The organism is Streptomyces uncialis (genome assembly GCF_001905345.1).
Taxonomy (GTDB): Bacteria; Actinomycetota; Actinomycetes; order Streptomycetales; family Streptomycetaceae; genus Streptomyces; species Streptomyces uncialis.
In genome coordinates, this window is record NZ_LFBV01000001.1 from 240,015 (window position 1) to 297,685 (window position 57,671).

Here is a 57,671-nt window from a genome sequence, read left to right on the forward strand (position 1 = left end):
CGCGATGCAGTGGAACAGCGGTTACACCGAGGGCGTCTACTCCTTCGCGAACACGATCCACACGCATGAGGGCGGTACCCACGAAGAGGGCTTCCGCGCCGCGCTGACCGCGCTGATCAACCGCTACGCGCGCGACAAGAAGCTGCTGCGCGAGAAGGACGACAACCTCACGGGCGACGACATCCGCGAGGGTCTGACGGCGATCATCTCGGTCAAGCTCGGTGAGCCGCAGTTCGAGGGCCAGACCAAGACCAAGCTGGGCAACACCGAGGCGAAGACCTTCGTCCAGAAGGTCGTCAACCAGCACCTCGCCGACTGGCTGGACCGCAACCCCAACGAGGCCGCGGACATCATCCGCAAGTCGATCCAGGCGGCCTACGCGCGCGTGGCGGCCCGCAAGGCGCGCGACCTGACCCGTCGCAAGGGCCTGCTGGAGACGGCGTCCCTGCCGGGCAAGCTGTCGGACTGCCAGTCGAACGACCCCACCAAGTGCGAGATCTTCATCGTCGAGGGCGACTCCGCCGGCGGCTCCGCCAAGTCCGGCCGTGACCCGATGTACCAGGCCATCCTGCCGATCCGCGGCAAGATCCTGAACGTCGAGAAGGCCCGGATCGACAAGATCCTCCAGAACACCGAGATCCAGGCGCTGATCAGTGCCTTCGGTACCGGGGTCCACGAGGACTTCGACATCGCGAAGCTGCGCTATCACAAGATCATCCTGATGGCGGACGCCGACGTCGACGGCCAGCACATCAACACCCTGCTGCTGACGTTCCTCTTCCGCTTCATGCGCCCCCTGGTCGAGGCCGGTCACGTCTACCTGTCGCGCCCTCCCCTGTACAAGATCAAGTGGGGCCGGGACGACTTCGAGTACGCCTACGCCGACCGTGAGCGCGACGCGCTGATCGAGCTGGGCCGCCAGAACGGCAAGCGCATCCGGGAGGACTCCATCCAGCGCTTCAAGGGCCTCGGCGAGATGAACGCCGAGGAGCTGCGCATCACCACCATGGACGTCGAGCACCGCGTGCTCGGCCAGGTCACCCTGGACGACGCCGCACAGGCCGACGACCTCTTCTCCGTCCTCATGGGTGAGGACGTCGAGGCCCGCCGCCAGTTCATCCAGCGCAACGCCAAGGACGTCCGCTTCCTCGACATCTGAGTCGGTCTCAGCCTGACCGCGCAGAAAGGACCCGCACCAGCATGACCGACCAGAACCCCACAGGCACGACCGAGGACCAGGGCCCCGTCATGCGGATCGAGCCCGTCGGGCTCGAAACCGAGATGCAGCGCTCGTACCTCGACTACGCGATGTCCGTCATCGTGTCCCGCGCCCTGCCCGACGTACGCGACGGCCTCAAGCCCGTCCACCGCCGGGTGCTGTACGCGATGTACGACGGCGGCTACCGGCCCGAGAAGGGCTTCTACAAGTGTGCCCGCGTCGTCGGCGACGTCATGGGCAACTACCACCCGCACGGCGACTCCTCGATCTACGACGCGCTGGTCCGTCTGGCGCAGCACTGGTCGATGCGGATGCCGCTGGTGGACTCCAACGGCAACTTCGGCTCCCCGGGCAACGACCCGGCCGCCGCCATGCGCTACACCGAGTGCAAGATGGCGCCGCTGTCCATGGAGATGGTCCGGGACATCGACGAGGACACCGTCGACTTCACGGACAACTACGACGGCCGCTCCCAGGAGCCGACCGTCCTGCCGGCCCGCTTCCCGAACCTGCTGATCAACGGCGCCGCCGGGATCGCGGTCGGCATGGCCACCAACATCCCGCCGCACAACCTCCGCGAGGTCGCCGCCGGTGCCCAGTGGTACCTGGACCACCCGGACGCCGGCCATGAGGAGCTCCTCGACGCGCTGATGGAGCGCATCAAGGGCCCCGACTTCCCGACCGGCGCCCTCGTCGTCGGCCGCAAGGGCATCGAGGAGGCGTACCGCACCGGTCGCGGCTCCATCACCATGCGCGCGGTCGTCGAGGTCGAGGAGATCCAGAACCGCCAGTGCCTGGTGGTCACGGAGCTTCCGTACCAGGTCAACCCGGACAACCTCGCGCAGAAGATCGCCGACCTCGTCAAGGACGGCAGGGTCGGCGGGATCGCCGACGTCCGCGACGAGACCAGCTCCCGCACCGGGCAGCGCCTGGTCATCGTCCTCAAGCGGGACGCGGTCGCCAAGGTCGTCCTCAACAACCTCTACAAGCACACCGAGCTCCAGACCAACTTCGGCGCCAACATGCTGGCCCTGGTCGACGGGGTGCCGCGCACCCTGTCCCTCGACGCGTTCATCCGCCACTGGGTGGCCCACCAGGTCGAGGTCATCGTCCGCCGGACGAAGTTCCGGCTGCGCAAGGCCGAGGAGCGCGCGCACATCCTGCGCGGTCTGCTGAAGGCCCTGGACGCCATCGACGAGGTCATCGCCCTCATCCGGCGCAGCGACACCGTCGACATCGCGCGCACCGGCCTGATGGACCTGCTCCAGATCGACGAGATCCAGTCGAACGCCATCCTGGAGATGCAGCTCCGCCGCCTCGCCGCACTGGAGCGCCAGAAGATCATCCAGGAGCACGACGAGCTCCAGGCGAAGATCACCGAGTACAACGCGATCCTCGCCTCGCCCGTCCGCCAGCGCGGCATCATCAGCGAGGAGCTGGCCGCGATCGTCGAGAAGTTCGCCGACGACCGCCGCTCCCAGCTCGTGCCCTTCGACGGTGACATGTCCATCGAGGACCTGATCGCCGAGGAGGACATCGTCGTCACGATCTCGCGCGGCGGCTACGTCAAGCGGACCAAGACGGACGACTACCGCTCGCAGAAGCGCGGCGGCAAGGGCGTACGCGGCACGAAGCTCAAGGAAGACGACATCGTCGACCACTTCTTCGTGTCCACCACCCACCACTGGCTGCTGTTCTTCACCAACAAGGGCCGCGTCTACCGCGCCAAGGCGTACGAGCTCCCCGACGCCGGACGCGACGCGCGCGGGCAGCACGTCGCCAACCTGCTGGCCTTCCAGCCGGACGAGGCGATCGCCGAGATCCTCGCCGTCCGCGACTACGAGGCCGCGCCCTACCTGGTCCTCGCGACCAAGGGCGGCCTGGTCAAGAAGACCTCGCTCAAGGACTACGACTCGCCCCGCTCCGGCGGTGTCATCGCGATCAACCTCCGGGAGACCGAGGACGGTTCCGACGACGAGCTGATCGGCGCGGAACTGGTGTCCGCCGAGGACGACCTCCTGCTGATCAGCCGTAAGGCGCAGTCGATCCGCTTCACCGCCACGGACGACGCGCTGCGCCCGATGGGCCGCGCCACCTCCGGTGTGAAGGGGATGAGTTTCCGCGAGGGGGACCAGCTCCTCTCGATGAATGTCGTCAGGCCCGGTACGTTCGTCTTCACCGCAACCGACGGCGGGTACGCCAAGCGCACCCCGGTCGACGAGTACCGCGTCCAGGGCCGCGGCGGCCTCGGTATCAAGGCCGCCAAGATCGTGGAGGACCGCGGTTCGCTGGTCGGCGCGCTGGTGGTGGAGGAGACGGACGAGATCCTCGCCATCACGCTCGGCGGCGGTGTGATTCGCACGCGAGTCAACGAGGTCAGGGAGACGGGCCGTGACACCATGGGCGTCCAACTGATCAACCTGGGCAAGCGCGATGCCGTGGTCGGTATCGCACGCAACGCCGAGGCCGGTCGGGAGGCCGAGGAGGTCGACGGTGGGACCGCCGCCGACACCGACGCCGATCCGGCCACCGGGACGGCCACCGCCCCGGACCAGGGCACGGACGAGGGCGCGCGGCCCCCGGCCGAGTAGCGCGAGGAGAGACACGTGAGCGGAGCCACGGGCGCCGGATCTTCCGGTGCCGCGGGTCGGCAGGGCCAGGCCGGAACCGAGGACCGGTCCGGCCCGGCCGCCCCCGCGGAGGCACGCGCCGCCGGCCAGGACGGCGCCCGCGGTTCCGCTTCGGTCTCACCCGCCTCCGATGAATCCCACGTATCCCAGGGGGGAACTGTGACGGACACCAGAGGTCCGCGGACCCAGAGCTACGACGGGTACGCGGGCCAGGCCCCGGAGGGCCGTGCCGGCGCCCCCTCAGGGGCCCAGGAGGGCGCTCTGCCGGGCGAACGGCCCCAGCAGCCCGGTGGTCAGCCCTACCACCCGCCGCAGGCGTACCAGACGGCCCCCTCGGGCGCCGTCCGCCGGCCGCGGACCGGGGCACGGACCACGCCCCGTACCCGCAAGGCGCGGCTGCGGGTCGCCAAGGCCGACCCGTGGTCGGTGATGAAGGTCAGTTTCCTGCTCTCCATCGCCCTCGGGATCTGCACGATCATCGCGGCCGCCGTGCTGTGGATGGTCATGGACGCGATGGGCGTCTTCTCGACGGTCGGCGGCACGATCTCGGAGGCCACCGGCTCCAACGAGTCGAACGGCTTCGACCTCCAGTCGTTCCTGTCGCTGCCCCGCGTCCTGATGTTCACCAGCATCATCGCGGTCATCGACGTGGTCCTCGCGACCGCGCTGGCCACCCTCGGCGCCTTCATCTACAACCTGTCGGCGGGATTCGTGGGCGGCGTGGAGCTGACCCTGGCGGAGGACGAGTAGCCGCCTCCGGCATTCACGGACATGTCCCTGACCAGGGGATCGGGCCGCCCCGACGGGGCCCGGCAACCGATTTTGGGACTGAGCGCGTCGTGCGCTAATCTTCAGAGGTCAGCGCGCAGCGCGGCGGGGCTATAGCTCAGTTGGTTAGAGCGCATCCCTGATAAGGATGAGGCCACAGGTTCAAATCCTGTTAGCCCCACAGCAGCCCGATGGCTGGTCAGACGCCCGGCAGGTCCACTGGACCTGCCGGGCGTCTGCGTTTGTGTGTGGCCTGCGTGGCGTGTGGGTGCGTCGGGGGTGCGTCTGCGGGTTCGCGGGGGCGCGAGGGTGCTGGTCCCTGGGGTGCTGGGTCGCCGGGGGGTCGGGTCGCCTGGCTGCCGGGTTGGTGTCCGCCGGTGGCTCTGCTGGTTCCGCTGGTTCTGTGCCCTGTGCCCTTTGCGGTCCCTTGCCCTGTGGTCGATGCCCGGGCATGCGGAAACGCGCGTCCCTGTGGGTGGGGACACGTGGGGTGGGATCGGCTGTGGGGGCAGTGGCTCGTCGCCTGGGGCGAGGGCGCTGCTGCCGTGGGGCATGCGTGGGTCACCTAACGCGGGTGGGTACGCGGTCGGGCGCCTTCTAGACGGTTGCCTTCAGGCGTTCGCCTTCAGCGGTGTCGGGCTGGTTGGGCTGGTTGCGCTGATCGGGCTCTCGGGCAGGCGGACGTACGTGGGCGGCGGCTTGTCGTCTTCGTGCCGTTCCCTCGTGCTGCTCGTGTTGCGCGGCGTCGTGGTGCTGCGTCTGTTGTGTCGTCGTGTCGTACGTGGTGTACGTGTCCTGCTGTTCCTGTGGGGCCGTTACTGCTGGCCGCTGGTGCTGTCCGTTGCCTGTGGTTCGTTGCTCGGTGCCCGTTGCTGTGGGGCTGCTGTCGCCTGTCGGCGGGGTCGCTGAGCTGGTACCAGGGTGTTCGCTGCCTTCTGTGGCTGTTTCCCGTTGACCGCTGAGTGGTGCGTCACGGGTGGCGCTTCAGGTGATGCGGTGCTGCGCGGTGCGGGGTGCGTCACGGGTGGGCCGGTCGGCTGTCGTGGGCCGGCGGATGTGTCGTACGGGGTGGACACCTCGTAGGGGGGTGGCGCCGTTCGTCCGGCCCCGGGGACTGTCTGGGGCCCGGGTGTTCGGCGGTTGGGGCTGGAGTCGTTGGGCTGTGCTGTTGTGTGCCGGCTGTGTCGTGTCCCGCGTCTGCCGTGTGTGCCGTCTGCCAGGTGTGCCGCCTGTCGCGTGCGCCGGGGTGCCGGGGTCGGCTTGGCTCCGTATGCGCTTCGGCGGGGTGTGGCGGTGCGCTGTGCCGGGCGTACGACGGTTGAGCCGTGCTCTGGGCGCGGGTGATGCGCGCGCCGCTGTTCAGCGGGGTGCCGGGACATGCGCGTGCTGCGCGGTGTCATGACCGTTCTCGTGCGAAACGGGGTGCTGTGCGCTTCCGGCGCGCGAAGCGGGCTGGTGCGAGGCAGGCCCGTGCGGGTTGGGCCGGTGCGAGGTGGGCCGGTGTGAGGCGGGCCGGTGTGAGGCGGGACGGTGGGTCGCGGGGCCGTGCGAGGCGGCGGGCCGGTGCGACGTGGGCCGGTGGGTCGCGGGGGATTGCGACTTGGGGCCGTGCGACTTGGAGCCGTGCTGCTCAGGGCCGTGCTGCTTGGAGCCGTGCTGCTTGGGGCCGTGGTCCGAGACGGCTCGCTGGTGGGCGGTCGCCGTTTCGCCGGACGGGGTCCCCTGGGCCGTGGGCGGGGTGTGTGGTGCGGGGGCCGGTGCCGGAACCGCCGTGCTGCCGCCGTCGGGATCGAGCGCGGCGTTCACGACCTCGGCCAGTGCCGCGTCGAAGTCGTACGGGGCGGCGCAGGAGCGGCAACTCGGTGAGGAGCCGTGTGCCTCCGCACGGATGCGTTGCTTCATCGTGGGCGGCAAGGAGCGGTCGTACCGGGCCGGTGCCGTGGCCGCCGGCTTGCTCGCCTCCCTGGCCGCCGGAGCGCTGTTGCGGGCCTCACCGGTCTGCTGTACCGGGGCGGCGACGGCCGGGGAGGAGAGCCCCAGTGTGGCGAGTACCGCGACGATCGCGGAGATGAGCGCTGTCCACAGCGCCATGACCTTGTCCCTGGACATGATTCCCTCACTTTCGGGTTGGGCGATTTGCGTACTTTCCTCATCATGTGTATGGAGGCCCGTGAGGGAAGGACCGACGTGGATGACGCGTTGATCTTCAGATGAACACCACTCGGATGGGGGCATCCGTCCCGAAAAATGGGCTGGAGCGGCGAAAGTCACCATGTGGGAAGAGGGGGCGGAGTGCCTTCGCGCGCTCCGCGTCGTTGCTTGAGGGGTGCCCGGGGCGGCAGTTGGCGCCCTCCGGGCAGGTCACCGATCGATATCGGTCGGTGTGTATAGTCGGGCGCCAGAGGTCCCCTACGTCAAGGAAAGACGAGGTCGCGCGGTGAAGAAGCTTCTCCTGGTCGCACTGGCCGCTATCGGCGGGCTCCTCGTGTACCGCCAGATCCAGGCGGATCGCGCCGAGCAGGACCTGTGGACGGAGGCGACCGACTCCGTGCCCACGGGTTCGTGATCAACAACACCCATCACTTCGAAGACCCCGGCAGCCCCGAGCGGCCGGGGTCTTTGTGTGTCCGGAGCGCGTCGGGAACGGGTCCGGGGTGGTCGGGGAACGCGTCCGGGGTCGTCCGGACATGTGTCCGGGGCTTCGTCCTTCCTCTCCCCTCTCTTTCTTTCTCCGCTCGCTCCTCCTTCTCGCTCTTTCCCGTTCCCTCTGCTTCGCGTGCGCGAAGGGAGCCTTTGTGATAGCGAATTCCTGGGCGGGATGCCGACGGTTCGCGGACTCGCCACGGTCCTGCACGGGTGCGGCGGACAGACCGGTGGCGGGCGCGGCAGGATGGCCGGGGGCACCCGGGTGTCGGCCGGGCGGGTGACGACGAGGGCGGACCGGAGAGGGGTGGGCGCGGGATGGCGCGGCTGACGGGGCGGCGATACGGCGGATTCCGGGCGGTGCTGTGCGCGGGGGCCGCGCTGTGTGCGGTCTTGGCGGCTGCGGGGCCTGGGACGGCTGCGGGGGCGGAGGCGGGTGCGGGTGCGGGTTCCGTGCGGGGTGCGGCGCCTGCGGTCGGTACGGTCCCTGCGGTCGGTACGGTGCCGGGCGTCGGTACCGCGTCGGAAGCCGGTTCGGTCCCCGCGATCGGTGCGCCGGGGCCGTACGCCTTCGACGAGGGCGCCCGTCAGGTCACCGGTGCCGGGAGCAGTACCGACGCCGAGCGGCTCACCCCGGGGCGCACGTACCGCAGCGCCTTGGCCCGTCCTGGGAAGCTGTACTACCGGCTGGAGCTCGGTGCTCAGGAGAGTGTCTACGTGTCGGCCACGGCCGTACCGGGACTCGGGGCGAAGGTGTCCTTCCGGGACGGTCTCGCCGTCTCCGTCGAGGACGGCAACGGCATCAACTGCTCCTCCGAGCGCACCCGTTTCGGCAGCTCCGAGAGTCCCCGGCCGATCAGTACCTGGGCGACCCGCCGGATCGGTCCGGGCACCTACAGCTGCAAGACCGCCGGAACGTACTACGTCGTGGTCGAGCGCGAGAGCGAGCCCACGTCCACGCGGGACCCGTGGGAACTGGAGCTGCGCGTCTCGTCCGAGCCCCGGGTACGGACGCTCGGGCCGACCGCCGCGCCGGAGACCTGGAACTCCGCCTCCCCCGTGCCCATGACCGGGGATCAGCGGACGCGCGCGGGAGGCACCAGCTTCAACAGCGCGCCCGGCCTGGAACCGGGCGTCTGGCAGGACGGGATACGGGCCGGTCAGACCCGGTACTACTGGGTCCCCGTCGACTGGGGGCAGCAGCTCTCCGCCCGCGCGGAACTGGGCACCGCCCCGGGCGACGGGTTCGTGCCGTCCGCGCTGGTCCTCACGCTCTTCAATCCGGCGCGCGGCCCCGTCGACCAGACGCAGAGCACCTATGACGGCAAGCAGAAGGTCGCCGCCTTCGACCCGCTGCCCCCGGTGCGCTACGAGAACCGCTATCACGTGTCCGACGACGTCAAGGGGATGCGGTTCAGCGGTCGGTACTACCTCGCGGTGCACCTCAGCGAGGAGGTCGCGGAGACCTTCGGCGAGGAGCCCATCGGGCTGACCCTGCGGGTCCGGGTCGACGGGAACCCGTCCGGCGCGGCGGCACCCGCCTACGACGGTGAGTTCGTGCCCGCCGAGGAGTTCGGGGTCACGGCCCATGACAAGGAACAGGCGCGGCAGGGCGAGACCGACGCAGCTGGCGACGGGACGACGGAGGCACGGGACCCCGCGACGATGCGGGCACTGGCCGTCGGTTCCTTCGGGTTGGGGACCGCGTTGGTGCTGTTCCTGGTGGGGTGGACGGTGCTTGCCCGGCGGCGGGCCGCTTCCGGGCGGCTGCCCCCGGTCCTGGGTGTGGACGGGAGCGGGGGCGGGGGTGGGTCCGGAGGTGGGTCCGGAGGTGGGTCCGAGGCCGGCGGCGGCGGGTCCAGGGGTGGGGCTGGTGACGATGTCGCGGTCGGCGCGGTGTCTCGGGGTCGGCGGAGGAGAAACCCGCGTCGTTGACGAGGGTTTGCGTGCCGGGGGCCGGGGGCCGGGTGTCGGTGCGGGTGCGGGTGCGGGTGCCGGTGCCAGTGCAGGCACTGGCGTGGGCAGGGCCGTCCGCCGGTCAGGTTCGGGTCATCGGGTCCGGGGCATCAGGCGTTGCCGTCAGGTCTGGGTCAGGGCCCAGATGCCCACGGCGAAGCAGAGCAGGGCCAGGACGAGTACCGGGACCGTGACCTTCGGGGGCGGTCCCGGTCGGCGTTCGAGGGCCGTTCGCGGTCGGTGTTCATGGGCCGGGGCGGAAACATCCGGCACCGGATCGGGAACCCGGGGGGCTCGGGCGGTGTACGGAAGAGTAGGGGCCTGATCCTCCCGCCTGGCGGCGGTGTCCGCCTGGGCGAAGTCGTCGGGATCGGCGAAGGCGGCGAAGTCGGCTGGGTGCGGGGGGTGATGGGCGTGCTGGGAGTACGGGGCGTGCTGGGCGTACGCAGGGTCGGTTCGGGCTGCCCGGGAAGCGGGGGAGCCGGGATGCCGCGGTGCCGTTGGTTGGGCGTGACCGCTCGCGGGTGGCGCGGAGGGCAGGTGCCCGGTCGTGGAGTACGGCGGAGCGGAGGAGGGCGAGAGGGCCGAGGGGGCGTGCGGGGGCGGAGCGGAGTGCGGTCCGCCGGGGAACTGCTGGTGCGACGGCCCCGTCGCCTGTGGCTGTGGCTGTGGCTGTGGCTGTGGCTGTGGCTCGGGGTACGGGGGCGAGTGCGGGTGGGGGTGGGGGTGGAGGTGCGGGTCGGGGTTCCGGCCGGGGGAGACGTGGGGTGGGCCGCTGCTGGTGTCTGGTTCCGTGCCGAGCCCCGTGTTCGCCTCTGCGCCGCTGCTCGCGGTGAGGCCGTGGCCCGTCGGATGGGGCCGCCACTGCTCGACGGGATCGGCGGGATCGGCGGAGTGGGCGGAGCTGGTGGAGGGCGGCTGGGCCGTCGGTGGCGGCGGCGGGAGATAGAAGCTGCCCGTTTCCGACATGGCGGGCCGACCGGGGGCGTGGGCCCCGCTGGGGTCGGGCGGGGTGACGCCCGGTGGCGTCGGATCGTAGGCGGGAGGTACGGGTACGGGAGGTACGGGAGCCGCCGGTGGTGGTCCGGGCGGGACGGGGGGATCGGCCTGCACCCCATGGGACGAGCCCGGTTGCGGGTGCGTGTCGCTCCGGGGGTGCGCGGCGAGCCGGGAGGAGGAACCGCCCTCGGACGGGCCGTTGCCGTGGAGGTCGGCGGGGTACGGAGTGAAGCCGCCCGCAGCGGGAGCGGGGGAGATCCGCCCGTGCGGAGGCAGAAGTGGAGGGGCGGGTGTGCCGGTCGGTTCGTGCGGCGCGGGTCCCGGGACTCGGCCGTGAGGTACGGACCCGGGGGTGTGAGCCGGGTCGTGGGACACGGACCCAGGTCCGGGGGGCGGGGCATGAGGCATGGGCCCGAGTCCGGGAGCCGGGTCATGGGGTACGGGTCCGGGGGCCGGGACGGGGGAGCCGTCCGGTGCCGGGGCGTGGAACGGGGAGGACGAAGCCGGGTCGGGGGCAGCCGTGGGGGACGGCTGCGGAGTGGGGGTGGGGGTGTGCGAGGAGTGGGCGTCCCGTGGGCCGTGGGCGGCATGGGGGGCGCCTGCCCGGTGACGGCCCGCGCGGGCGGGGGCGTCCGGACCGTTCGGACCGAAGCCTGGGGGCAGCGGGCCGATCTGGTCGAAGACCTCCACCAGCTCGTCGTCCGGTCCGGGCTCCGGAAGCATCTCGGCGGCGGACAGCAGGGCCTTGCGGGCGCCGGTGGCCGTACGGAACCGCGCCTCAGGGTCCGGCTGGAGCAGCCCCGCGATGACCTGCCACAGCGGCTCGTCGATGTCCTGCGGAGCGGAGGGGGTGCCGTGCGCGGCGAAGTGCTCGATCAGTGCCTTGGCATCGGGCTTCGCGCCTTGGAGGAGATAGAGGGCGACCAGGCCCACCGCGAAGAGGTCCGCGGTGAAGTCGGGCTCGGCGCCCATCATCTGCTCGGGCGCGAAGTAGCCGGGGGTCCCGACGACGTAGTTGGTCTCGGTCAGCCGGGGCTCTCCCTTGCGCATCGAGATGCCGAAGTCGGACAGCCTCAGCCGGGGCCGGCCGATGCCGGTCGCCTCCAGCAGGATGTTGGCGGGCTTGATGTCACGGTGCACGACGTCCTCGGCGTGCACGGCGGCGAGCCCGGAGAGCAGCTGGTCGAGCAGGGTGCAGACGAACTCGGGGGGCAGCGGCCCGTAGTCCCCGATGAGATGGGCCAGCGAGCCGCCGGCGACGAGGTCCATGGTGAAGAGGACCTTGTCGTCGTCGGCGGCCCAGCTGGCGGGAGCGAGGACATGAGGATGATCGATACGGAGCGCCTGCTCGCGGACGAAGCGCAGCAAGGTGTGCGCGTCGCTCTGCTGGAGGACCTTGGCGGCCACATACCGGTGGCGCCGGTGGTCCCAGGCGCGCCAGACGGCGCCGACGCCCCCGCGTCCGATCGGGTCGGCCAGTTCGTACCGGCCGGCGAAGATCTCGCCCATCGTCGTACGTCGCTCCCCGTGGGTGTTCGGTCGGCTGGGCCGTGGCTCAGCTCTGGTGTGCCTGATAGTGGGCGACCGCGTCGGCGGTGCGCCCGGCTCCGTACACGCGGAGGAACTCTGCCAGTTCGGGGTGGGTGGGGGCGAGGGAGTCCGCGGCGTCGATGATGTCCCCGGCGGCGGCGACCGAGCGCAGCAGCGACTGGATCTCGCGGACGACCCGCTTGACCGTGGGGGCTCCTGAACTGCTCGTCGTCTGGGTCGTGTTGCTGAGGACGGAACCGCCCTGCGACTTCTTGATCTCGTCCATGCGCTCGGTGGCCTCGGCGGCGCTGACGCTGCCGTCGGCGACCTGGGCGGCGAGATCCTGGAGCAGCTGGACCCGCTGGACGACGGCGGGGTTGCCGATCTTGGCGCGCTGGCCGCTCATCAGCTGGGACAGCATCGGGGCGGAGAGTCCGAGGACCCCCGCGAGCCGGGCCTGGTTCAGCCCGAGGTCCTCGATGAGCCTACGGAAGAGCGCCCCCAGCGGCTCCCCGTACCAGTTCCGCTGAAGCTCCCTGGCTCTTGCAGTAGCTTCCTGCTGTGCGGCGTCCATTGCGTCTCCCCATCGCTTCCCCAAGAACCGCGGTTCGCTGTAGCGAAGCGCGTGCGAGCATCCTACGGAGAGTGGTCGCGCACGGGGACCCCAATCCTTTTGCGGGATTCGGGGGGTGACCCGGTACTCTGGTTCCCGACGCAGACCCGCGCCACCTGCGGGTCCGCACCCCTTCCGGGGCCTTAGCTCAGTTGGTAGAGCGCTGTCTTTGCATGGCAGATGTCAGGGGTTCGACTCCCCTAGGCTCCACTTCTTCACAAGACCCCTCCGAACTGCGGGAACGCGGTTCGGAGGGGTCTTTGCGTGGGCGTGGTCGTGGGCGGTGACGATCCGCTCGACGGGCACTCCTCGATCAGCAGGCCGGGCGCGGTACGGCGATGGGGCCGCAGACGTAGCGGGCGACGGCGGTCCGGTGATCGTGCGGAGCCTCGGTCGACTTGCGGGGGCCGGACTCCTCCAGCATGCATGCCGACGGCCCCTCCGGGGTGGATCTTCCGGGAGAGGCGGTCGGCGGCGGTGTGGAAGCCGTAGCGGCGGACGGTCAGGTCGGTGATCCTCACGATTCCGCCCGGCAGGCGGCAGGCGGCCGGCGGCGTGCGGCGCGGGCCGGCTCGGCGAGGACCGGGCGGTCCGTGCGGCGGCGGTGGGGGGCGCGGTGCCGCAGCGGTCCGGTGAGGCGCGTCCGGGTCCCACGTGGTCGGGTCCGGGCTGGGCACCTGGATACCTGCCAGATGTTCGGACGGCCGATCTTCATACCTGTCCGTGGACGCGCCTCGGCGGACGCGGGGGCGAGCCGCGTCCGCCGGGGGCGGGTGCCGGGGAACGGGGACGGTCCGGCACCGGGTGTGGGGACTACTGCGCGGGCATCAGGACGCTGTCGACGATGTGGACCGTCGCGTTGGAGGTCTGGACGTTGCCGCAGACGACGTTCGACGCGTCGTTGACCTTGTACGACTCCCCCGAACCCGCTGTCGTCAGCTTGCTCTTCGCGAGCGTCGCGTAGGAGCCGCTCTCCAGCTTCTGCGGCGCCAGGCGCTCGCCGACCACGTGGTACGTGAGGACCTTGGTGAGCTGGGCCTTGTCGGCGAGGAGCTTGTCCAGGTCGGCCTTGGGGATCTTCGCGAAGGCGTCGTTCGTCGGGGCGAACACCGTGATGTTCTGCGCGGTGTTGAGGGTGTCGACCAGTCCGGCCTTCTTCACCGCCGTCACCAGCGTGGACAGCGCCGGGTTGTTGGAGGCCGCGGTGGCGACCGGGTCCTTGGCCATGCCGTTGAATGAACCGGCACCGTTCTCGGGGACCGACGCACAGGCCGTGCCGAACGGCTTGTCCGAGGTCATCCCCTCAGAGGCATCGTCGGCCGGGGTCTCCGGCGCCTCGGCGGGGGTGCTCGGCGACGACTTGGCGCTGTCCGCCTTGTCGCCGTCACCGCTGTCCGAACAGGCGGTCAGCGTCACCGGGAGAACAGCGGCGGCGACCACGGCGAGGGCGGCACGGCGGAAACGGAGGGTGCTGGCGTTCATTCTTGATGCTCCTCGGGGAAACGAGCGAAACGGGGGGAAATGGAGGAAACGAGGGAAAGAGGTCGCGGTACGGCCACGGGTACGTGCCACGGGTGCGGGCTACGCGTGCGGCCATGGGTGCGAGGGGGTACGGGGCGCGGGCACGGGTGCGCGGTCAGTCCACGGTGATCACCACCGAGTGGTGGCCGCTGGCACCGTCGGGCACGGTCTTCGCGCGCCGCGAGGTCTGGACCTGGCCCGTCCCGTCGGTGGCCCGGACGGTGAGGGAGTGGTTGCCGGGCACCGCCTGCCAGGACAGCGACCACTGACGCCAGGTGTCCCGGGTGTCCTCCGCCGCGAGCCGCGCGTCCTGCCACGGGCCGTCGTCGATCCGGACCTCGACCCGCTCGATGCCCCGGCGCTGGGCCCACGCCACCCCGGCGATCGTCACCGGGCCGGGCTCCAGCTGGGCCAGCGGCTTCGGGGTGTCGATCCGGGACGCCGTCTTGATCGGCGCCCGGCGCGCCCAGTCCCGCCGCACCCAGTACGGGTCGAAGTCCTCGAACGTGGTCAGCTCCAGTTCCTGGAGCCACTTGCACGCGGAGACATAACCGTACAGACCGGGTACGACCATCCGTACGGGGAAGCCGTGGTCGAACGTCAGCGGTTCGCCGTTCATACCGATGGCCAGCAGCGCGTCGCGTCCGTCCATGACGTCCTCGACCGGGCTGCCGAGGGTCATTCCGTCCACCGACCGCGCGACGAGCTGGTCCGCCGGACCGCCCTTCGAGGGCGGACGTACTCCGCATTCGGCCAGCAGATCGGCCAGCCGGACGCCGAGCCAGCGGATGTTGCCCGTGTAGGGGCCGCCGACCTCGTTGGACACGCAGGTCAGGGTGATGTGACGTTCGATCAGGTCCCGCCTCAGCAGATCGTCGAAGCTGAGGGTGACGGGCCGGGTGACGCCCTTGCCGTGGATGCGCAGACGCCACAGTCCGGCGTCGATCTTCGGCACCACCAGGGCGGTGTCGACCCGGTACAGGTCCTTGCCGGGGGTCAGGAACGGGCTGATCCCCTTCACCGCGAGACGGGCGGCCCGGGGGACGGGCGGAGCGTGCGAGACGGGCGCGGGGAGCACGATCCGGGCGCGCGAGGCGATGGCCCCGGCCCCTCGCGAGCCGTTGAGGGACCGGCCCAGGGCCCCGGCGGCGGTGGCGGCGACCGCGGACCCGGCGGCGAGGGTCAGGAACCTGCGGCGAGGGCTGCCACCGGGCCACCGGTTCAGCCGTCGGCTCAAGCGCTGGTTCAGCGGCTGGTTCAGCGGCTGGTTCAGCGGCTGGTTCGGCGGCTGATTCGGCCGCTGGGTCAGCCGCTGGTTCGGCCCCTGGTTCGGCCGCTGGTTCGGCCGCTGGTTCGGAAGTTGTTCGCCGTCGGGCCGCGTGTCTTCCTGGGCCTGAGCGTTTTCGTCGGTCCGCTCGGTCCGCTCGGGCTCGTCGGCCTGCTCGGCCCTGTCCGTCTGCTGGCCGACGTCCGTCTGTTGGCGTTCGGCGGGATTCCGGCCGCCTTCGGGTCGCGCGGTGCCCCGGGCCGTCGCCGCCGTCACGGGAAGGTGGACGGCGGTACGGGGAGCCGGGGTCCGTGCCGCGCACGCTTCCGCGTTCACCGGTTCCGCGCCCGCTTCCGCGTTCACCGGTTCCGTGCCGGCCTCCGCGTTCGTCGGTTCCTGGTTTGCCACGGCAGACCGTTCCGGCGCCCCGCGTACCGCGCCCGCCAGGACGTACAGGAGGCCCGCGCCGGCGACCGCCCCGACCAGCGACGGGAGCGCGTCCACGAAGCCTGTGGAGTCGGGCCGTTCGGTCGCGGCGAACGCGCCGACCACGCCGAACAGCGAGACGCCGGCCGCGCCCACCCGGCGGTGATGTGCCGCGAACACCCCGAGGGCCAGGGCGATCAGGACCAGGACGAGCAGGATGCCGAGCTGGAGGACGAGCTTGTCCTGGGTACCGAAGGTCCGGATGGCCCAGTCCTTCACCAGGGCGGGCGTCCGGTCGATGGCCGCGCCGCCGACCGCCACCACCGGACCGGACTCCGGGCGCACCGCCGCCGACACCAGCTCGGCCACCGCGAGCGACGCGTACCCGGCGAGCACCCCCGACAGGGCGCCCAGCGCGCGCCGCCGCCGACGGGCCTGCCGTCCTGGGACCTTCCGCTCTTCGCTCACGTGGGGAATCCGGTGCCGACAGGGGTTCCGGATGGGTCCCGGACGGAGGACTCACCCGAACGAGTGGAATCCGCTCCCAGCCCCATCCGATGGGGGGTTCGGCTCCGAATGACCTGTGTACAGCCCGTCGCCGAGCGGCCCGGTCCCGGGCGTACGAAGGCGGGGCGGAGGGTTACGACCCGCCGCCCCGCCCTTCACCTTCTGCCCGCAAGGCCATGGACACCCTGCCCACCGGGGGGTGTTCCGACCCTGCCCGCCGAGGGCGTCACGTACGTCCTTCATCCTCGTGCCCTGGCGGGCGTGCGAACCCGGCCCGCCAGGGGCGTGCGACCCGGCCCACCAAAGCCAGCCGTCACGTATCGCCAAGGGTGTTCGGAGCCTGCCCGGCCAAGGGGCCCGCACCGCCTCGCACCCTCAGCGCACGCGGGGCGTCACGCTCCGAACGACACGAGACCCACCGGATCGGATGTCGGACCGGGTGAGCCGCCCGCGGGCTCCACCGTGATCCCCACCCCGCTCGCCCCGCCCAGCGGGCCGTCCAGAAGAACGGCCTGGTCACCGCGCGCGGGTTCCATCAGCCCGGCGGAGCGCATCGTTCCGCCGTCGTCGTACCAGAGCTGGTAGACCTTGCCCGCCGGGGGACGCGGCATCCCGGCGCCGATGAACACGGCCTTGTCCCGGGCGCGGGAGGCGACGACGGTGCCGCGCGCGCCGTCCGGGAAAGCGGCGCTGCGGGTGCGGGCGTCCGGCGCGGTGAGCACGCCGGTCAGCCGCTCCAGCCTGCCGCTCTCCGATCTGGCCTGGTCACGGGCGCGTTCGGCCTCCTGGTGCTGCCATACGGTCGTCCCTCCCAGTCCCGCCGCGATGGCCAGGCACACGGCGAGCACCCACCGGGACCCGCCCCGCGCGGAGCGCTGGCCCGGGGACGAACCGTCCGCCCGGTCCCCGCCCCACCGGGCAGGGAGCCACCGGCCCGCGAAACCGCGCCCCGAGGAGCCACGCCCCGCGTAACCACGCCCGGGGAAGCCCTGGGCCTGGGAGCCGCCGACCGGGGACCCGCCGCCGGAAGCGTGTCCGGGGCGCGGGGCCTCCTGCCGGATGGTGGTGATCTCCCGCAGTACCCGACGCTTCAGCGCGGGCGGCGGGGTGACGGTGGCGGCGAGCCCCAGTCTGCCCGCCGTGGCGGCGAGTTCCCGGGTCTCCTCGGCGCAGGCCGGGCAGTGCGCGAGATGGTTCTCGAAGCCCGCCCGTTCGTCCTCGTCCAGCGCGTCCAGCGCGTACGCGCCCGAGAGCAGATGCACATCGGTCGGTGTCATGCGCTCACTCCCAGGCAGTCGCGCAGCCGGATCAGGCCGTCCCGCAGACGGGTCTTGACCGTGCCGAGCGGGGTCGTCAGCACGTCGGAGATCTCGCGGTGCGTCAGCCCGCGGTAATAGGCCAGCGTCACCGACTCGCGCTGGACCTCGGTGAGGGTCCGCAGACACCGCCGGACCTGCTCCCGTTCCAGCCGGGTCTGCACCTCCTCCTCCACCTGGTCGTACTCGGGCGTGTGGTCCAGCCGCGCGGCCTTGTCGTCGCGGGCGGCGGACGCCTCCACCGAGCGGACCCGGTCCACCGCCCGCCGGTGGGCGAGTGTCAGGACCCAGTTCATGACCTGGCCCCGGTCCCGCCGGTAGCGCGCGGCGGTCCGCCACACCTCGGTGAGGACCTCCTGGGCGACCTCCTCGGACTGCGCCGGGTCACGCAGCACGGCCCGCGCCACCCCCAGCACCGGACCGGCCGTGATGTCGTAGAGCCGCGCGAACGCCTCCTGGTCGCCACGGACGACCAGGCCGATCAGCTCTTCGAGATCCGGTCCCGGCGCCGGTTTCCTGCCGATGTGCACGGCTTCTCTCACGCGGTCGCTCCTCCCAGGGCAGACGGGGTGTTCCTGATGATTCGGAGCGGGGTCGGTCCTTGGATGGGGTCGCGGCCAAGTATCTCGGGCACCTGTTCACGGCCCGCGACCGGAACAGCGACCGGGACGGCAACAGCGACCGGAACAGCAACCCGCCCGGGTGACCGGAACAGCGGCCGGAACCCAACCTACGCATATGCCAGACGCACTCACCAAAGTGTCGTACCCATGACATACCCTGCGTCCAGCGGCGGGACCGCGCCCCGGGCCGGACACGGCCGCGGGCGTCGCGCGGACCGCTGGAGCAGGGGGTATGTCCCTGGCCGGAGGGTGTCCGGCCGTCTTTCTCCGTGGGGGTACGAATCACGTGCGTACGCGCACCCTTTCCACCGCGACCGCGCTCGCGGTGCTCATAGGCTCCGCCGCGCTCGGCGTGGTCGGGGCCGGTTCCGCCGTGGCGGACAGCAGCAGGATCATCCCGGTCTCGAACGTCGGTGACGTCGTGATCGACGGTGTCGGCAAGAAGATCTTCGTCAGCGATCCGTACAGCGGCAAGATCGTCGCGCTGGACTACACCGGACGGACCCTCGCCACCGTCGCCGGGCTGCCCGGGGTGCGCGGACTCGCGCTCTCGGCCGACTCCACCCAGCTCTACGCGGCGGTCCCGGGCGACAACTCGATCGTCTCGCTGGAGACCGCCGACGTCACCCGCACCGCGCGGTACGGGACCGGTGACGGCACCGCCCCGCAGTACATCGCCCTCGCCGGCGGAAAGCTGTGGTTCGGGTACGGCGGCCAGGGCAAGGGCGGCCTCGGCTCGCTCGAAACGACCGGCGACGAACCCACGGTCACGCTCGACGAGGACACCGGGAGCGGCTGGCGCGCCGCCCCGCGGCTGGAGGCGTCCCCCGCCGAACCGGGGAAGCTGGCCGCGGGCGCGACGGAGTACTACGGCTCCGCCCTCGCCCTGTACGACGTGTCCGGCCCGACCGCGAACCGCACCGCGTACGCGGGCGGCTCCGTGGTCTCCGGCGACACCCGGGACCTCACCTTCACCGCCGACGGCAAGAAGCTCATCACCGCCCACCCGGGCTACACCCACGACGTCTGGGACGCGTCCACCCTCGCGGACCTGCCCGACTACCGGACCGGTTCCTGGCACCCCAACGCGGTCGCGGTGGCCGCCGACGGCAGCTTCGCCGCGGGCCACTCCGACTCGTACGCCGCGGACGTGTTCGTCTACCGGCCCGGGGCCCCCACACCGGTGCGCTCGTACGACTTCCCCGAGACCGACTCGCGCGTCAGCGGCTCCGACATGCTCGCCGACCGTTCCCTCGTCTGGGAGCCGGGCGGGCAGCGGCTCTTCGNNCTCTTCGCGATCTCCTACAACGACGGCGGGAAGTACTCGCTGCGGGTGCTGGACGCCCCGTACCGCGCCCTGCCGGTCCTCACGGTCGATGCCCCCACCAGCGCCACCCGGGGCAAGGACCTGACCCTCAAGGGCACGCTCAAGGCCACGCTGCCGCTGCGCGCCGGGACGGAGGTGACGGTCACCCGCACCGACGCCGAGTCCCCTGGCAGCAAGTACCTGGGCAAGGCGAAGACCGACTCACGGGGCGCGTTCAGTTTCAAGAACGCGCCGCCGTCGGGCGGCAAGGTGAAGTACACCGTCGCGTACAAGGGAGATGCCGACCGTGCCGCGGTCAGCAAGTCCGACACGGTGTCCGTCTCCCGCGCCAAGCCCGCCCTGAAGCTCGACCGCGCGGGCAAGGTGTACGCGTACAACAGCAAGGTCGCCTTCACCGCGAACCTCGGCAAGACGTACAAGAACCGTACGGTCAAGCTGTACTACGACGCCGCGGGCGACGGGCGGGGCAAGATCCATCTGCGGACCGCCAAGGTCAACTCCCGTGGCAACCTCTCCGCGACCGTCACCCTCAAGCGGGACACCACCGTCTCCGCCGTCTTCGACGGTGACACACGGACGTCCGCCCGCACCGTGACGAGCCGGGTGGGCACCAAGGTCAAGCTGAGCACCTGGATCACCCAGCACTACCGGACCGGTTCCCTCAGCGGCAGGACGTACCACTACGTCCGCAAGAACAAGGCGCCCCTGTTCCACACGGCGATGACCTACAACAAGAACCGCAAGTACCGGTTCGACGTGCAGGTCTGGTTCGACGGCCGCTGGAACTCGGCCGGCCCTGAGTACTTCGCCCTCGGCACGTCGGGCAGGTCGACCCTGGACATGGGCAAGCCCGGACGGGCGGGCTACAAGCTGCGGGTGCGCAGCGTGTACGTGGACGGCGCCTACGGCGACTCCGTGAACGCCGGCACCGTCAGCACCTGGAAGTACATCTACACCACCAACTGACCTGCCCACGCGTGCGGATGAGGTGGACATCGCATGTGCGGCGTCCGCCCTGGCGGGATGACTCCCCCAGCGCACGGCCTGTCGACCCTCCCACGCGCGCGGCCGAGGCCCCGACCGGACCCGCTCCGGCCGGGGCCTTCCCGCGCGCGTGGGCCGTGCGGGACGGGCGGGCGGGCCCGCCGACGCGGAAGAGGCTGATGGGTTCCGGCCGTCGGCCGATGCGATCCGGACAAGCCGGGGGTGGCGGGCCGCGAGCGGACGGCTGGGGGGAACCGGACGCGGCCGAAACGCGTTCTTCCTCGTAACGGCTGTCCCTGGGCACAACCGGGCGACGCGGACTCCGGCGCGGTCGAGCGAGGGCGGAAACCTCGCGACAGCGGGCGTCCGGATCGCGTACAAAGGCGGGACGAAGGCATCAGGGCAGTCACGGCAAGGCAGTGACGCGGCTGTGCGGCGGTGCCGCACACGACTGTTCGGGGGTGGGTGCGTGAAGTTCGACATGGGTAGTACGACGCTGGGCGACCTCGGCAAGTCCACGACAGGGTCGAGTGACGACCTGGGGACGCTGATCCGGCAGCTCATCGCGGCGGCCGACCCGCTGGAAGGCAAGTTCAACGGCGCGGGCAAGGCGGCCTTCGACTCGTTCAAGGCACGCGCGGACGAGATCACCGCCGCGCTGAACGGCTCGCTCGGGGCGATCCTCGGCGGCCAGGGCGGTATGGAGACCGCGTTCGGCACAGGTGACCAGGAGCAGGAGAGCAACGCCCAGCAGAACATGGGCTCCGCGAACTTCGACGCCGCCCGCTTCGGCGCGCGCTGACCCAGCAGGAGTTGACGATGGGACAGAATCTCGACCGCCGGTCCTACGACACGGGGGCGTCCTCCGAGGTCCAGGGCGGCTTGCAGGGGATCATCGCGCAGCTGGAGCGGGTCCTGGGCGACCGGGACACCGCGGTCAAGGCCGCCATGGCCGAGTTCCAGGCCGACGGGGTCTCCGACGAATACCACGGCAAGGAAGTCCGCTGGAACAAGGCGGCCAACGAGGTGCGGGAGATCATCCGCCTCGTCCGCGGCACGCTGGAACAGAACGACGGCACCGCGCAGTCGACACTGGCCAAGGCCAAGGCCGCGGTCGACGCCATCGGCTGACACACGGCTGGACGGGGGCTGATTCATGACCGGATGGGACATCTCTCCGACCGGGGTCAAGGGCGTACTGGAGAAGACGGGTACGGCCGCCGAAGGGCTCGGCAAGGCGGGCACGACCCTTCAGACGGCGGTACCGGCCGCGGCGAAGGCGGCCGGCACCCTCAGCATGGGCGGGGGTGGCGGCGAGAGCGAGGGTCAGGGTCTCGTCGCGGTCGCCCTCAGCCAGTTCATGACGGCGCACACCGAGCGGCTCCAGAAGATCGGCGCCCGCGCCTCCGCCTCCCTGAACGGCGCCGCCAACGCGACCAACGCCTACCTCACCGGCGACCTGGAGCAGGCGGCCAACGCCCAGCGCGAGGCCCTCAAGGAACCCAAGATCGACCTCCCGGGCCAGGGCCCGCCCCCGGGCCACCCGGCTGCCTACCACGCCGGTACCGGGTAGCGAGCACACTGCGGAGCGGCACGCGGCACTGACCGGCACGGGCACGGGGGTCTGTGGTGAATGGCGGGGCGATCAATCCGGGGACGATTCCTCAGTTCACGGGGGATCTGGGGGAGTTGGAGGCGCAGCGGGGGCTGCTTCATGGGGCTGCGGGGCAGTTCCGTGATGCGGGTGCGGATGTGCATGCGCGTTTTCAGGGGTTGTCGGCGTTCTACACGGCGCCGGAGGCGGAGCGGTTGTTCGCGACGACGGGTCCGGTGAAGTCGGAGTCGGATGTGTTCGCGGATCAGCTGGAGTCGGTGACGACGGCGTTGTCGGAGTACGCGGCGGAGGTCCGTCCGATCGAGGCGCGGCTGAAGCAGTTGAAGGCGGATGCGACGGCTTTTGTGTCCGGGATCAGTGGTGACAAGCACTGGAAGGACGACGGGGACAAGGTCGAGGAGAACAACGACCTGGTGAAGGATGTGAACGCGGCGGTGGCGGCGTTCTGGGAGGCGGAGCGGGCCTGCGCGAACAAGATCACGGCGCTGGTGTGCGGGACGCATTTCATCGCGGACGACGGCACGGGCAAGTCGAACATGTACGGGTTCAGTGAGAAGGACCTGGACGGTACGGAGGAGCTGCCGTGGGGTTCGCAGGTGGAGGAGTCCCGCCGCTGGTGGGAGGTCCATCATCATGTGGGGTCGTTCCTGAAGGGTGTGTTCGTCGACGGCCTGTGGGGGACGATCCGGGGTCTGGGGACGCTGGTCGGGGTCGACGGGTGGGACGCGGCGGGCCAGGCGTGGACGGGCCTGGCGAAGGTCGTCACCGGTCTGGCGATCACCGTCACGCCGGTGCTGGGGACGGTGTTCTGGACGTTGCCGGAGGAGAAGCTGCCGGGGTGGTTCCGTGAGTCGCGGACGGCGGTGAAGGAGACCGGCAAGGCGTTGGTGGCGTGGGACGAGTGGGGGAAGAATCCGGCGCGGGCGGCGGGTGCGACGACGTTCAACGTGGTGACGACGGTGTTCACGGGTGGTGCGGGCGCGGCGGCGAAGACGGGCTCGGTCGCGAAGGTGATCTCCGCCCTCGGCAAGACGGGCCGCCTCCTGGACCCGGTGACCTATATCGCGAAGGGCGGCAAGGTAGTCACCGTGAAGGTCGGTGATCTCCTGGCGGGTCTGCGGAACGTGGACGCGGGCGCCCGGATCAACATCCCCGAACCCGCGACCCCGGCCCCGGTGGCAGGCGCCGACGACGCGGCACGCGCAGGCACAGGCCCGGACCCTTCCCACACGGTGCGGTTGCCGGACGACGCGAACGGCAGCCCGCAGTACCTCGACACGAACACCGGCCAACTCCTGGACGCGGCGGGCAACCCGAAGCCGGACGTGATGCCGCGCGATGTGACCAACCCGGACCGCTCGGGTGCGGAGGTCCCGCCGGTGCGGTCGGAGACCCCGGTCCAGGTGGGCGCACGGGAGCCGGCGCTGGTGGGCGCGGGACCGGTGGCGGGGACCATCGACAACGCGGCGGGCGGCGCACCGGGCGGGGTGACCCCGGGTGCGACGACCCCGGGTGCCGGTACGCCTGGTGGGGTGACGCCGGGTGGTGGTGCTGTTCCGGGGGCGGTGACGCCGGGTGGGGGTGCGGTCCCGGGCGGCGGAGGGCTGGACGGCCTGCCGGGCGGCGGGGCGAACAACCTCCCGGGTGGCGGTGCGGGCCAGCTTCCCGGCGGCGGCGCGGGCCAGCTCCCGGGCGGCGCGGTGGACAACCTCCCGGGCGGAGGCGCGAACAACATGCCCTCCAACAGCCACATCGACAGCCCGGCCAATGGCCGAGGGAGCTACGCAGAGCCAGGAACAGGGGCCGGTTCCACTCCTGATGTGACCCACAGTGGCGGAAGTCATTCTCCTGGGGAGGGGCCGCCCCTGCCCCACCAGGGGTCAGGTCCTGACCAGGGTGGCGGTGGGCGCGATCACCAGGCTCCTGGTTCCGCGGCCACGCCGGAGGACGCACTGCCCCCCACGGTACGTGTAGGGGAGGACGGCACTCCCCCGCCAGCGGGTGCGGGAGAAAAACTCTTGGACCAGATCGACCCCACAGGTCCAAGGGCCACGGTGGTCGACGGGTTCATCACGCATGTCGATGGTCGGCCGGTTGCCCAGTTCCTTGAAGAACTGTCGCGCTCTCGCTCCTCGGAGTATTTGCTGGCCAAGGAGAACAAAACATTTCCCAGGGCCCAGACCGGTGCCTGCGTGGGTGCTGTGATGGATCTGCGTACAGGGACTGTTATCGAGGGGATCAATGGTCCTTCCTCGCTGAGGATTCCAGTGGAGGAGCTGCACCCTGCTCTCCTGGACCGGTTCCGCCGACTGGAAGCTCATCCGTTGCATGAATCGCTCGACAACCCGCTCGGCCACGCGGAAGTCAAGGCCGTCAACGAACTGCTGTGGATGCGAACCCGCCAGGGTCTCTCTGCTGATGCCTCCGTCATACGGGAGATGCGTGCTTCGGTAGAATTTCCGTTCCTCAAGCACAAGGAAACGGGACTTCGGGGCCGTGGGGCGCCCTTCTGCTGGAACTGCGCGAACATGCTTGAGGGTCTGCCCAGCAGCCACGGACGATACAATGGATACCCTCCGAGTGACGAGAATTGGACGCCCTGATGACTGTGCCGGACATGATCGACATCGATGGTCCCGATGTGGACATGGATGACGGTTTGCGTCTCTTCTACAAAGGTGAGCTGTACACGGGCGAAGTGGTGGAATACCTCGGTGACGCGTTGGTCAGTCAGGAGACCTATGCGGAAGGTCGGCCCAATGGTCGCACTCGGCAGTGGTACGAGGACGGTGTGTTGCGGGCCGAGGGTACTCACACCGGAGGTCGTCTCAAAGGGGAGTTCAAGGAATGGCACCCCAACGGAGTTCTGAAGTGCAGGCAGCTCAACAGTGAGAACGGGATGTCGGTACTGGAGGACGACCGCTGGGACGAGGACGGGCAGCAGATCCAGGCGCGTCGGTACTCGTCTCACGGGTGATGGCCCACGGTCCGGCGAGTTCACCTGGTTCGGGTGCAGTGACGAACGCGGGTTCGCGACTCCGGAATTGATCGACGGTAGGGGATCTGGTGGGCTGACTGGGAAGGCATACCTCTGATGAGCCGGCCCCAATGGCCTCCCGCCGGGGATACGCGTGGCCTCGATGCCGTCGGGCTCGATCTCAGTAGGGCGGATCTTTCCGGACGTGACTTCGGTGAAGCGTGGTTCACCGGTGCCACGATGCGCGAGGTCAGGCTTGTCGGTGCGGAGTTGTACCGGGCGGACATGCAGGGGGCGGATCTGCGGGGCGCCGATCTCACGTCGGCCTCGCTGGTGCGGGTCAACCTCGATGACGCCGTGCTGATCGGTGCGGTGCTCGACGGCGCGGATCTGGTGAAGGCGTCGCTCTACGGTGCGGACGCGACGGACGCGCGCTGTCGGGGCACACGTTTCCAGGGGTCTTCCCTTCTGAACGTGGACTTCCGCGGTGCGGATCTGACGGACGCGGTCGTCGTGGAGAACTCCTTCAAGGTGCGGGTGGATTCCCGTACCGTGGTGAAGGGGCTGACGGGGTCGGTTTTCGGGCCGGTCGAGTTCGTCACCGACGCGGGGTTCCGGGAGATCGCCGGGCAGGAACTCGCGCGGTGGATCGCCGAGCGCGGGGGAAACGTGCGCGTGCTGTCCTGACGGGGTGCCACAGGCCGATCCGGGCGGTCGGACGACGGGGAGCGGGAGATGGCGGCGCAGGACTACGACAGTCAGTTGCTGGAGTCCGTGGTGATCCGGCGGCGGCGGATGCGGGACGCCCTGCTGTTCGGGGCGGAGCGGTACCGGCGGGCCGCCGACGAGCGGGTGGGCAAGGTGCTCGCCGGGCTCGTCATCGCCGCCGTGCTCTGTGCCGGCTGCGTGGGCTGGTCGTTCGTCGTGAACCGGCTGCTGGAGGACGACAAGTCCAAGTCCCAAGGCCCTGCTGTCGTCTCCGTCGTCGACGAGGGACCGTACGGCCTTCGTCACGGCTCCGGGAGCGGTGCTTCCGGGGCCCCTGGTACGGGCGTTGCCCGGTGATAGGTTCGGTCGCGTGGTGAGCGGGGGAACGAGAAGCCGTACCGTCCTGAGCAGGGTCACCCTGGTCGGTGAACGACGGCGCATGGATCTGGTGCTGCCGTCCCAGGAACCCATCGGACGGCTGCTGCCCGATGTCATCAGACTGCTCGACGACCGGGTGGCGAGCCAGCCGCAACTGCGGCATCTGGTGACCGCCGACGGTTCAGTCCTCGCCCAGGACAGCACCCTGGAGGACGCGGGCGTGCCGGACGGCGCGGTGCTGCGGCTGGTCCGCGTCCAGGACGCGCCCTCCGCCCCGGTCGTCCATGACGTCACCGACGAGGTCGCCGAGGATCTCGACGTACGGGCCTGGCGCTGGCGTCCCGCCGCGCGGCGGGCGACCGCCGGAGCGGGACTGGTCGGCTGGGCCCTGGCCGCCGGGCTTCTCGCCCGTGGCGCCTTCGACGCCCGGACGGTCGCCACCGCCCTGCTCGCCACGGCCGCCGTCACCGGTGGCGGCGGGGCGATAGCCGGACGGCGCGGCAAGGCGGGCCTCGCGACCGCGCTGCTCGCCGTCACGGGAGCCGTCGCCGTCCTCGGTGCGTGGACCCTCGCCGACGCCCAGGGCTGGGACGGCACCGCACGGCTCGCGGTGGTCGCCGTGGCCGTCGTCGTCTCCCTCGCGCTGCTCGGTCTCTTCACCCCGCTGGGGCGCGGCGGACTCGTCGGTGCCGCCGCGACCCTGGTGATGACGACGGTGTGGGAGGTCGTCGCCGCCACCCAGGACGGCGCACTGACCGTCACCCAGCAGGCCCGCACCGGAGCCGTTCTCGCGGTGGTGTCCGTGGTCGTCCTCGGACTGCTGCCCCGGCTCGCGCTGTCCGCCGCAGGTCTGACCGGTCTGGACGACCGCCGCTCCCGTGGCGCGTCCGTCAGCCGCTACCAGGTGTCCACCGCGCTCGGCGCCACCCACCGGGGCCTCGCGCTGGCGACCGTCGTCGTCGCGGTGTCCGCCGCGGCGGCCGGGGTGCTGGCGCTGCGCGATCCGAACGTCTGGACCGTGCTGCTGGCAGTCGACACCGCGCTGGTGCTCTGGCTGCGGGCACGGGCCTTCCCGCTCGTCGCCGAGGTCGTGGTGCTGCTGCTCGCCGGCGGAGCCGTCGCGCTGCGCGCGGTGCTGGTGTGGAGCGGGAACGCGGGGGCCGAGGGCCCCCTCGCGGTGCTGGTGGTGCTCGCGGTCCTGCCGCTGCTGGCCCTCGCCGTCCAGCCCCCGGAGGACGTCCGGGTACGGCTGCGCAGGGCCGGTGACACCGCCGAGTCCTTCGGTGTGATCGCCCTGGTGCCGCTGCTCATCGGGGCGTTCGGGGTGTACGGGGATCTGCTCGACACGTTCGCGTGAGGGAGGTGGCCCCCGGGGGCCACGGGCCCGCTGACCGTAGAGGCACGGCGGTCGGCGGCCCGGACAGCTCAGACAGTTCGTGCAGGCGTGTGGTTCGCCCCAGGGGGTGCGGTGTTGTGGAACGGAACGACTGGCAGGCGGGCGTGCTGGGTGAGTTGGGCGCTCTGACCTCGTCGAAGAAGCCGGGAGCGCGGCCGGGCGGGGACACCCCGGCCACGGCGGCGCGGCCCGGGGGGCCCGCGGGGACCGCTCCGGCCACTCCACCCGACGCCACACCGTCCACCCCCGCGTCAGCGACCCCTGCGCCATCCAGCCCCGGGTCGTCTGCCCCTGCGTCGGCTACTCCCGGGTTGTCTGTACCCGGGGCGTCCACGCCTGCCGCTTCGCCCACCACCGCGCCGACCACCGCGCCTTCGTCCGGTGCCTCGCCCGGTTCCCCGGCCGGACCCGGCGAGGGCCGCTCCGGGCAGCAGCCGCCGCCCAGCGCGACCCAGACCGCTCCCGTGGCGGGCGCCCCCGCACCCCGTACCGCCCCGGAACCCGGTACCGCCCACGCCGCGCCTGGCCCCGCCCTTGCCGGGCCGGGTGCCGCGACAGCCGGGCCGGTCGCCCCCGCCGCCGGACCCCCGGTCGGTGCCCTTGGTAGCGCGACTCCCCCCGTCTCCGCCGCTTCCCCCGCTTCCGCGAGCCCCACCGGCCCGTCCGTCCCGTCCGGCCCCGCCGGTACCCCCGCCCGCGCCGGACACCCCACCGCCCAGCCGTACGCCCCCGGTGCCCCCGGCGCGTATGCCGCCGCCCCGTTCACGGGTACCGCCACCCGTAGCTCCGGCGGCACCCGGCCCGACGGGCCCCTGCCCGGCGGGGTGCGTCCCGGTTCCGCCCCGGGCCCCGACACCGTCCCCGTACTGGGCGCCGGGGCGAAGAGCGCCCGGCTCCGGCACGGCGACCCGGTGCTGCGCCGGGTGCTCCGGCTGGCGCAGCACGCGTTCGGGAGTTCCGCCGCGCGGGCCGTGGCCGAGAGCACGGAACTCGTCGCCCAGGTGCAGCAGCCCGTCACCACCGGGCGGCAGATCGTCGTCACCAGCATCCGGGGCGGCGCCGGGAAGACCACGGTGACCGCCCTGCTCAGCCGTACGTTCAACCACTTCCGGCACGACCCGGTGCTCACCCTGGAGGCCGATGCCGCGCTCGGTACCCTCCCCGCCCGGCTCGGCGTCGACCAGTTGCGCTGGACGTGCACCGACCTCGTCCAGATCCTGCGCCCGTCGATGCAGCTCACCGACGTCACCGGCTATCTCGTACCGCTCACCGACGGCGGCTGGCTGCTGCCCGGCAGCCAGGGCCGGATCGGTGCCCGGATCGACATCGCCACCTACCGCACGGTGATGGTCGCGCTGCGCCGCTACTTCGGGGTGACCCTCGTGGACTGCGAGACCCTGCCCGGCGAGGTCGCCCGTACCGCGCTGGACACCGCCCAGGCCCGGGTGCTCGTCACCCCCGCGACCACCGAGGGCGTCGCGTCGACCGGCGCGGTCCTGGACTGGCTCGGCTCCCTGCCGGTGGCCGTCCTGCCACGCACCGTCGTCGTACTGACCGCCACGAGTCCCGACGCCTCCCTGGACGCGGGCGCCGCCGCCGAGGCGCTGGCCCGCAGCGGGGTGGGCGTCGTCGTCCTGCCCTACGACCGTCATCTGGCGTCCGGCGGGGTCATCCGCACCGACCATCTCGGCGCGGCCACCCGGCAGGCGGCGACCCGGCTTGCCGCCGAGGTGATGCAACGCGCGGTCGGTGCGCGGTGACCCAGCAGCTCGTCCACCGGCCGGCCCGCAGCTCCCGGCCCCTGCCGCCGCCCGCGAACCGGGTCGTCGAGGCCCCGCCGAACCTTCCCGAGGGCAAGATCGGCGGCGCCGCGACCGCGCTGCTGCCGATGGCCGGGGTGATGGGCTCGGTCGTGATGATGACGGTCATCCGCAACAGCCGGTTCGCCGCCGTCGGCGCGATCGTGCTGGTCTTCGCGCTGCTCGGCGCCGTCGCCCTGTTCTGGTCCCAGCGCGGCAAGGCGCAGCGCACCCGCAGTACCCAGCGCGAGCGCTATCTGGAGTACCTGGAGGAGCAGCGCGAGGAACTGGGCGTCGTGGAGCGCAAGCTCCGTGGCCAGGCCCGGCGGCTCAATCCGCCGCCGCAGGCCCTGTACGACATCGTGCGGGACCCGGCCCGGCTGTGGGAGCGGCGCCGTACCGACCCGGACTTCCTGCGGGTACGCCTCGGCACCGGTGAGGTCGCCCTCCAGGACCTGACGCTCGGCCAGAACCCCGGCGGGGTCCTCGCCCCGCCCGACCGTTTCATGCTGAACGAGGCGGGCGCCCTGCTGTCCCGCTTCACCCGGGCCCGGGACTTCCCGCTGACCGTTCCGCTGGACCGCGCCGGGAACATCAGCGTCGTCGGTGACCGCGAGGGTGTGCTGCGGGTGGCGCGGGCGCTGCTCACGCACACCGCCGTGCTGCACGCCCCCGAGGACGTGTCGCTGGCCCTCGGGGTGCCGGGGGAGCGGCTCGCGGACGACTGGGAGTGGGCCAAGTGGCTTCCCCATGTCCTGGACACCCAGGAGCAGGACGGCCCGGTGGCCGTGCGCCGGATCGCCCCGAGCATGCCGCAGCTCGCCGTGGTGCTCGGCGGGGAACTGCGCCGCCGCGCGTCCTACGCGGCCGAGGTCCGCCGGGGGCTGTCCGACCGTAACGCGCTGCGGATGGCGAGCCGCATGCTGGTGGTCAGCGACGAGTACGGCGGCAACGCCGTCGAACTGCCCGTTCCCGACTCGGCGGTGGGCCTCGCCGACATGAACGTCACCGTGCTGCATCTGCTCGCCGAGCAGGTCCACGAGCCCGACGAGGTGTCCGTACGGATCACCGTCGACGGTGAGCACGTCACGGTGGAGGATCTGCGGGTGGTGCCCGACCCGACGTCCGCCGCGCCCGAGGCCCGGCCCGACGAGGGCACCTCGGACGCGCTGGGGGTGCCCGGCGCGGAGGGCCTCGCCCGGATGATGGCGCCGCTGCGGCTGTCCGCCGAGTCCGTCGCGGACGGCACCCCGGTCTCCGGGCCCGTCGACTTCCCCGCCCTGATCGGCGTCACCGATCCCGCCGCCCTCGACCTGGACCGGCTGTGGGCGCCGCGCGGGGAACGCGACTTCCTGCGGGTACCGATCGGACTGGACGACCGGCACGGGCCCGTCCTGCTCGACCTCAAGGAGTCCTCCCAGCTGGGGATGGGCCCGCACGGACTGTGCGTCGGCGCGACCGGCTCCGGCAAGAGCGAACTGCTGCGCACCCTCGTCCTCGCGCTGGTCGCCACCCACTCGCCGGAACAGCTGGCGATGGTCCTCGTCGACTACAAGGGCGGCGCGACCTTCGCGCCGTTCGCCGAACTCCCCCATGTCGCGGGCGTGATCACCAACCTGGAGAACCAGGCGGGGCTCGTCGAACGCGTCCACACCTCCCTCGCGGGCGAGGTCAAGCGCCGTCAGCAGGTCCTCAAGGACGCGGGCAACGTCGCCGACATCGGCCACTACGCCGCGCTGCGCGCCGAACGCCGTCCCGATCTGGAGCCGCTGCCGCATCTGTTCGTCGTCATCGACGAGTTCGGTGAACTGCTCACCGCGAAGCCCGACTTCATCGACCTGTTCCTGTCGATCGGCCGGATCGGGCGCTCCATCGGCGTCCATCTGCTGCTGTCCAGCCAGCGCATCGAGGGCGGCAAGCTCAAGGGCCTCGACACCTATCTGTCGTACCGGCTCGGGCTGCGGACGTTCTCCCCCGACGAGTCGCGGACCGTCCTCGACACCACCGACGCGTTCCATCTGCCGCCGCTGCCCGGCTTCGGCTACCTCAAGGTCGACACCTCCGCGTACACACGCTTCAAGGCCGGTTACGTCTCCGGGCGTTACCGGGGCGCGCTGCTGGACAAGACCGAGGAAGAGGGCCCGCTGGCCCTCGCCTATCCCACGTACAACACCCTCGCCGACAGCGCGGGCGGCGCCGAGGGACCGGGCGCCGAGGACAGCAGACCCGCCGCCACCGTCCGGGAGACCGGCCCGACCGTGCTGTCCGTGATGGTCGACCAGCTCAAGGGCGCCGCTCCGCCCGCCCGCCGTATCTGGCTGCCGCCGCTGCCCGACGCGCTGTCCCTGGACACCGCCGCCGGTCCGCTCGGCGCCGATGAGCACGGGATGCGGCTCGGTGACCGGCGCGGTGCCCCCATGAAGGTCCCGCTGGGCGTCCTGGACGCCCCCGCCCGGCAGTGGCGCGGCCCCTGGGAACTGGATCTGACCGTGGCGGGCGGGCACACCGCCGTGATCGGCGGCCCCCAGTCCGGCAAGACGACGCTGCTGCGCACCCTCGCCCTGTCCCTCGCGCTCACCCACACCCCCCGCGACGTCGCGGTCTACGGACTGGACCTGGCCGGTGGCGGGCTCGCCGCGCTCGCCGGGCTGCCGCACGTCGGCGGGGTCGCCGGCCGCGCCGACCAGGAGCGGGTGGCCCGCACGGTCGCGGAGGTACGGAACATGCTCGCCGCCCGGGAGCAGCTCTTCCGCGAGCACGGCATCGACTCCGTCGACCAGCTCCGGCGGCTGCGCGCCCAGGGCCGGATCGGTGAGCTCCCCGCGACCGACGTGGTGCTCCTGATCGACGGATACGGGGCCCTGCGCGAGGAGTTCTCCTCCATCGACGACGCGGTGAACGACATCCTCCGGCGCGGCGGCGGCTACGGCATCCATGTGGTCGCGGGCATGCTGCGCTGGAACGATGTCCGGATCGCGGGCCAGTCGATGTTCGGTACGCGGGTCGAGCTGCGGCTCAACGACCCCTCCGACTCGGGGATCGACCGGAAGCTGTCCGAGACGATCCCGACGGACGCCCCGGGCCGCGTGCTCACCGACCAGAAGCTGTTCGCTCAGGTCGCGCTGCCCCGTATCGACGGCGGCACGGGCGACGACGGCGACGGGGACACCGTGGGCGACCCGGGCGCCGCGCTGGAGGACGCCGTCGCCACGATCCGCGCCACCTGGCACGGCGACCTCGCGCCGCCCGTCCGGGTGCTGCCCACCCGGCTGTCGTCCGCGAAGCTGCCCGCCGCGCACAGCGAACCCCGCCGCACCCCGATCGGGGTCGACCAGGACGCGCTGGCACCCGTCCTCCTCGACCTGTTCGCCCAGGACCAGCATCTGCTGATCCTCGGTGACAACGAGTGCGGCAAGACGAACCTGCTGAAGCTGATCGCCGCCGGGCTGATCGCCCGCCACGCGGACGACGAGCTGGTCTTCGCCGTGTTCGACCCCCGGCGGGGACTGCGCGCGGTGGTCCCCGAGCCGTACCGGGGCGGCTACGCCCACAACGCCCGGATCTCCGCCGCGCTGGCCTCGGGCATCGCCAAGGAACTCGACAAACGGCTCCCGGACGAGGGCATCGACCCCGACGCGCCCGCCGACGGCCCGTCCTTCACGGGCCCGAGGATCGTGATCCTCGTCGACGACTACGACATCCTGACCACCGCCGGACAGCAGCCGCTCGCGCCCTTCCTGCCGTATGTCTCCTCCGCCCAGGACATCGGCCTGCACTTCGTGGTCGCCCGCCGGGTCGCCGGGTCCTCCCGGGCCCTGTACGAGCCGTTCCTGACGACCCTGCGGGAATCAGGGACGGCGGCCCTGGTGATGACCGGCGACCGTTCCGAGGGCCAGCTCTTCCCCGGTCTCTACGCGAGCCCCCAGCCGCCCGGCCGGGGCACCCTGGTCCGGCGCGGACGCCCCCATCAGCTGATCCAGACCGCCCTGGCCGCCGCCGACGACGAGACGGACGACTCATGACCGACGCGCACCCGGTGACCCCCGCGCCCCCCGCCCCCGTGCACCCGGCCCTTGTGCACCTGGACCTCGCGCGTCCGGGCCTTGTGCACCTGGACTTTGCGCACCTGGACCTAGCGCGTCCGGACCTGGTGCACCCCGATCCCCCGCCCCTCGATCCCCCGCACCCCGGCCCTGGGCACCCCGGACCCGGGCATCGCCGCCCCGGGCGTCCCGGCCCCCGGACCCGTGAGCACACCGCACGGCGGGCCGCCGTATGACCAAGGACGTCATCGCGCTCACCCCGAAGATGCCCGACGCGCTGTCCCTGCTGGTGGGACTGCACGCGGGCGGTCCCGGTACGGAGGTGACGGCCACCGCCGACGGCGCCGTGGTCCAGCTCCTCGGCTCGGGCGGCCGTCCGCTGGTGTCCGTGGAGTCACCGCTCCTGGTCCAGGTACCGGGCGAGATCGAGCGACTGCTCGGGGCGGAGAGCGCGGCCCAGGCCCCCGTACCGGTGTGGTGGACGGAGACCCGTGCCTCCAGCGCGGTGCCCGAGGCCGAGCGGCTCGCCGGTTCGGTCGTCGGACGGCTCACCCATCTGCTCGGCGGCACCGTGTGGCCGCCCGGCGCGGGCACGATCGGCGTGGTGCCGGTGGAGAGCGATCCCGGTGACGGGACCGACCAGACGGCCGTGATCGTCGCCGAGGACGCGCTGCCTGCGGTCGACGTGGTCACCGAGTCGACGGTGGTCGTGCTCGCGGACCGGCCCGTCGTCCCGCTGACCGCCTGGCTCTCCGAGGTGCTGCGCACCACCGCGGCACAGGACTCCGCGCTCCAGATCGTCACCCCCGCCCACTGCCGCCTCAGCCACCATCTGCGGACCGCGCTGACCGGCGCGCCCAACCGCTGGGTCGTCCAGCACCCCGACTGCGGCTACTACGACGGGCTGACCGGTGCCGTGCTGGGCTGGCAGCACGGCACCTTCGCCGTCGTCACCGACGAGTCCGGTCAGGGCACCGTCGCCGAGCCGTACCGGCCGTCCGGCCCCACCGGCGAACACCAGCTCACCGTCTCCTTCCGCACGGCGTACCCGCCGGAAGGGGAACTGCTGCTCGGCCGCTCCCTGGAGCTGGCCTGGCGGACCCTCACCGGTGCGCCCCCGGCCGGCTGGGGAACCGCCGAGCCGGTCAATCTGCCGTGGTCACCCCGTCAGCTCACCGATCTGGCGCGCGGCCGGGTGCCAGAGCCGACCCTGATCACGGCGGTCGGCAGCCCCGACCGGCCCGCTCTGGCGACGGTACGGATCACTCGGACGACGGCGGGCGTCGAGGAGAACGTCACCCTCACCATCGGCTACGGCGAAGGGGAACGGGTCCCCCTGGACGCCGTGCGGACCCTGGCCGGGGCCCTGGCGGACGGGGAGCACGGGCTGATCTCCCTGCTGGCGACCCTCGGTCCGGCCCGCCGTGACCTCACCGCGCCCCCGGTCTTCGAGGCGCCGCCCGTACCGCTGTCCTTCACCCTCGGCGCCGAGGGTGTCCTGGAGACCACACTCACCCACGCCCGTCGGCCCCCGCTCACCCTGCGCCCCGTGCAACTGGGACCGGAGGCCAGGCCGGCACTGCACTATCCCCTGGGCGACGGCACCCACGCGGAGGCATGGAACACCCTGGACGTGCTGCTGACCCATCTGCGACGACGGGCGGCGGTCTGAGCCGGTCGGCCGTACCCCCACCAGTTCGCCAGCAGGTGTCAGGCGCCCGACCGCGCCACCGTCACCACCGCCAGGCAGCAGGCAGGCACCGCACCGCACAGGCCGCCGCGTCGCCGGGGCGCCACGTCTCCGGGTACCGCAGAGCATGTTCCACGTGAAACACCCATCCGGCGACGTTTCACGTGGAACACGACGGTTTCACGTGGAACATGACGAGGGGCGGCCACCCTCGCGGGGTGACCGCCCATCGTCGGAGCCGGAGCCGGAGCCGGAGCCGGAGCCGGAGCCGGAGCCGGAGCCGGAGTCGTGGTCGCTGGAGCCGCGGGAGCTGGAGCCCGGGTCCCGGTGCCGCCGCTACTCCCGGTCCTGCGGGTCGCCCTCGGCGTCCAGCTGTGCCTGCTTGGCCTCCACCTCGGGGTCGAGGGCATCCGGGGAACCGTCGACGGCGTTCAGCGTGCCGCCCGACTCGGGTACCTCCGTCGCGGCGGGCGGCTCGACCAGCCAGTCCGGGTTGGCCTGCTTGTCCCACCACTTCCACGCGGCGAAGGCGCCACCCGCCAGCACGCCGAGGATCAGCACCCCCTTGACGGCACGTCCGGCACGGGCCCGGCGCTCATGCCTGCGGACCAGCTTGCGCACCTCGTCGGCGCTGACCTGTCCGCGCAGCGCGGCGATCGCCGCCGCCCCACGGGAAGCCGCCTCGTCCCGTACGGGTCCGGCGGCGGCCACCGCGTGCTCGATCCGCGGCCGGGAGTACTCCGCGGCCTGCCGGGCCGCCTTGCGGGTGCGCAGGGCGGCCTCCTGGGCGGCGTGGTCGACCTTCGGCGGTACATGGGTACGGGCCTGCTCGATCACGGGTGCGAGATGGGCGCCGTACTGGACACGGGCCTGCTCGGCGGCCTGCTGCGCGGCATGCGACACCTTGGGTGCCAGCCGTACGCGGGCCTCGGTCGCGTACTGTGCGGCCCGGTCCTTGGCGGTGTCGGCGTAGGGCGCCACCACTTCCGCGGCGTGCAGCACGCTGTCCTTCGCCGAACCGGTCGCGGCGCGCACGCTGTCGATGCGGGTCACGGGAACCTCCTCCTCGGTGGCGTACGTAATGCCTGGGGCGTCGTCCCCCACACACACACAAAGTCACCGTTCACCTTTCCACCCTTTTTGCGATCATGCCTGCCGTACCACGCGACAGCATGTGAGGAAAGGCATCCGGGTCACACCGGTGGCGGGTGCCGGGCCGGGGAAAGGGGGTGCGGCCGGGGCAGAACCGACCGCCGCACGACGCGCCCTCCCGGTCGTGCGAGGATCGGAGGGTCACAGAGGACAACGGAAGGCAGATCGTGGCCGAGCAGCTTTACGCCACCCTGAAGACCAACCAAGGCGACATCGTGTTGAGGCTCCTGCCCGACCACGCGCCGGAGACGGTCAAGAACTTCGTCGAGCTCGCCCAGGGGCAGCGGGAGTGGGTCCACCCGGAGACGGGCAAGCGGTCGACCGACCGGCTGTACGACGGCACGGTCTTCCACCGGGTCATCCCCGGGTTCATGCTCCAGGGCGGGGACCCGCTGGGGAACGGCACCGGTGGCCCGGGCTACCAGTTCAAGGACGAGTTCCACCCCGACCTCCAGTTCGACCGCCCCTACCTGCTGGCCATGGCCAACGCGGGTCCGGGCACCAACGGCTCCCAGTTCTTCATCACGGTCGAGCCGACGGCGTGGCTGAACCGCAAGCACACCATCTTCGGTGAGGTCGTGGACGACGCCAGCCAGAAGGTCGTGGACGCGATCGCGGGTACGCAGACCAACCCGCGTACCGACCGTCCCGTCAACGACGTGGTCATCGAGTCGGTCGTCGTCGAGAAGCGCTGAACCGGTACAGCCGCCGTCGCTGCCGCCGACCGGTACCGGGGCCCCGCCCCGTACCCGTCCGGCGGTGAGCCGGGGAACAAACCGCCCCGCCCATCCGTCAAGGAGGGCGGGGCAGTGCGTTGGCCGTGCGACCCCCGGGGCCGTGTTCCCGACCGGGGCGCGCGGGTCGGGCGTATGCCTTCGGACGAGTGGGAATGAGGGGACCATGGACCAGGCGCCAGGCGGACCGCACGGGACTCAGGGCCCGCAGGGCGCACCGAGCCTGCCCACCTGCTACCGGCATCCGGACCGTGAGACGGGCATCCGCTGCACCCGCTGCGAGCGGCCGATATGCCCGGAGTGCATGATCAGCGCGTCGGTCGGGTTCCAGTGCCCCGAGTGTGTACGCGACGGATCGGGCACCGGGCACGCCCCCACGGCCAACCAGCCCCGCACCCTCACGGGCGGTTCCCTCGTCAAGGACCCCCGGCTGATCACGAAGATCCTCATCGCGGTCAATCTCTTCGTCTTCGTCGCGATCCAGATCGACAGCCGTCTGGTGAACGATCTGGTGCTGCTCGGGGCCTGGCCCCCGGCCCCGTACCCCGTCACGGAAGGTGTCGCGGACGGTCAGTGGTACCGGCTGGTGACGTCGATGTTCGCGCACCAGGAGGTGTGGCACATCGCGTTCAACATGCTCAGCCTGTGGTGGCTGGGCGGTCCGCTGGAGGCGGCCTTCGGCCGGAGCCGGTATCTCGCGCTGTATCTGCTCTCCGGTCTCGCGGGCGGCGCCCTCACGTATGTGCTGGTCGACCCCACCTCCGCCTCGCTGGGCGCGTCCGGCGCGGTCTACGGCCTCTTCGGTGCCACAGCGGTGCTCGTGAAGCGGCTCAACTACGACATGCGCCCGGTGATCGCGCTTCTCGCGATCAATATGATCTTCACCTTCACCATGCCGGGTATCGCCTGGCAGGCCCATGTCGGCGGTCTGATCGCCGGTCTGGCCATCGCCTACGCCATGGTGCACGCCCCGCGCGAGCGGCGGCCGCTGGTCCAGTGGGGAACCTGTGCGGCGGTACTGCTGGTCGTGGTGGGCACCGTGCTCGTCCGCTCGCTCACGCTGCTCTGAGACCGGGCCGACCGGGCACCGCACGGCCCTGACGCACAACTCCACCCGATGGTTGTCCACAGCGTGTGGCGGATCTTGTGCATGGCGTGGGGAACGTCTGTGCCCCTGGTCCCCGACCTGGGTTTCCCCAGCCAGGGCAAGGGGCGAACACGTTTTCGGATACCGGTACGCCAGTCACATCGGCGTCAACCCGCGAGGAGTTATCCACAGATCGTCTGACCTTTTCCCCAGTGTGGAAAAGTTCTGTGGATAACTCAGGGAACAGCTCGGGGCAGAGGTCTCCCACGGGCCCGCGAGGGAACTGCCGGACCCGTCCTCCGACGCCCTCCGGGCAGCCCGAGAAGCCCCATGACCGGGGATGGATCGGTGCCTGGCCAGGGGCTGCGGGTGCGGAGACTAGCGGGAGGTCACTTCCACTGCGTGGAGACACCGAAGCCCGCAGCGATGAAGCCGAAGCCGACGACGATGTTCCAGTTCGCGAGTGCGTCGATCGGGAGATCGCCGTCCGTGACGTAGAAGACGACGATCCAGGCCAGGCCGATGAAGAACATCGCCAGCATCAGCGGAGCGACCCAGCTCCGGTTGCTCAGCTTGATCGCCGTCGTCTCCTTCGACGGCGGCGGCGTGTAGTCGGCCTTCTTGCGGATACGTGACTTCGGCACGAGGGGCTCTCCTGTCGATGCGCTGCGTGGCCGCGCTTGGACTCGGCGGGCTCGGGGGCAGCGTACAAGCGGAACTGCTAGGGGAAACCGATCGCTCCCCCGGGCGTCCGTTAGCGTAGTGCTTCCTCGGCGCCGTAAGGAGTAAGGGTACGTTGAGCAATTCTGCCGACTCCCCCGGTCTGCGCACCAGTCCCGCTCGTCAGAAGCGTCTGCGACCGGTGCGAATCCTCACCGCGGGCGTCTTCGCGCTCGCCGGACTCCTCTTCGTGACCAGCTTCAACACCGCCAAGGGCACCAATATCCGCACCGACGCCTCCATGCTGAAACTCTCCGACCTGATCCAGGAGCGCAGCGGCAGGAACGGGGAGCTGGAGGAGTCCAACGGCGTCCTGCGCGACGACGTCGAGACCCTCACCAAGAACGGCCACGGCGGTGCGACCAGGACCGAGGAGGACCGGCTGAAGGCGCTGGAGGCCCAGGCCGGTACCCAGGAGCTGCGCGGCAAGGCCCTCACCGTCACCCTCGACGACGCCCCGCCGGACGCCACCCCCAAGCTGCCCGGCTACCCCGACCCGCAGCCCGACGACCTGGTCATCCACCAGCAGGACCTCCAGGCCGTGGTGAACGCGCTCTGGCAGGGCGGCGCCGACGGCATCCGGGTCATGGACCAGCGGCTGATCTCCACCAGCGCGGTCCGCTGCGTGGGCAACACCCTGATCCTCCAGGGCCGGGTCTACTCACCGCCCTACAAGATCACCGCGGTCGGCGACCCCGCCAAGCTCAAGCGGGCCCTCAGCTCGGCCCCCTCGATCCAGAACTACATGCTGTACGTGAACGTCTACGGCCTGGGCTGGAAAGTGAACGACGACGGGATGACGACCCTCCCCGGCTACGCGGGCACGGTGGACCTTCACCAGGCGAAGCCGGTGGGCTAGGGGCTCTGTCGGGCCCGCCCCGGAACCGGATCGGTTCAGGGTCCCTTCGCTGTGACGCACATCCCCCGGCTCTGTTTCACGTGGAACAAGCCCGTGGTCCAGGGCGCGGACACCGAGCCGCTCGGACGGGGGTTTGCACGGCAACACCCCCTAACCCGAGTCCCGTCCCCGTACTCTGGTTGACGCATACAACACCGACGGCGAGTAGGGACGGCATGTACGGCTGGATCTGGCGGCATCTGCCGGGAAACGCGTTGATCAAGGCGATGCTGTCCCTGATCCTCGCCCTGGCGGTCGTGTACGTGCTGTTCCAGTACGTGTTCCCGTGGGCCGAGCCCCTGCTCCCCTTCAACGACGTGACCGTCGACGAGGGAAGGGCCCCCACCCAGTGAGCGCGCGGATTCTGGTTGTCGACAACTACGACAGCTTCGTCTTCAACCTCGTCCAGTACCTCTACCAGCTCGGTGCCGAGTGCGAGGTGCTGCGCAACGACGAGGTCTCCACCTCCCATGCCCAGGACGGGTTCGACGGTGTGCTGCTGTCACCCGGTCCGGGCACCCCGGAGCAGGCCGGCGTGTGTATCGACATGGTCCGGCACTGCGCCGCGACCGGGGTGCCCGTCTTCGGGGTCTGTCTCGGGATGCAGTCGATGGCCGTCGCGTACGGCGGTGTCGTGGACCGGGCCCCCGAGCTGCTGCACGGCAAGACCTCACCGGTCGAGCACGCCGGGCAGGGCGTCTTCGCCGGACTTCCCTCGCCGTTCACCGCGACCCGCTACCACTCGCTCGCCGCCGAGCCCGCGACCGTGCCCGATGTGCTGGAGGTCACGGCCCGCACCCACGACGGCATCATCATGGGACTGCGCCACCGCGAACTTCCCGTCGAGGGTGTGCAGTTCCACCCCGAGTCGGTGCTCACCGAGCACGGCCACCGGATGCTCGCCAACTGGCTGACGGTCTGCGGGGACAGCGGTGCCGTGGACAGATCGGCCGGGCTGGCCCCGGTCGTGGGCAGGGCCAGCGCGTGACCGCGGTACGCCCCGAGCGGGATTCCGGCCCGGGAGCCGCGGACCCGCCGGACACCGGCGACCCCGGTGCCGTCCACGGGGACGGCCGGTACGGCGGACCGTACGAGGTGCCCCGTACGGGGTCCTACGAGGCGGCCTACGAGGTGCCGGGGGCGTTCGAGGCGGCCGTGCGGGGGCTCGCCGATCCGCTGAGCGATCCGCTGCCGGACCTGGGCGGCCCGCCCGGCCAGCCGCCGCCCGCCACGGGCGAGTGGTACGACCCCCAGGGCTACGCCCGCGACTGGTACGGCGGACCCGGACCGGACGGATACCCGCCGCAGCGGCCCGGACCGGACGGGTATCCCCCGCAGCGGCCCGCCCCCGCCCAGGACATCCCGTACGGATACGTGGACCACCCCGTCGACCCGGCACCCCCGTCGCACGGCGGCCCCGCCCCGTACCCCACCCCGGGCCACGGCACCCCGGGCCCGGCCACCCCGCGTCACGGCACCCCGCGTCACCCCGGCCCGGCCCCCGCCCCGGCCGGCCCCACCGCCTCCGCTCCCGCAGCGACCGGCCCCGCGGCGACCGGCCCCGCCCCCGCTCCCGTAGACGGGACCGGCCGCCCCGGGCCCGCCGCGCGAATAGCGGGACCCGGCCCCCTCCCGGCGGAGGTCCCCGCACCGCACACCGCCCCCTTCCGTCCGTACGACGGCGTTGCCCCCGGCGGGCACCGGGCGGGCCCCCGGAGCGGTGGCCCCGGTCCCGAACGCCCCTTCGAAGGCCGTACCGCCCGCCACAGGGCCGCGGAACGCGACCCGGGTGACGTACAGAGCACCGTGGTCCTCCCGGCCGTCTCCGGGGCACCTGACGGCTTCGCCGGACCCCGCTGGGACGACGGGCGCGACCCCGGCGCCCACGACCGGTCCGCCCACCGCGCGCCCCGCCACCGGGACCCGCACGTCCCGGCCCCCTACGACGCCGCCCCGTACGACGGCCACGGGTCCCACGACGAGTACGACGAGGACGGCGAGCACGACGAGTACGACCGGTACGGCGACCGGGCCGCCTACGACGACGACCCCGACTCCCACGGGCCCGCCCCGCTCTCCCGGGTGGAGGCCCGGCGCGCGGCACGGGCGCGGAAGCCGACCGCCGGTGTCGTCGTCAGCCGGGCGCTGGGGGAGTTGTTCATCACCGTCGGTGTGCTGATGCTGCTGTTCGTCACGTACCAGCTCTGGTGGACGAACATCCGGGCCCAGCAGCAGGCGAACGGCGCCGCCAACCAGATCCAGGAGGACTGGGCCAAGGGCAAGCGCGCCCCCGGGTCGTTCGAGCCCGGCCAGGGCTTCGCGATCATGCACATCCCGGCCCTGGACGTGGTCGTGCCCGTCGCCGAGGGCATAGACAAGAAGAGCGTCCTCGACCGCGGGCTGGTCGGCCACTACGCCGAGGGCAGCCTCAAGACCGCGATGCCGGAGGCGAAGTCGGGCAACTTCGCGGTCGCGGGCCACCGCAACACCCATGGCGAGCCGTTCCGGTACATCAACCGGCTGAAGCCCGGTGACCCGATCGTGATCGAGACCCAGGACACCTACTTCGTCTACAAGATGGCGAGCATCCTGCCGCAGACCCCGCCGAGCAACGTCTCCGTCCTCGAACCGATTCCGCCCGGGTCGGGCTTCACCGGACCGGGCCGTTACCTCACACTGACCACGTGCACACCCGAGTTCACCAGCAAGTACCGGATGATCGTGTGGGGCAAGATGGCCGAGGAGCGGCCGCGTTCCGAGGGGAAGCCGGACGCCCTCGTCGGCTGAGCCGCACGGACCGTACGGACAGACAGGGCACGATGCAGTGGTGACGACGACCGAGCACGACGAGCGGCCGGACACGGCTCCGGTCACGCCGGGACAGCGGCGGGGGCGCGGCAGGGCCGCCGCCGCCGTCAGCGTCTTCGGTGAACTCCTGATCACGGCCGGGCTGGTGCTCGGTCTGTTCGTCGCGTACTCGCTGTGGTGGACCAACGTCCTCGCCGACCGGGAGGCCGACAAGCAGGGCGACAAGGTCCGTGACACCTGGGCCGGTGACGGGCCCGCCGGACCCGGCGGACCGGGCGCGCTGGACACCAAGGACGGCATCGGCTTCCTGCATGTCCCGACGATGAACGGCGACGACGAGATCCTGATCAAGAAGGGGACGGCGACCGGCCTCCTCAACGACGGGGTCGCGGGCTACTACACCAAGCCGGTGAGGTCGGCGCTCCCGCAGGACCCCAAGGGCAACTTCTCGCTCGCCGCGCACCGGGACGGCCACGGCGCCAAGTTCCATGACATCCACAAGATCAGGAACGGCGATCCGATCGTCTTCGAGTCCAAGGACACCTGGTACGTCTACAAGGTGTACTCGGTGCTGCCCGAGACCTCGAAGTACAACGTGAAGGTCCTCGACCCCGTGCCCAAGGAGTCCGGCGCCAAGAAGGCCGGACGGTACATCACGCTCACCACGTGCACCCCGGTGTACACATCCACCTACCGGTACGTGGTCTGGGGCGAGATGGTCCGCACCGAGAAGGTCGACGAGGACCGGACACCCCCGAAGGAACTGCGCTGACGCCCTGAGCGGCACGTACAGGCAACCGGCCACCGGCACGTACGGCCTGCGGACCCGCCCGTACAGCAGAAGGTCCCGGCCCCCCGTCGAGCGGGGGACCGGGACCTTCTGCGATGCGCTGGACGGACCGGACCGGACCGTGCGCGGGAGCCGCTAGCTCCTGCGGCCTCCGAGCACGCCGCCGAAGAAGCCGACCTCGTCGCCGCCTTCCTCGCCGCCGCCCCCGTCGCCCCCGGTGCCGCCGTTGCCCTGGTCGCCCGGACCGCCCGGGTTCCCGGTGGTGGCCCCGGCGGTCGTCTGGAGGGTGATCGCCGTGCCTTCCGCGACCTGGGTCCCGGCGGGCGGGTTGGAGGTGATGACGATCGCGTTGTCGTCCGTCGGTCCGCCCACCTGGCCGACCGCGAGCTTCAGGTTCGTCAGCTCCTGCTTCGCCTGGCCGAGGGTCTTGGCGGTCAGCAGCGGCACCGCGACCTGCGCGGGCTGCTCCTCCTCCTCTTCCTTCGGCGCCTTGGCGATCTGGAGGGACACCGTGGACCCGGGGACGGCCGAGGTGTTCGCCGACGGGGTCTGGCCGAAGACCTTGCCCGCCTCACTGTCCTCGGTCTCGACCTCGGTGCAGGTGCCTACCAGGTCGTTGCTCTGGAGCTGCTGCTTGGCCGTGTCACAGGTCTGCCCGGCCAGATCCGGCACGGTGACCTGGCGCTTGGCCTTGGCGACGATCAGCGTGACGGGCGAGCCCTTCTCCAGCTCCGTGCCGAAGCCCGGCTTCTGGTCGAGGACGGTGCCCGGCTCCTCGGCGGACTCCTTGGCCTCCTCCGAGACGTCGAATTTGAACTCGTCCGCCTCAAGCTTCTTGGTGGCGTCGCCGACGTCGTCACCGATGACGTTCGGCACGGCGACCTTGGGGGCGCCCGTCGACACCGTCACGGTGACCGTCTCGCCCTTGTCGAGCTCGGTGTCCGCCGCCGGGGTCTGGTCGCACACGCTCTCGCGCGGCTGGTCCTCGCACGGCTTGCGGACGACGCTCAGCTTCAGATAGCTGTTGTCGGCCAGCCGCTCGGCGTCGGTCAGCTTCTTGCTGACGAAGTTCGGCACCTCGACGGGGGCGTCCTCACCGCCGCCGCCGCTGGAGATCCACCTGCCGATCAGGATCGCGCCCACCAGCACCAGCACACCCGCCACGGCGAGCAGGATCGTCGCGGCACTGCTCTTCTTCTGCCGGCGGCGGTCGGGCCGGTCGTCGTAGCCGTAACCGCCGTCGTCCGGGTTGACCGGCGGCAGCATCGTCGTCGCGGGCGCGCCGTCGTGGCTGCGCAGCGCCGTCGTCGACTGGTCGTCGCCGTAGCCGCCCTGGTAGCCGCCGTAGCCGACGGACCCCATGGCCGCGGTCGCCGCGACCGGCTGGCCGTCGAGGGCCGCCTCGATGTCGGCGCGCATCTCATCGGCCGACTGGTAGCGGTAGTCGGGCTCCTTGACCAGCGCCTTCAGGACGATCGCGTCCATCTCGGGGGTGATCTCGGGGTCGAAGACGCTCGGCGGCTGGGCCTCTTCCCGGACATGCTGATAGGCCACCGCCACCGGGGAGTCCCCGATGAACGGCGGGCGCACGGTCAGCAGCTCGTAGAGCAGACAGCCCGTGGAGTAGAGGTCGGAACGGGCGTCCACGGTCTCGCCCTTGGCCTGCTCGGGCGAGAGGTACTGGGCCGTGCCGATGACGGCGGAGGTCTGCGTCATCGTCATACCGGCGTCACCCATCGCACGGGCGATGCCGAAGTCCATGACCTTGACCTGCCCGGTGCGCGTCAGCATGACGTTCGCGGGCTTGATGTCACGGTGGACGATGTTGTTGCGGTGCGAGTACTCCAGGGCCTGGAGGATGCCGATCGTCATCTCCATGGCCCGCTCGGGCAGCAGCTTGCGGCCCGAGTGCAGCAGCTCACGCAGTGTGGAACCGTCGACGTACTCCATCACGATGTACGGGATGGAGATGTTGTCGATGTAGTCCTCACCCGTGTCGTAGACCGCGACGATCGCCGGATGGTTGAGCGAGGCGGCGGACTGGGCCTCACGGCGGAACCGGGCCTGGAACGACGGATCGCGGGCCAGATCGGCCCGCAGTGTCTTCACGGCTACTGTGCGGCCGAGCCGGGTGTCGGTCGCGAGGTGAACCTCGGCCATGCCACCGCGGCCGAGCACATGGCCCAGCTCGTACCGGCCGCCGAGGCGACGCGGCTCTTCCATAGCTATTCCAGCCCTCTCCGTCGGTCCCGACCGTACCGTCGTCGTACGGTCCGGGCGGTGTGCTGTCCGGCATACCGTACCCGGATCGTCCTACCTGCCCCGGCCGTGTGGATGACCTGATACAGGACCGGTACCGCAACGTGCACCGATGTCAAAGGGACGTGACCGGGGTCACTCCTTGCCGTCGACGACCGCCTTCATCACGTCCCTGGCGATCGGCGCGGCCAGTCCGCCACCGGAGATGTCACCCCGGCTCGCGTCGCTGTCCTCGACGACCACCGCGACGGCGACCGGCGAGCCGGAGTCCGTCCTGGCGTACGAGATGAACCACGCGTACGGCTTCTCGCTGTTGTCGACACCGTGCTGCGCGGTGCCCGTCTTGCCGCCGACCTTCACGCCGTTGATCTGCGCGTTCCTGCCGGTGCCCTTCTCGACGACGGTCTCCATCATGGACTGGAGCTTCTGCGCGTTCTCCTCGGAGAGCGGCCGGCTCATCTCGTCCGGGGTGTGCTTCTCGATGACGTCGAGGCTGGGCGCCTGGAGCCGGCTGACCATGTACGGCTCCATCAGCTTGCCGTCGTTGGCCACGGCGGCGGCGACCATCGCCATCTGGAGCGGGGTGGTGGCCGTCTCGAACTGGCCGATGGAGCTGAGCGCGGTCTGCGGCTCGTCCATCTCCTTCGGCCAGACGGAGGCGTTGGCGCGGACCGGGATGAAGTGCTCGGAGTTGAAGCCGAACTTCTCCGCGGTCTCCCGCATCTTGTCCTTGCCGAGGTCCGCGCCGGCCTTGCCGAAGACGGTGTTGCAGGAGACCTGGAGGGCCATCCGCAGTGTCGCGTCCTTGCAGGGCAGCGGGCCGTCGTTCTTCAGCTCGGTCCGGGTGTTCGGCATGACCCACGGCAGCGGGGTCTCGGTCTTGTCGTCCGGGTCCGGGTACAGGCCGTGCTCCAGGGCCGCCGCCGCGGTGACGACCTTGAACGTCGAGCCCGGCGGGTAGGTCTCCCGCAGCGCCCGGTTCAGCATCGGGTCGTCCGGGTTCTGCGACTTCTGGAGCTTCTGCCAGGCGGGCGTGTCCGTCGTGGTCGAGTTCCCGGCGAACTTGGACGGGTCGTACGACGGGGTCGAGGCCAGCGCCAGGATCGCGCCGGTGGTCGGGTCGATCGCGGCGACGGCGCCCTTCTTGCTGCCGAGCCCCTCGAACGCGGCCTTCTGGGCGGCGCCGTTGAGGGTGGTCACGACATTGCCGCCCTCCTTCTTCTTCCCCGTGATCATGTCGAGGGTGCGGCGGAAGAAGAGCCGGTCGTCGTTGCCGGTGAGTATCCCGTCCTCCAGCGACTCCAGCTGGGTCGCCCCGAACGCCTGCGACGCGTAGCCCGTGACCGGCGCCCACATGGGGCCGTTCTTGTACGTGCGCTTGTACGCGTAGTCGCTGCCGTTGGTCTTCGCCGAGCCGGTGATCGGGTTGCCGTCGACGATGATGTCGCCGCGCGGCTGGGCGTAGCGCTCGATGGAGATCCGGCGGTTCTTCCCGTTGTCCTGGAGCTCGCCCGCCTTGACGTACTGGAGCCAGTTGTCCCGGATGAGCAGGGTCATGATCAGCAGACCGCAGAAGATCGCGATCCTGCGCAGTGGCTTGTTCACGGGCGGACCACCTGGGTCATCTCGGCGTCGGGGTTCGATGCGGGCATCGGCGCGGGACGGCGCGCGGTGTCGCTGATACGGAGCAGGATGCCGACGAGGGCCCAGTTGGCGATCACGGAGGAACCGCCGTTGGCGAGGAACGGCATCGTCATACCGGTCAGCGGGATGAGGCCCATCACACCGCCGGCGACCACGAAGATCTGGAGGGCGAACGCGCCGGAGAGGCCGACGGCGAGCAGCTTGCCGAACGGGTCACGGGCGGCGAGCGCGGTACGCAGACCCCGCTCGATGATCAGGCCGTAGAGCAGCAGGATCGCCATGGCGCCCGCGAGACCGAGCTCCTCGCCGAAGGTGGCGAAGATGAAGTCGGAGTTGGCGGCGAAGCCGATCAGGTCGCTGTTGCCCTGGCCGAGGCCGGTGCCGAGCACCCCGCCGGAGCCGAACGACATGATCGACTGGCCGATCTGCTCACAGGCGCCGGAGTCCGCGTAACAGCCGAACGGGTCGAGCCAGGCGTCCACCCGGGCCTTGACATGGCCGGCGAAGGTGGCCACACCGACCGCTCCGGCGGCGGACATCCCGAGGCCGATCACGATCCAGCTGGTCCGCTCGGTGGCCACGTACAGCATGATCACGAACATGCCGAAGAACAGCAGGGAGGTACCGAGGTCGTTCTCGAAGACCAGGACGAGCAGGCTGACGGCCCAGATGGTGAGGATCGGCCCGAGGTCCCGGCCACGCGGCAGATAGAGCCCCATGAACCGGCGGCTGGCCAGCGCGAGGGCGTCGCGTTTCACCATCAGATAGCCGGAGAAGAACACCGCGATGACGATCTTCGCGAACTCACCGGGCTGGATGGAGAACCCAGCGATGCTGATCCAGATCTTCGCGCCGAACACATCCCGGCCGAGCCCCGGAACCAGCGGCAGCAGCAGCAGCACCAGCGACGCGGCCATCGAGATGTAGGTGTACCGCTGGAGGATGCGGTGGTCCTTCAGCAGCAGCAGCACACCGACGAAGAGCGCGATGCCGATCGCGGAGTACAGCAGCTGGCGGGGGGCCGCCGCGACGAACTCGTTGCCCCGGGACGCCGCCATCGCGTGCAGCCGCGGTGACTGGTCGAGACGCCAGATCACCACCAGGCCGAGGCCGTTGAGCAGGGTCGCCAGCGGCAGCAGCAGCGGGTCGGCGTAGGGCGCGAACCTGCGCACCACCACATGGCCGACGGCCGCGAGCAGGCCCAGCCCGATGCCGTATCCGAGCAGACCGGTCGGGATCTCGCCGTCGATGGCAAGCCCGACGTTGATGTACGCGAACACGGGGATGACCACCGCGAAGACCAGCAGTCCCAGCTCGGTGTTGCGCCTGCTGGGCGCGCCGATGGCACCGATGGTCGAGGTGTTGTGCGTCGACGAATTCGTACGGCTCATGGTGTGACAGGGCCCCTCACGGCTGCTTACTGCTTACCGCACAGCGAGACCAGCTTGCGCTCCTCTTCGGAGAAGCTGGGGCCGGGTGTGGGTGTGGGACGGGGACTGGAGCTCGCGCCCGGGGTCGGGGTCGGCGTGGGCGCCCGCCCGAAGCTCGCGGGCTGCGCCTGCGCGGCGCCGGTGGCCGTCCCCGCGCCCGCACGGGACGGGGTGCCGGTGGTGCCGCCCGCCTCGCCCTCGCCGGGCTTGGCGCTGTCCCGCTCGACCGTGCGGCGCTCGGCGTCCTTCTTGCACGCCGACGCCTGGGTGGCCAGCTCGTTGATCTTGTCGGTGGCCTGGTCGAGGCCGCCTTCGGCGATCGTCGCCTCGACCTGCTTGCGCTGGTAGGGCGGCAGGTACTTGAGTTCGATCTCGGGGTGGTCCTTCTGTACCTCGGACAGGCTCACCCAGGCGAGATCCTGGCTGATGCCCCGGTACAGCGCGACGTGCTCGTCCTTGGTGCCGACGAAGTACTGGGTCTGGGTCCAGCGCCAGCCCCCGTACGTGGCACCGCCGACGACCGCGATGGCGAGCACGAGGACGAGCGAGATCTTCAGCCATCTCATGCCGCCGCCGCGCTTCTTGGTGAAGTCGTCGTCGCCGTACGCGCCGAAGGACCCCTCCTGCGCGTAGTCGTCACCGCTGCCGGGCGGGCCGAACTCGCCGTCCCTGCCGCCGCCCTGCCCCGGCACCTGGCGCCCGAGGCCGGCCGCGCGCCCCGCGGGCGTCTGCATGGCGCCGCCGTCGTGCAGCTGGTGCTGGTTCTCGGCGACCGCGCCGACCACGACCGGGGTGTCGGAGAGCTGTACGGCCAGGGTGTCGTTGCTGTCGATGTCGAGGACATCGGCGACGATCACCGTGATGTTGTCGGGGCCGCCGCCGCGCAGCGCGAGCTGGATCAGCTCCTGCACGGTCTCCTGGGGGCCCTGGTAGCTGGCGAGGGTCTCCTCCATCGTCTGGTGGGAGACCACTCCGGACAGCCCGTCGGAGCAGATCAGATAGCGGTCGCCCGCGCGGACCTCACGGATCGACAGATCCGGTTCCACATGGTCGCCGCTGCCCAGCGCGCGCATCAGCAGCGAGCGCTGCGGATGCGTGGTGGCCTCCTCCTCGGTGATCCGGCCCTCGTCCACCAGCCGCTGCACCCAGGTGTGGTCCTGGGTGATCTGGGTGAGGACGCCGTCCCTCAGGAGGTACGCGCGGGAGTCGCCGACGTGCACCAGACCGAGGCGCTGGCCCGTCCACAGCAGGGCCGTGAGCGTGGTGCCCATGCCCTCCAGCTGCGGGTCCTCCTCGACCATCATCCGGAGCTGGTCGTTGGCGCGCTGCACCGCCGAACCGAGCGAGGTGAGGATGTCGGAGCCGGGCACGTCGTCGTCGAGGGTGACGAGTGTCGAGATCACCTCGGACGAGGCGACCTCGCCCGCCGCCTGCCCGCCCATCCCGTCGGCGATCGCGAGCAGCCGGGGACCGGCGTAACCGGAGTCCTCGTTGCCCTCACGGATCATGCCTTTGTGCGATCCGGCGGCGAAGCGCAGTGACAGACTCATGCGCACCTCGCCTGTCGGCTCCGGGTACATCCGCACGGTGCCCACCCTCCGGTCGGGAGCGCACCGGCGTCCGTCGTGGGGACGGTCCCGGCCCGCTCGCTCCGCTGGCTCATTGTCGTACTACTTCCGCAGCTCGATGACGGTCTTGCCGATGCGGATCGGCGCGCCCAGCGGTACCGGGGTCGGGGTCGTCAGCCTGGCCCGTTCGAGATAGGTGCCGTTGGTGGACCCGAGGTCCTCCACGATCCACTGGCCGTCCCGGTCGGGGTAGATCCTGGCATGACGGCTGGACGCGTAGTCGTCGTCCAGCACGATCGTGGAGTCGTGCGCCCGGCCGAGCGTGATCGTCTGCCCCTGGAGGGCGACCGTGGTGCCCGTGAGGGTGCCTTCGGAGACGACGAGCTTGGTCGGCGCCCCGCGCCGCTGGCGGCCACCACCACCACTCTGCTGGCCCCGCTGCTGCGGGGGCGCGGCGGCCTGTCGTGCGGCCTGCTGCGGTCGCGCGCTCTCACGGCGCGAACCGCGCTGGGTGACGCGCGTACCGAACAGGTCGCTGCGGATGACCTGGACGGCCACGATGACGAACAGCCACAGTACGGCCAGGAAACCCAGCCGCATGACCGTCAGGGTCAGCTCTGACATTGCCCCCGCTTCACCCTTCGGCTTGCCGATAAACGATGGTCGTGCTGCCCACGACGATCCGCGAGCCGTCGCGGAGCGTAGCGCGGGTGGTGTGCTGCCCGTCCACCACGATGCCGTTGGTGGACCCGAGATCCTGGATCGTCGAGGGCGTTCCGGTCCGGATCTCGCAGTGCCGGCGGGAGACGCCGGGGTCGTCGATCCGCACGTCGGCGTCGGTGCTGCGGCCGAGCACCAGCGTCGGGCCGGAGATCTGGTGGCGGTTGCCGTTGATCTCCACCCAGTGCCGAGTATGCGTGCCGGGCGCGCCTGCGGGTCCACCGGGGCCGCGGCCGCCCGCGCCGGGGCGTCCGGGCGGTGCGGCGGGCATGGGAGGCGCGCCAGGAGGCTGGTTCGGGTAGCCGTAGCCGCCGCCGGAACGGCCGGGGGCCGCCGAGGGGCCGGCCGGGGCGGGCGGGAAGCCGCCGGGGGCGCCGGCCGCGGTGGGGCCGCCGGAGCCGGGCGGGCCCTGGGAGGTGCTGGAGGCGAGCGTGCGGCTGCGGACGCGGTACAGACCCGTGTCCAGGTCCTCCGCCTTCTCCAGATGGACCTTGATCGGTCCCATGAAGGTGTACCGCTGCTGCTTCGCGTAGTCGCGGACCATGCCGGACAGCTCGTCGCCGAGCTGGCCCGAGTAGGGGCTCAGGCGCTCGAAGTCCGGTGTGCTCAGTTCGACGATGAAGTCGTTGGGGACGACCGTGCGGTCGCGGTTCCAGATCGTCGCGTTGTTGTCGCACTCGCGCTGGAGCGCGCCGGCGATCTCGACGGGCTGGACCTCGGACTTGAAGACCTTGGCGAAGGTGCCGTTGACCAGACCTTCGAGGCGCTGCTCGAACTTCTTCAGGACTCCCATCGGGCACCTCCTCCTTCGCTGCCGTCCTGGTACTGCTTACTGATCGTATCCACGCGCCGGTCGATCGGCTGGTTCCCCCTGTCCGCCCCGGCCGACGAGTGTCGGCCTTCACAGGACTGCCCCATGGCGGGGCGGGTGATCCTTCCGAGCCGGACCTGGCTTCCGCAGGCCCTCCGGAACCCCTTCCCCTCCCGACCGTTCCCATGGCCCCCTCGACAACGTGTTCCCACGGGGGGATCGTAGAGGGGCTCTTGTGTCAGTGTCCCGCACCTGGCGAGCACTCCGGTCCATACCGGTGGGATGGACGCGGCCTGGTGCCGGGTTGGGACAGGACGGGGACGCCCGCGGTGCCTTGTGACGGGCACCGGCCCGGGACGGCCTCCCCCGCTTGTGCGGGTTTGCCCCGGTCTGCCGCGTCGGTGGCGCCACGCCTCCGCTCACCACTCTCCGTGCTCCTCCCTGTGCTCCGCACCCGGTGCCTCGTGCCTCCGTGCCCCTGCCTCGCGCCCCTGGCCGCTGCTCCTCGGCCCCGACCGCTGCTCCTCGGTCCGGCTGCTTCTCGGCCAGGCGACCTGCCGGCCCGGCTGCTTGCCGACCCGGGCTGCTTCCTGGCCCGGCTGTTTCCCGGCCCGGCGGTCAACAGCGGCTCGCTGCTCTCCGCTCCCGGCGGCTGCCTCCTGCCGCCCGGCGGTCCTCTCCCGTCCCTCCCGCCTCCTACGTCATTCCGCTGATCTCCTTCTCCGTGTCCTACGCGTCTTTACGTGCTCCGCTTCCGCTCCTCCGCCGCCGAATCTGCCGCGGCCGGTGTCCCCCGTGGTGCCGTTGACCTCTTGGCGCCGAGGGTGCCTTCGTACGGTGAACGTGCGAGCACCGCGCGCAGTGCCCGGGTCCCGGCACTTCATCCGGGAGAGTGCCCGCGGACGCGTTTCCGGTGGTCGGAGCGGTGGGGCGGGGTACGTCCGGTGCGTTCCGGGCGGGGCGGGACGGGGTCCGGGCGGGTCCGGGGTGCGGGAAAACGGGGGTGAGTCCACCCTCGCCATCGTGCTAATCTTCTGCATGTCGGAAGGCGCCCGCACCACCAGTGAGGGGCCCGAGGACGACACCCATGCGCGGGTGGCGGAATAGGCAGACGCGCTGGATTCAGGTTCCAGTGCCCGAAAGGGCGTGGGGGTTCAACTCCCCCCTCGCGCACAGAGAAGTACCGGTGAACGGGCTTCCGTCCAGGACTCAGGTCCGGGCGGGGGCCCGTTCCTCGTTGTCCGCAGGCGCCTTGCCCGGGGACTGCGCTGCCCCGCCCGCCGTGACATGGGTCACGGCGGGCGGATGGCCGTTGGCGGACCGTGGGACCGCCGCGGTGGGCGGGACCGACGGGGGACCGAGGACGCGGGTCCGCCGTGGTGGTCGGGGTCGACGGGGGGTCGTGGCGGGCGGTGCCGGCGCCGGACCGAAGCGGGTGGTGCCGCCGGTGGGCCGTGGCGGGCGGTGCCAGCGCTGTGGCGGGCGGTGCACGCGGTGGGCCGTGGTGGGTCAGGAGACCTTGCGCCAGTCCAGACAGCCCGTGGTCTCGAAGTACTCGCCCTTGTTGACCGTCACCCGGGTCATGCCGGTGATGTTGCCGTTGGCGATGATCCCGGTCAGTTCGCCCGAGGCGTCCTTCTGGCGGGACCAGTAGCAGCCGAGGCCGAAGTCGTCGTCCTCGGGACCCGCCGTCTTGTACGTCCCGGCCTGGATGTCCTCGCCCGCCAGGAACATCCCGTCGGCCTCGATCGCGGCGGACGGGCCGGGCTCCGCGGCCTTCTTGGGCGCGGGCTTCGGCTTGGCGGTGACCGTCTCCTTCACCGTCTTCTCGACCGTCTTCGTGACGGTCGCGGCGGGCTCCGGGGCCCCGCCCCGGGGGGCCTTCGTGACCGTCACGGTCGGGGCGGGCGCCGACTTGCCGTCCCCCGCCCCGCCGGAATCCCCGCCGCCGGTCGCCGCCATACCGAGCATCAGCGCCACGACCGCCGTCGCGCCATGGGTGAGCAACGCCCAGCGTCTCGACGGCTTTCCCCCGGCCGACGACGGCTGCGGGGCGTGGGCGGGTGTCGTGGGTCCCCAGTGCGGGGGGCCGAAGGCGTCGGGCCGGTCGGCGGGCGGTATCGGCGGTATCGGGGGTGTCGGGGGAGGAGTGCTGGTCATGTCGGGACCTCCGGGTGCTGAACCGAGCGACCCCGGCGCGGCGACGGCCCCGGGGTGCGCTCTTCTCTCCATGGAATCCGCGACCCGGGCCGGGCACCCTCGCCGTCGGCCCGGGTCCCGGTTCAAGTCGCGTGCCACCGCAAGGTTCTGACACTTGCCATGGAACCGGGACGGTACAACCACCGGTCCGGCCATGACACACGGGAGAGGACCCGGTCGACGGTGACGGGCGGTGGCGACCGCGTGCGAAGCGGCCCGCCCATCGTGCCCGACATACCGACGCTGCGGATGGCATATGCCGAAATCATCGCCTCCGCCGTTCACCCGCGGACCCGCGCCCCCGGGTACGGCACCCGCGACACGGTCCGGCGCGCACGGCTGTGCCCCGTACTCCCAGGAAGCGGGGGTACGGGGCACAGGCCGCCCGGGGATCAGCTCGCGGCGCGGAAGCCCCGCAGGCGCAGGCTGTTGCCGACCACGAAGACCGACGAGAACGCCATCGCCGCGCCCGCGATCATCGGGTTGAGCAGGCCCGCCGCGGCCAGGGGAAGCGCGGCGACGTTGTACGCGAAGGCCCAGAACAGGTTGGACTTGATCGTGCCGAGGGTCTTGCGGGACAGCCGGATCGCGTCGGCGGCCGACCGCAGGTCCCCGCGGACCAGGGTCAGATCGCCCGCCTCGATCGCGGCGTCCGTGCCGGTGCCCATCGCGAGGCCGAGATCGGCCTGGGCGAGCGCGGCGGCGTCGTTCACGCCGTCCCCGACCATCGCCACCGAACGGCCCTCGCCCTGGAGCCGCTTGACCACCGCGACCTTGTCCTCGGGCATGACCTCCGCGATGACCTCGTCGATCCCGACCTCACGGGCGACCGACTCGGCGACGGCCTTGTTGTCACCGGTCAGCAGGATCGGGGTGAGGCCCAGGTCCCGCAGTCGCCGTACGGCCTCCGCGCTGGTCTCCTTGACCGCGTCGGCGACCTCCAGGATCGCGCGGGCCTCGCCGTCCCACGCCACGGTGATGACGGTCCGTCCGGCGGCCTCGGCCTCCGCCTTGGCCCGCTTCAGGTCGGCGGGCAGCTCCATCGCCCACTCCGCGAGCAGCCGTTCACGGCCGACCAGGACCGCGTGGCCCTCGACGACGCCCTGGACGCCCAGTCCGGGGATGTTCGCGAAGTCCTCGGGGACCGGCAGCGGACCGGCCTTCTCCTCGGCGCCCGTGGCCACGGCCCGGGCGATCGGGTGCTCGGAGGCGTGCTCCAGAGCGCCCGCCAGACGCAGTACCTCGGTCTCGTCCTGGCCCTCGGCGGTCCGTACGTGCAGCAGGGTCATCCGGCCGGTGGTGACCGTACCGGTCTTGTCCAGCACGATCGTGTCGACCTTGCGGGTCGTCTCCAGCACCTCCGGGCCCTTGATCAGGATGCCGAGCTGCGCGCCCCGGCCGGTGCCGACCATCAGCGCGGTCGGGGTGGCGAGCCCGAGGGCGCAGGGGCAGGCGATGATCAGTACGGCGACCGCGGCGGTGAACGCGGCGGTGAGTCCCGCGCCGTTGCCGAGCCAGAAGCCGAGCGTGCCGAGTGCCAGGGCGATCACCACGGGCACGAACACGGCCGAGATACGGTCCGCGAGGCGCTGGGCGGCGGCCTTGCCGTTCTGCGCGTCCTCCACGAGCCGGGCGATCCGGGCGAGCTGGGTGTCGGAACCGATCCGGGTCGCCTCCACGACCAGACGTCCGCCGGCGTTCAGCGTGGCGCCCGTGACGGTGTCGCCGACCTGGACCTCCACGGGAACGGACTCACCGGTCAGCATCGACGCGTCCACCGCGGACGAGCCCTCCACCACGGTGCCGTCGGTGGCGATCTTCTCGCCGGGGCGCACCAGGAAGCGGTCCCCGACCGCCAGGTCCTGGGTGGGGATGAGCTCCTCACGGCCGTCCCGCAGGACGGTGACCTCCTTGGCGCCCAGTTCGAGCAGCGACCTCAGGGCCGCGCCCGCCTTGCGCTTGGAGCGGGCCTCGAAGTAGCGCCCGGCCAGGATGAACGCGGTGACACCCGCGGCGGTCTCCAGATAGATGTTCGCCGCGCCGTCGCCGCGCGCGATGGTCAGCTCGAACGCGTGCGTCATGCCCGGCATACCGGCGGTGCCGAAGAACAGGGCCCACAGGGACCACAGCAGCGCGGCCGAGGTGCCGACCGAGATCAGGGTGTCCATGGTGGCCGCGCCGTGCTTGGCGTTGGTCCAGGCGGCGCGGTGGAAGGGCCAGGCCGCGTAGGTGACGACCGGGGCGGTGAGGGTCAGTGACAGCCACTGCCAGTACTCGAACTGGAGGGCCGGGGTCATCGCCATCGCGATGACCGGTACGGACAGCAGCACGGCCGTGACCAGCCGCTGCTTCAGCGGGCGCAGCTCGTCGGCCTCGGTGGGCGCGGTGGTGCCGGCCGCTTGTCCGCCGTTCCCCGTGTCGGGCGGCGGGGGTGGCGCGGCGGTGTAGCCGGTCGCCTCGACCGTCGAGATCAGGTCCTCGACGGCGATGTCGCCCGAGTACGTGACCTTGGCCTTCTCCGTGGCGTAGTTGACGGTCGCCTCGACACCGTCCATGCGGTTGAGCTTCTTCTCGATCCGGGCGGCGCACGAGGCGCAGGTCATGCCGCCGATGGCCAGCTCGACCTGTTCGGTCGGGGCGAGCGTCGTGCTCATCAACTGCTCCTCGGTACGTAGGGGCGGGACGTGCCGGGACTGTCTTCCGGCGGGTCGTGCGACGGGCTGTCCCACAGTTGTCTGGATACCCTGTGGGGGTATCCTTGCGTCGAGGTCATGTATACCCCCACCCCCTATCGAAAGGCAAGCGTTCCAGGGGGGTGGAAATATACCCCCTAGGGGTATAGGTTCGCGGTGTGGGGCGGCCGGACGGCCCGCCCGTGCCGACCGCAGTCATGCCGCCTGACGCCACAAGGAGCAGCCATGAACACCGCAGTGAAGATCACCGCTTTCGCCGCAGCACTGGCGGCGTCCTTCGGGACCGCCTACGGGGTGGGTGCGGGGGTCGACCCGGTGAACGCGGAACCCGCCGCCCACGGGGAGCACTCCTCCTCGGAGCAGCCGCAGGAGAAGGAGAAAGCGAAGGGCGAGGGGGCGGGTGGGGCGGGTGAGGCGCGGCCCGGTGGGCTCCAGGTGTCCGAGGGCGGCTACACCTTCGACCTCGGGACCCCGCGGATCGCGGCAGACCGGGAGACGGACCTGCGCTTCACCATCCGCGACGACCAGGGCGGGAAGCTCACCTCGTACACCCGTGAGCACGGCAAGGATCTCCATCTCATCCTCGCCTCGCGGGATCTGACGACCTATCGGCATCTGCACCCCGAGCTGGCCGCCGACGGCACCTGGAGCACCCCCGTGAAGCTGCCCGAGGCGGGCGACTACCGTCTCTTCGCGGACTTCACCCCCGGCGGCGATGCCGAGGACCCCGGCAATCTGACGCTGGGCACGGACCTCGCCGTCTCCGGCGCCTACCGGCCGTCCGCCGTCCCGGCCCCGTCCCGGACCACCACCGTCGACGGATACACCGTCACCCTCGCGGGTGAGCTGCGTCCCGGCGCGGCCGAACAGCTGCGGCTCAAGGTCAGCAAGGACGGCCGCGAGGTCACGGACCTCCAGCCCTACCTCGGCTCGTACGGTCATCTGGTCGCGCTGCGCTCCGGTGACCTCGGCTATCTGCATGTCCACCCGGGCGGTGAGCCCGGCGACGGCAGGACGAAGCCCGGCCCGGAGGTGTCGTTCCACGCCACGGCCCCCAGCACGGGCACGTACCGGCTGTTCCTCGACTTCCAGCACAAGGGCGAGGTGCGGACGGCCGCGTTCACCGTCCGGGCGGGCGAGCCGGCGGGCGGGCCCTCGGACGCGACGCCCAAGGAGTCCGGTGGCGCCGGGGAGTCCGGCGAGAGCGGTGGGTCCGGTGGGTC

The 57,671-nt window shown here is 71.3% G+C and carries 40 protein-coding genes, 3 tRNA genes and 1 pseudogene (1 of these 44 only partly in view); 27 read left to right on the top strand and 17 right to left on the bottom strand.

Going from position 1 to position 57,671, the window contains the following annotated elements:
• The 4 genes from AB852_RS40385 to AB852_RS01070 form a co-directional block, all read left to right on the top strand.
• Positions 1 to 1,159, top strand: a 1,159-nt coding sequence (locus AB852_RS40385; RefSeq protein WP_245876561.1) for a toprim domain-containing protein, incomplete at its 5' end; no start/stop codon positions are given.
• A 41-nt stretch (positions 1,160 to 1,200) separates the two neighbouring features.
• Positions 1,201 to 3,810 (top strand): DNA gyrase subunit A, encoded by a 2,610-nt coding sequence (gene gyrA / locus AB852_RS01060; protein WP_073782643.1) that lies wholly within the window; start codon positions 1,201 to 1,203, stop codon positions 3,808 to 3,810.
• A gap of 15 nt (positions 3,811 to 3,825) precedes the next feature.
• Positions 3,826 to 4,599, top strand: a complete 774-nt coding sequence (locus AB852_RS01065; protein WP_073782645.1) for a DUF3566 domain-containing protein — start codon at positions 3,826 to 3,828, stop codon at positions 4,597 to 4,599.
• 125 nt (positions 4,600 to 4,724) lie between these two features.
• Positions 4,725 to 4,798: transfer RNA gene (locus tag AB852_RS01070), tRNA-Ile, on the top strand.
• A 1,178-nt stretch (positions 4,799 to 5,976) separates the two neighbouring features.
• Here the strand turns inward: AB852_RS01070 and AB852_RS39475 are convergent.
• Positions 5,977 to 6,726 carry a DUF6344 domain-containing protein gene (locus AB852_RS39475; RefSeq protein WP_073782647.1) on the bottom strand — a complete coding sequence of 250 codons (750 nt, stop codon included), beginning with the start codon at positions 6,724 to 6,726 and terminating at the stop codon, positions 5,977 to 5,979.
• Between the two features lie 328 nt (positions 6,727 to 7,054).
• Here AB852_RS39475 and AB852_RS40180 point away from each other — a divergent pair, with 328 nt between their 5' ends.
• Complete coding sequence (locus AB852_RS40180; RefSeq protein ID WP_003999697.1) at positions 7,055 to 7,183, top strand: DLW-39 family protein; 129 nt, start codon at positions 7,055 to 7,057, stop codon at positions 7,181 to 7,183.
• Between the two features lie 578 nt (positions 7,184 to 7,761).
• Positions 7,762 to 9,195 (top strand): hypothetical protein, encoded by a 1,434-nt coding sequence (locus tag AB852_RS41255; RefSeq protein WP_143201159.1) that lies wholly within the window; start codon positions 7,762 to 7,764, stop codon positions 9,193 to 9,195.
• A gap of 1,653 nt (positions 9,196 to 10,848) precedes the next feature.
• Here AB852_RS41255 and AB852_RS41585 read toward each other — a convergent pair.
• Positions 10,849 to 11,724 (bottom strand): annotated as a pseudogene (locus tag AB852_RS41585) (serine/threonine-protein kinase); the annotation flags it as partial.
• A gap of 46 nt (positions 11,725 to 11,770) precedes the next feature.
• Entirely contained in the window at positions 11,771 to 12,319 is a 549-nt protein-coding gene (locus tag AB852_RS01095; protein ID WP_073782653.1) for a helix-turn-helix domain-containing protein, read from the bottom strand.
• Positions 12,320 to 12,495: 176 nt separating this feature from the next.
• Here AB852_RS01095 and AB852_RS01100 point away from each other — a divergent pair.
• Positions 12,496 to 12,568, top strand: a tRNA-Ala gene (locus AB852_RS01100).
• A 603-nt stretch (positions 12,569 to 13,171) separates the two neighbouring features.
• On the opposite strand, the gene AB852_RS01105 is transcribed toward AB852_RS01100, so the two are convergent.
• The 4 genes from AB852_RS01105 to AB852_RS01120 all read right to left on the bottom strand — a co-directional run bounded on the left by AB852_RS01105 (position 13,172) and on the right by AB852_RS01120 (position 17,937).
• The gene (locus AB852_RS01105; RefSeq protein WP_073782655.1) at positions 13,172 to 13,840 is read right to left on the bottom strand and encodes a fasciclin domain-containing protein; all 669 of its coding nucleotides are present in this window, start codon (positions 13,838 to 13,840) and stop codon (positions 13,172 to 13,174) included.
• 154 nt (positions 13,841 to 13,994) lie between these two features.
• Complete coding sequence (locus tag AB852_RS01110) at positions 13,995 to 16,040, bottom strand: molybdopterin-dependent oxidoreductase (RefSeq protein ID WP_245876564.1); 2,046 nt, start codon at positions 16,038 to 16,040, stop codon at positions 13,995 to 13,997.
• A 431-nt stretch (positions 16,041 to 16,471) separates the two neighbouring features.
• Entirely contained in the window at positions 16,472 to 17,356 is an 885-nt protein-coding gene (locus AB852_RS01115; protein WP_073782657.1) for an anti-sigma factor, read from the bottom strand.
• On the bottom strand, positions 17,353 to 17,937 hold the full coding sequence (locus tag AB852_RS01120) for a sigma-70 family RNA polymerase sigma factor (protein WP_073782659.1): 585 nt from the start codon (positions 17,935 to 17,937) through the stop codon (positions 17,353 to 17,355). The genes AB852_RS01115 and AB852_RS01120 overlap by 4 nt, the downstream gene beginning before the upstream one ends.
• Before the next feature lie 2,861 nt (positions 17,938 to 20,798).
• Here AB852_RS01120 and AB852_RS01130 point away from each other — a divergent pair.
• The 11 genes from AB852_RS01130 (at position 20,799) to AB852_RS01180 (ending at position 34,917) form a co-directional block, all read left to right on the top strand.
• Positions 20,799 to 21,131 carry a hypothetical protein gene (locus tag AB852_RS01130; protein WP_073782663.1) on the top strand — a complete coding sequence of 111 codons (333 nt, stop codon included), beginning with the start codon at positions 20,799 to 20,801 and terminating at the stop codon, positions 21,129 to 21,131.
• A 17-nt stretch (positions 21,132 to 21,148) separates the two neighbouring features.
• Positions 21,149 to 21,460, top strand: a complete 312-nt coding sequence (locus tag AB852_RS01135; RefSeq protein WP_073782665.1) for a pore-forming ESAT-6 family protein — start codon at positions 21,149 to 21,151, stop codon at positions 21,458 to 21,460.
• A 25-nt stretch (positions 21,461 to 21,485) separates the two neighbouring features.
• Positions 21,486 to 21,902, top strand: a complete 417-nt coding sequence (locus AB852_RS01140) for a DUF6507 family protein (RefSeq protein ID WP_073782667.1) — start codon at positions 21,486 to 21,488, stop codon at positions 21,900 to 21,902.
• 179 nt (positions 21,903 to 22,081) lie between these two features.
• On the top strand, positions 22,082 to 24,547 hold the full coding sequence (locus tag AB852_RS01145) for a YwqJ-related putative deaminase (protein WP_143201160.1): 2,466 nt from the start codon (positions 22,082 to 22,084) through the stop codon (positions 24,545 to 24,547).
• 14 nt (positions 24,548 to 24,561) lie between these two features.
• Positions 24,562 to 24,921 carry a toxin-antitoxin system YwqK family antitoxin gene (locus tag AB852_RS01150; protein ID WP_107499152.1) on the top strand — a complete coding sequence of 120 codons (360 nt, stop codon included), beginning with the start codon at positions 24,562 to 24,564 and terminating at the stop codon, positions 24,919 to 24,921.
• A 117-nt stretch (positions 24,922 to 25,038) separates the two neighbouring features.
• Positions 25,039 to 25,608 carry a pentapeptide repeat-containing protein gene (locus AB852_RS01155; RefSeq protein ID WP_073782671.1) on the top strand — a complete coding sequence of 190 codons (570 nt, stop codon included), beginning with the start codon at positions 25,039 to 25,041 and terminating at the stop codon, positions 25,606 to 25,608.
• A 48-nt stretch (positions 25,609 to 25,656) separates the two neighbouring features.
• Positions 25,657 to 25,986, top strand: coding sequence for a hypothetical protein (locus tag AB852_RS40405; protein ID WP_073782673.1), 330 nt, complete (start codon positions 25,657 to 25,659; stop codon positions 25,984 to 25,986).
• A 13-nt stretch (positions 25,987 to 25,999) separates the two neighbouring features.
• Positions 26,000 to 27,364, top strand: a complete 1,365-nt coding sequence (gene eccD, locus AB852_RS01165; RefSeq protein WP_073782675.1) for a type VII secretion integral membrane protein EccD — start codon at positions 26,000 to 26,002, stop codon at positions 27,362 to 27,364.
• Positions 27,365 to 28,227: 863 nt separating this feature from the next.
• Entirely contained in the window at positions 28,228 to 29,163 is a 936-nt protein-coding gene (locus AB852_RS01170; RefSeq protein ID WP_073785217.1) for a MinD/ParA family ATP-binding protein, read from the top strand.
• Positions 29,160 to 33,224 (top strand): type VII secretion protein EccCa, encoded by a 4,065-nt coding sequence (gene eccCa / locus AB852_RS01175; RefSeq protein ID WP_073782677.1) that lies wholly within the window; start codon positions 29,160 to 29,162, stop codon positions 33,222 to 33,224. Before AB852_RS01170 ends, eccCa begins: the two co-directional genes overlap by 4 nt.
• A gap of 253 nt (positions 33,225 to 33,477) precedes the next feature.
• Entirely contained in the window at positions 33,478 to 34,917 is a 1,440-nt protein-coding gene (locus AB852_RS01180) for a DUF6177 family protein (RefSeq protein WP_073782679.1), read from the top strand.
• Between the two features lie 354 nt (positions 34,918 to 35,271).
• Here the strand turns inward: AB852_RS01180 and AB852_RS01190 are convergent, their stop codons facing one another.
• On the bottom strand, positions 35,272 to 35,988 hold the full coding sequence (locus tag AB852_RS01190; protein ID WP_073782683.1) for a DUF5324 family protein: 717 nt from the start codon (positions 35,986 to 35,988) through the stop codon (positions 35,272 to 35,274).
• A gap of 266 nt (positions 35,989 to 36,254) precedes the next feature.
• On the opposite strand from AB852_RS01190, the gene AB852_RS01195 reads away from it, so the two are divergent.
• Positions 36,255 to 36,782, top strand: coding sequence for a peptidylprolyl isomerase (locus AB852_RS01195; RefSeq protein ID WP_073782685.1), 528 nt, complete (start codon positions 36,255 to 36,257; stop codon positions 36,780 to 36,782).
• A gap of 205 nt (positions 36,783 to 36,987) precedes the next feature.
• Complete coding sequence (locus tag AB852_RS01200; RefSeq protein ID WP_073782687.1) at positions 36,988 to 37,890, top strand: rhomboid family intramembrane serine protease; 903 nt, start codon at positions 36,988 to 36,990, stop codon at positions 37,888 to 37,890.
• A 407-nt stretch (positions 37,891 to 38,297) separates the two neighbouring features.
• Here AB852_RS01200 and crgA read toward each other — a convergent pair whose 3' ends face one another.
• On the bottom strand, positions 38,298 to 38,552 hold the full coding sequence (crgA, locus tag AB852_RS01205) for a cell division protein CrgA (RefSeq protein WP_073782690.1): 255 nt from the start codon (positions 38,550 to 38,552) through the stop codon (positions 38,298 to 38,300).
• A 152-nt stretch (positions 38,553 to 38,704) separates the two neighbouring features.
• On the opposite strand from crgA, the gene AB852_RS01210 reads away from it, so the two are divergent.
• The 5 genes from AB852_RS01210 to AB852_RS01225 all read left to right on the top strand — a co-directional run bounded on the left by AB852_RS01210 (position 38,705) and on the right by AB852_RS01225 (position 43,106).
• A complete protein-coding gene (locus AB852_RS01210) occupies positions 38,705 to 39,487 on the top strand; it encodes a DUF881 domain-containing protein (protein ID WP_073782692.1) in 783 nt (260 codons plus the stop codon).
• 215 nt (positions 39,488 to 39,702) lie between these two features.
• A complete protein-coding gene (locus AB852_RS38295; RefSeq protein WP_099281593.1) occupies positions 39,703 to 39,879 on the top strand; it encodes a hypothetical protein in 177 nt (58 codons plus the stop codon).
• Positions 39,876 to 40,514, top strand: a complete 639-nt coding sequence (locus AB852_RS01215) for an aminodeoxychorismate/anthranilate synthase component II (protein ID WP_073782694.1) — start codon at positions 39,876 to 39,878, stop codon at positions 40,512 to 40,514. Before AB852_RS38295 ends, AB852_RS01215 begins: the two co-directional genes overlap by 4 nt.
• Positions 40,511 to 42,313, top strand: coding sequence for a class E sortase (locus AB852_RS41590; protein WP_073782696.1), 1,803 nt, complete (start codon positions 40,511 to 40,513; stop codon positions 42,311 to 42,313). Before AB852_RS01215 ends, AB852_RS41590 begins: the two co-directional genes overlap by 4 nt.
• Positions 42,314 to 42,350: 37 nt before the next feature.
• A complete protein-coding gene (locus AB852_RS01225; RefSeq protein ID WP_107499100.1) occupies positions 42,351 to 43,106 on the top strand; it encodes a class E sortase in 756 nt (251 codons plus the stop codon).
• A gap of 153 nt (positions 43,107 to 43,259) precedes the next feature.
• Here the strand turns inward: AB852_RS01225 and pknB are convergent, their stop codons facing one another.
• The 6 genes from pknB to AB852_RS01255 all read right to left on the bottom strand — a co-directional run bounded on the left by pknB (position 43,260) and on the right by AB852_RS01255 (position 51,538).
• On the bottom strand, positions 43,260 to 45,347 hold the full coding sequence (gene pknB / locus AB852_RS01230; RefSeq protein ID WP_073782698.1) for a Stk1 family PASTA domain-containing Ser/Thr kinase: 2,088 nt from the start codon (positions 45,345 to 45,347) through the stop codon (positions 43,260 to 43,262).
• Between the two features lie 171 nt (positions 45,348 to 45,518).
• Positions 45,519 to 46,988 carry a peptidoglycan D,D-transpeptidase FtsI family protein gene (locus AB852_RS01235; RefSeq protein ID WP_073782700.1) on the bottom strand — a complete coding sequence of 490 codons (1,470 nt, stop codon included), beginning with the start codon at positions 46,986 to 46,988 and terminating at the stop codon, positions 45,519 to 45,521.
• Complete coding sequence (locus AB852_RS01240; RefSeq protein WP_073782702.1) at positions 46,985 to 48,418, bottom strand: FtsW/RodA/SpoVE family cell cycle protein; 1,434 nt, start codon at positions 48,416 to 48,418, stop codon at positions 46,985 to 46,987. The genes AB852_RS01235 and AB852_RS01240 overlap by 4 nt, the downstream gene beginning before the upstream one ends.
• A 26-nt stretch (positions 48,419 to 48,444) precedes the next feature.
• Complete coding sequence (locus AB852_RS01245) at positions 48,445 to 50,007, bottom strand: Stp1/IreP family PP2C-type Ser/Thr phosphatase (protein ID WP_245876566.1); 1,563 nt, start codon at positions 50,005 to 50,007, stop codon at positions 48,445 to 48,447.
• Positions 50,008 to 50,127: 120 nt separating this feature from the next.
• Positions 50,128 to 50,649 carry an FHA domain-containing protein FhaB/FipA gene (locus AB852_RS01250; RefSeq protein WP_073782706.1) on the bottom strand — a complete coding sequence of 174 codons (522 nt, stop codon included), beginning with the start codon at positions 50,647 to 50,649 and terminating at the stop codon, positions 50,128 to 50,130.
• A 10-nt stretch (positions 50,650 to 50,659) separates the two neighbouring features.
• Positions 50,660 to 51,538, bottom strand: a complete 879-nt coding sequence (locus AB852_RS01255) for an FHA domain-containing protein (RefSeq protein ID WP_073782708.1) — start codon at positions 51,536 to 51,538, stop codon at positions 50,660 to 50,662.
• Positions 51,539 to 52,645: 1,107 nt separating this feature from the next.
• On the opposite strand from AB852_RS01255, the gene AB852_RS01260 reads away from it, so the two are divergent.
• Positions 52,646 to 52,729 (top strand) — tRNA-Leu (locus AB852_RS01260).
• 336 nt (positions 52,730 to 53,065) lie between these two features.
• Here AB852_RS01260 and AB852_RS01265 read toward each other — a convergent pair.
• Both AB852_RS01265 and AB852_RS01270 read right to left on the bottom strand, forming a co-directional pair.
• On the bottom strand, positions 53,066 to 53,716 hold the full coding sequence (locus AB852_RS01265) for an Rv1352/Rv1906c domain-containing protein (RefSeq protein ID WP_073782710.1): 651 nt from the start codon (positions 53,714 to 53,716) through the stop codon (positions 53,066 to 53,068).
• 431 nt (positions 53,717 to 54,147) lie between these two features.
• Positions 54,148 to 56,409: a heavy metal translocating P-type ATPase gene (locus AB852_RS01270; protein ID WP_073782712.1), complete on the bottom strand. Its 2,262-nt coding sequence runs from the start codon at positions 56,407 to 56,409 to the stop codon at positions 54,148 to 54,150.
• A gap of 264 nt (positions 56,410 to 56,673) precedes the next feature.
• Between AB852_RS01270 and AB852_RS01275 the strand changes: the two genes are divergently transcribed.
• Positions 56,674 to 57,671: the 5' portion of a hypothetical protein gene (locus AB852_RS01275; protein WP_073782714.1), read on the top strand. 31 nt of this gene lie beyond the right edge of the window; the window shows 998 of its 1,029 coding nt (coding positions 1-998); the start codon lies at positions 56,674 to 56,676; the stop codon falls past the right edge of the window.

What these genes read in the sequence shown, in the direction of transcription:
- gyrA (WP_073782643.1), top strand. Translation starts at nt 1,201, where the DNA reads ATGACCGACCAGAACCCCACAGGCACGACCGAGGACCAGGGCCCCGTC.
- AB852_RS01115 (WP_073782657.1), bottom strand. Translation starts at nt 17,356, where the DNA reads ATGACACCGACCGATGTGCATCTGCTCTCGGGCGCGTACGCGCTGGAC.
- AB852_RS01240 (WP_073782702.1), bottom strand. Translation starts at nt 48,418, where the DNA reads ATGAGCCGTACGAATTCGTCGACGCACAACACCTCGACCATCGGTGCC.
- pknB (WP_073782698.1), bottom strand. Translation starts at nt 45,347, where the DNA reads ATGGAAGAGCCGCGTCGCCTCGGCGGCCGGTACGAGCTGGGCCATGTG.
- AB852_RS01255 (WP_073782708.1), bottom strand. Translation starts at nt 51,538, where the DNA reads ATGGGAGTCCTGAAGAAGTTCGAGCAGCGCCTCGAAGGTCTGGTCAAC.
- AB852_RS01200 (WP_073782687.1), top strand. Translation starts at nt 36,988, where the DNA reads ATGGACCAGGCGCCAGGCGGACCGCACGGGACTCAGGGCCCGCAGGGC.
- AB852_RS01140 (WP_073782667.1), top strand. Translation starts at nt 21,486, where the DNA reads ATGACCGGATGGGACATCTCTCCGACCGGGGTCAAGGGCGTACTGGAG.
- AB852_RS39475 (WP_073782647.1), bottom strand. Translation starts at nt 6,726, where the DNA reads ATGTCCAGGGACAAGGTCATGGCGCTGTGGACAGCGCTCATCTCCGCG.
- AB852_RS38295 (WP_099281593.1), top strand. Translation starts at nt 39,703, where the DNA reads ATGTACGGCTGGATCTGGCGGCATCTGCCGGGAAACGCGTTGATCAAG.
- AB852_RS01155 (WP_073782671.1), top strand. Translation starts at nt 25,039, where the DNA reads ATGAGCCGGCCCCAATGGCCTCCCGCCGGGGATACGCGTGGCCTCGAT.
- AB852_RS01245 (WP_245876566.1), bottom strand. Translation starts at nt 50,007, where the DNA reads ATGAGTCTGTCACTGCGCTTCGCCGCCGGATCGCACAAAGGCATGATC.
- AB852_RS01150 (WP_107499152.1), top strand. Translation starts at nt 24,562, where the DNA reads ATGATCGACATCGATGGTCCCGATGTGGACATGGATGACGGTTTGCGT.
- AB852_RS01135 (WP_073782665.1), top strand. Translation starts at nt 21,149, where the DNA reads ATGGGACAGAATCTCGACCGCCGGTCCTACGACACGGGGGCGTCCTCC.
- AB852_RS01265 (WP_073782710.1), bottom strand. Translation starts at nt 53,716, where the DNA reads ATGACCAGCACTCCTCCCCCGACACCCCCGATACCGCCGATACCGCCC.
- AB852_RS01270 (WP_073782712.1), bottom strand. Translation starts at nt 56,409, where the DNA reads ATGAGCACGACGCTCGCCCCGACCGAACAGGTCGAGCTGGCCATCGGC.
- AB852_RS01250 (WP_073782706.1), bottom strand. Translation starts at nt 50,649, where the DNA reads ATGTCAGAGCTGACCCTGACGGTCATGCGGCTGGGTTTCCTGGCCGTA.
- AB852_RS01180 (WP_073782679.1), top strand. Translation starts at nt 33,478, where the DNA reads ATGACCAAGGACGTCATCGCGCTCACCCCGAAGATGCCCGACGCGCTG.
- AB852_RS40405 (WP_073782673.1), top strand. Translation starts at nt 25,657, where the DNA reads ATGGCGGCGCAGGACTACGACAGTCAGTTGCTGGAGTCCGTGGTGATC.
- AB852_RS01105 (WP_073782655.1), bottom strand. Translation starts at nt 13,840, where the DNA reads ATGAACGCCAGCACCCTCCGTTTCCGCCGTGCCGCCCTCGCCGTGGTC.
- AB852_RS01095 (WP_073782653.1), bottom strand. Translation starts at nt 12,319, where the DNA reads ATGGACGCCGCACAGCAGGAAGCTACTGCAAGAGCCAGGGAGCTTCAG.